General features: G+C 58.3%; 56 protein-coding genes, 1 tRNA gene and 2 pseudogenes (1 of these 59 only partly in view). 50 read left to right on the top strand and 9 right to left on the bottom strand.

Annotation, left to right across the window (positions count from 1 at the left end):
- Window positions 1-340: 340 nt before the first annotated feature.
- From AC3ITY_RS19060 to AC3ITY_RS18910, 31 genes and pseudogenes are all read left to right on the top strand, one after another.
- Complete coding sequence (locus AC3ITY_RS19060; protein ID WP_151213748.1) at window positions 341-664, top strand: phage holin family protein; 324 nt, start codon at window positions 341-343, stop codon at window positions 662-664.
- Window positions 665-745: 81 nt separating this feature from the next.
- Entirely contained in the window at window positions 746-1,486 is a 741-nt protein-coding gene (locus AC3ITY_RS19055) for a hypothetical protein (RefSeq protein ID WP_489304368.1), read from the top strand.
- Between the two features lie 161 nt (window positions 1,487-1,647).
- Window positions 1,648-2,202, top strand: coding sequence for a terminase small subunit (locus tag AC3ITY_RS19050; protein WP_008015854.1), 555 nt, complete (start codon window positions 1,648-1,650; stop codon window positions 2,200-2,202).
- Window positions 2,165-4,246, top strand: a complete 2,082-nt coding sequence (locus AC3ITY_RS19045; RefSeq protein WP_489304367.1) for a phage terminase large subunit family protein — start codon at window positions 2,165-2,167, stop codon at window positions 4,244-4,246. Before AC3ITY_RS19050 ends, AC3ITY_RS19045 begins: the two co-directional genes overlap by 38 nt.
- Window positions 4,237-4,449, top strand: a complete 213-nt coding sequence (locus tag AC3ITY_RS19040; RefSeq protein ID WP_489304366.1) for a DUF6148 family protein — start codon at window positions 4,237-4,239, stop codon at window positions 4,447-4,449. Before AC3ITY_RS19045 ends, AC3ITY_RS19040 begins: the two co-directional genes overlap by 10 nt.
- The gene (locus AC3ITY_RS19035) at window positions 4,446-5,990 is read left to right on the top strand and encodes a phage portal protein (RefSeq protein WP_353740887.1); all 1,545 of its coding nucleotides are present in this window, start codon (window positions 4,446-4,448) and stop codon (window positions 5,988-5,990) included. The genes AC3ITY_RS19040 and AC3ITY_RS19035 overlap by 4 nt, the downstream gene beginning before the upstream one ends.
- A complete protein-coding gene (locus AC3ITY_RS19030) occupies window positions 5,929-8,037 on the top strand; it encodes a ClpP-like prohead protease/major capsid protein fusion protein (RefSeq protein ID WP_489304365.1) in 2,109 nt (702 codons plus the stop codon). The genes AC3ITY_RS19035 and AC3ITY_RS19030 overlap by 62 nt, the downstream gene beginning before the upstream one ends.
- 68 nt (window positions 8,038-8,105) lie before the next feature.
- Window positions 8,106-8,426, top strand: a complete 321-nt coding sequence (locus AC3ITY_RS19025; protein WP_489304364.1) for a capsid cement protein — start codon at window positions 8,106-8,108, stop codon at window positions 8,424-8,426.
- Window positions 8,423-8,788 (top strand): head-tail joining protein, encoded by a 366-nt coding sequence (locus tag AC3ITY_RS19020; protein WP_423504740.1) that lies wholly within the window; start codon window positions 8,423-8,425, stop codon window positions 8,786-8,788. Before AC3ITY_RS19025 ends, AC3ITY_RS19020 begins: the two co-directional genes overlap by 4 nt.
- Entirely contained in the window at window positions 8,781-9,332 is a 552-nt protein-coding gene (locus AC3ITY_RS19015) for a hypothetical protein (protein ID WP_414924839.1), read from the top strand. The genes AC3ITY_RS19020 and AC3ITY_RS19015 overlap by 8 nt, the downstream gene beginning before the upstream one ends.
- Window positions 9,299-9,859: a phage baseplate assembly protein V gene (locus tag AC3ITY_RS19010; protein WP_489304363.1), complete on the top strand. Its 561-nt coding sequence runs from the start codon at window positions 9,299-9,301 to the stop codon at window positions 9,857-9,859. The genes AC3ITY_RS19015 and AC3ITY_RS19010 overlap by 34 nt, the downstream gene beginning before the upstream one ends.
- Window positions 9,860-9,915: 56 nt before the next feature.
- Window positions 9,916-10,137, top strand: coding sequence for a hypothetical protein (locus AC3ITY_RS19005; RefSeq protein WP_353740881.1), 222 nt, complete (start codon window positions 9,916-9,918; stop codon window positions 10,135-10,137).
- Window positions 10,138-10,150: 13 nt separating this feature from the next.
- Entirely contained in the window at window positions 10,151-10,477 is a 327-nt protein-coding gene (locus AC3ITY_RS19000; protein ID WP_489310938.1) for a GPW/gp25 family protein, read from the top strand.
- The gene (locus AC3ITY_RS18995) at window positions 10,474-11,352 is read left to right on the top strand and encodes a baseplate assembly protein (protein ID WP_489304362.1); all 879 of its coding nucleotides are present in this window, start codon (window positions 10,474-10,476) and stop codon (window positions 11,350-11,352) included. The genes AC3ITY_RS19000 and AC3ITY_RS18995 overlap by 4 nt, the downstream gene beginning before the upstream one ends.
- A gap of 1 nt (window position 11,353) precedes the next feature.
- Window positions 11,354-11,965, top strand: a complete 612-nt coding sequence (locus AC3ITY_RS18990) for a phage tail protein I (protein WP_489304361.1) — start codon at window positions 11,354-11,356, stop codon at window positions 11,963-11,965.
- The gene (locus AC3ITY_RS18985; RefSeq protein WP_489304360.1) at window positions 11,958-14,267 is read left to right on the top strand and encodes a phage tail-collar fiber domain-containing protein; all 2,310 of its coding nucleotides are present in this window, start codon (window positions 11,958-11,960) and stop codon (window positions 14,265-14,267) included. The genes AC3ITY_RS18990 and AC3ITY_RS18985 overlap by 8 nt, the downstream gene beginning before the upstream one ends.
- Window positions 14,267-14,854, top strand: coding sequence for a hypothetical protein (locus tag AC3ITY_RS18980; protein ID WP_489304359.1), 588 nt, complete (start codon window positions 14,267-14,269; stop codon window positions 14,852-14,854). The genes AC3ITY_RS18985 and AC3ITY_RS18980 overlap by 1 nt, the downstream gene beginning before the upstream one ends.
- Window positions 14,855-14,950: 96 nt before the next feature.
- Window positions 14,951-16,114: a phage tail sheath subtilisin-like domain-containing protein gene (locus tag AC3ITY_RS18975; protein WP_489304358.1), complete on the top strand. Its 1,164-nt coding sequence runs from the start codon at window positions 14,951-14,953 to the stop codon at window positions 16,112-16,114.
- A gap of 12 nt (window positions 16,115-16,126) precedes the next feature.
- Window positions 16,127-16,630 carry a phage major tail tube protein gene (locus AC3ITY_RS18970; RefSeq protein WP_218478702.1) on the top strand — a complete coding sequence of 168 codons (504 nt, stop codon included), beginning with the start codon at window positions 16,127-16,129 and terminating at the stop codon, window positions 16,628-16,630.
- A gap of 11 nt (window positions 16,631-16,641) precedes the next feature.
- Complete coding sequence (locus AC3ITY_RS18965; RefSeq protein WP_150755778.1) at window positions 16,642-16,950, top strand: phage tail assembly protein; 309 nt, start codon at window positions 16,642-16,644, stop codon at window positions 16,948-16,950.
- Window positions 16,951-17,091: 141 nt separating this feature from the next.
- The gene (locus AC3ITY_RS18960; protein WP_489304357.1) at window positions 17,092-19,434 is read left to right on the top strand and encodes a phage tail tape measure protein; all 2,343 of its coding nucleotides are present in this window, start codon (window positions 17,092-17,094) and stop codon (window positions 19,432-19,434) included.
- 9 nt (window positions 19,435-19,443) lie between these two features.
- On the top strand, window positions 19,444-20,301 hold the full coding sequence (locus AC3ITY_RS18955) for a phage tail protein (protein ID WP_489304356.1): 858 nt from the start codon (window positions 19,444-19,446) through the stop codon (window positions 20,299-20,301).
- Complete coding sequence (locus AC3ITY_RS18950; protein WP_108217354.1) at window positions 20,276-20,482, top strand: tail protein X; 207 nt, start codon at window positions 20,276-20,278, stop codon at window positions 20,480-20,482. The genes AC3ITY_RS18955 and AC3ITY_RS18950 overlap by 26 nt, the downstream gene beginning before the upstream one ends.
- Window positions 20,483-20,534: 52 nt before the next feature.
- Entirely contained in the window at window positions 20,535-21,569 is a 1,035-nt protein-coding gene (locus AC3ITY_RS18945; protein WP_489304355.1) for a phage late control D family protein, read from the top strand.
- Between the two features lie 201 nt (window positions 21,570-21,770).
- Window positions 21,771-22,139 (top strand): annotated as a pseudogene (locus AC3ITY_RS18940) (DNA adenine methylase); the annotation flags it as partial.
- An 80-nt stretch (window positions 22,140-22,219) separates the two neighbouring features.
- Window positions 22,220-23,236 carry an IS110 family RNA-guided transposase gene (locus AC3ITY_RS18935; RefSeq protein ID WP_489304354.1) on the top strand — a complete coding sequence of 339 codons (1,017 nt, stop codon included), beginning with the start codon at window positions 22,220-22,222 and terminating at the stop codon, window positions 23,234-23,236.
- A 240-nt stretch (window positions 23,237-23,476) separates the two neighbouring features.
- Window positions 23,477-23,905, top strand: a pseudogene (locus AC3ITY_RS18930) (DNA adenine methylase); the annotation flags it as partial.
- A gap of 494 nt (window positions 23,906-24,399) precedes the next feature.
- Window positions 24,400-25,782, top strand: coding sequence for an N-6 DNA methylase (locus tag AC3ITY_RS18925; RefSeq protein WP_489304353.1), 1,383 nt, complete (start codon window positions 24,400-24,402; stop codon window positions 25,780-25,782).
- On the top strand, window positions 25,775-27,838 hold the full coding sequence (locus tag AC3ITY_RS18920; RefSeq protein ID WP_489304352.1) for a sensor histidine kinase: 2,064 nt from the start codon (window positions 25,775-25,777) through the stop codon (window positions 27,836-27,838). The genes AC3ITY_RS18925 and AC3ITY_RS18920 overlap by 8 nt, the downstream gene beginning before the upstream one ends.
- 2 nt (window positions 27,839-27,840) lie before the next feature.
- A complete protein-coding gene (locus AC3ITY_RS18915; RefSeq protein WP_489304351.1) occupies window positions 27,841-28,524 on the top strand; it encodes a hypothetical protein in 684 nt (227 codons plus the stop codon).
- Complete coding sequence (locus tag AC3ITY_RS18910) at window positions 28,524-29,510, top strand: ComEC/Rec2 family competence protein (protein ID WP_489304350.1); 987 nt, start codon at window positions 28,524-28,526, stop codon at window positions 29,508-29,510. Before AC3ITY_RS18915 ends, AC3ITY_RS18910 begins: the two co-directional genes overlap by 1 nt.
- A gap of 260 nt (window positions 29,511-29,770) precedes the next feature.
- On the opposite strand, the gene AC3ITY_RS18905 is transcribed toward AC3ITY_RS18910, so the two are convergent.
- From AC3ITY_RS18905 to AC3ITY_RS18895, 3 genes are all read right to left on the bottom strand, one after another.
- Entirely contained in the window at window positions 29,771-30,904 is a 1,134-nt protein-coding gene (locus AC3ITY_RS18905) for a DUF3800 domain-containing protein (protein WP_489304349.1), read from the bottom strand.
- 462 nt (window positions 30,905-31,366) lie between these two features.
- Window positions 31,367-31,576, bottom strand: a complete 210-nt coding sequence (locus AC3ITY_RS18900) for a hypothetical protein (protein WP_489310936.1) — start codon at window positions 31,574-31,576, stop codon at window positions 31,367-31,369.
- A 207-nt stretch (window positions 31,577-31,783) separates the two neighbouring features.
- Window positions 31,784-31,871, bottom strand: a tRNA-Ser gene (locus AC3ITY_RS18895).
- A gap of 123 nt (window positions 31,872-31,994) precedes the next feature.
- Here AC3ITY_RS18895 and AC3ITY_RS18890 point away from each other — a divergent pair.
- Window positions 31,995-32,666 carry a Bax inhibitor-1/YccA family protein gene (locus AC3ITY_RS18890; protein WP_489304348.1) on the top strand — a complete coding sequence of 224 codons (672 nt, stop codon included), beginning with the start codon at window positions 31,995-31,997 and terminating at the stop codon, window positions 32,664-32,666.
- A 60-nt stretch (window positions 32,667-32,726) separates the two neighbouring features.
- On the opposite strand, the gene AC3ITY_RS18885 is transcribed toward AC3ITY_RS18890, so the two are convergent.
- Both AC3ITY_RS18885 and AC3ITY_RS18880 read right to left on the bottom strand, forming a co-directional pair.
- The gene (locus AC3ITY_RS18885; RefSeq protein WP_489304347.1) at window positions 32,727-33,056 is read right to left on the bottom strand and encodes a YceK/YidQ family lipoprotein; all 330 of its coding nucleotides are present in this window, start codon (window positions 33,054-33,056) and stop codon (window positions 32,727-32,729) included.
- A gap of 56 nt (window positions 33,057-33,112) precedes the next feature.
- The gene (locus AC3ITY_RS18880; protein WP_046038550.1) at window positions 33,113-33,550 is read right to left on the bottom strand and encodes an Lrp/AsnC family transcriptional regulator; all 438 of its coding nucleotides are present in this window, start codon (window positions 33,548-33,550) and stop codon (window positions 33,113-33,115) included.
- A 136-nt stretch (window positions 33,551-33,686) separates the two neighbouring features.
- On the opposite strand from AC3ITY_RS18880, the gene AC3ITY_RS18875 reads away from it, so the two are divergent.
- Window positions 33,687-34,580, top strand: coding sequence for a DMT family transporter (locus tag AC3ITY_RS18875; protein ID WP_056724342.1), 894 nt, complete (start codon window positions 33,687-33,689; stop codon window positions 34,578-34,580).
- A gap of 15 nt (window positions 34,581-34,595) precedes the next feature.
- Here AC3ITY_RS18875 and AC3ITY_RS18870 read toward each other — a convergent pair whose 3' ends face one another.
- A complete protein-coding gene (locus AC3ITY_RS18870; protein WP_489304346.1) occupies window positions 34,596-35,636 on the bottom strand; it encodes an FUSC family protein in 1,041 nt (346 codons plus the stop codon).
- A gap of 44 nt (window positions 35,637-35,680) precedes the next feature.
- Window positions 35,681-37,306 carry an NADP-dependent glyceraldehyde-3-phosphate dehydrogenase gene (locus AC3ITY_RS18865; protein ID WP_489304345.1) on the bottom strand — a complete coding sequence of 542 codons (1,626 nt, stop codon included), beginning with the start codon at window positions 37,304-37,306 and terminating at the stop codon, window positions 35,681-35,683.
- 265 nt (window positions 37,307-37,571) lie between these two features.
- On the opposite strand from AC3ITY_RS18865, the gene AC3ITY_RS18860 reads away from it, so the two are divergent.
- The 3 genes from AC3ITY_RS18860 to AC3ITY_RS18850 all read left to right on the top strand — a co-directional run bounded on the left by AC3ITY_RS18860 (window position 37,572) and on the right by AC3ITY_RS18850 (window position 40,658).
- On the top strand, window positions 37,572-37,958 hold the full coding sequence (locus AC3ITY_RS18860) for a c-type cytochrome (RefSeq protein WP_489310933.1): 387 nt from the start codon (window positions 37,572-37,574) through the stop codon (window positions 37,956-37,958).
- A 22-nt stretch (window positions 37,959-37,980) separates the two neighbouring features.
- Window positions 37,981-39,375 (top strand): D-arabinono-1,4-lactone oxidase, encoded by a 1,395-nt coding sequence (locus tag AC3ITY_RS18855; RefSeq protein WP_489304344.1) that lies wholly within the window; start codon window positions 37,981-37,983, stop codon window positions 39,373-39,375.
- 74 nt (window positions 39,376-39,449) lie between these two features.
- Complete coding sequence (locus AC3ITY_RS18850; RefSeq protein WP_489310931.1) at window positions 39,450-40,658, top strand: DSD1 family PLP-dependent enzyme; 1,209 nt, start codon at window positions 39,450-39,452, stop codon at window positions 40,656-40,658.
- A 101-nt stretch (window positions 40,659-40,759) separates the two neighbouring features.
- Here AC3ITY_RS18850 and AC3ITY_RS18845 read toward each other — a convergent pair whose 3' ends face one another.
- Window positions 40,760-41,704, bottom strand: a complete 945-nt coding sequence (locus AC3ITY_RS18845) for a SphA family protein (protein WP_489304343.1) — start codon at window positions 41,702-41,704, stop codon at window positions 40,760-40,762.
- 208 nt (window positions 41,705-41,912) lie between these two features.
- On the opposite strand from AC3ITY_RS18845, the gene AC3ITY_RS18840 reads away from it, so the two are divergent.
- From AC3ITY_RS18840 to AC3ITY_RS18790, 11 genes are all read left to right on the top strand, one after another.
- Window positions 41,913-42,953, top strand: a complete 1,041-nt coding sequence (locus AC3ITY_RS18840; protein WP_489304342.1) for an AraC family transcriptional regulator — start codon at window positions 41,913-41,915, stop codon at window positions 42,951-42,953.
- 109 nt (window positions 42,954-43,062) lie between these two features.
- Window positions 43,063-43,950, top strand: coding sequence for a Dyp-type peroxidase (locus AC3ITY_RS18835; protein ID WP_223456972.1), 888 nt, complete (start codon window positions 43,063-43,065; stop codon window positions 43,948-43,950).
- A 16-nt stretch (window positions 43,951-43,966) separates the two neighbouring features.
- On the top strand, window positions 43,967-44,935 hold the full coding sequence (locus AC3ITY_RS18830; protein WP_489304341.1) for a Gfo/Idh/MocA family protein: 969 nt from the start codon (window positions 43,967-43,969) through the stop codon (window positions 44,933-44,935).
- A 119-nt stretch (window positions 44,936-45,054) separates the two neighbouring features.
- Entirely contained in the window at window positions 45,055-45,807 is a 753-nt protein-coding gene (locus AC3ITY_RS18825; protein ID WP_489304340.1) for a GntR family transcriptional regulator, read from the top strand.
- The gene (locus tag AC3ITY_RS18820) at window positions 45,804-47,534 is read left to right on the top strand and encodes a fumarate reductase/succinate dehydrogenase flavoprotein subunit (protein ID WP_489304339.1); all 1,731 of its coding nucleotides are present in this window, start codon (window positions 45,804-45,806) and stop codon (window positions 47,532-47,534) included. The genes AC3ITY_RS18825 and AC3ITY_RS18820 overlap by 4 nt, the downstream gene beginning before the upstream one ends.
- A 26-nt stretch (window positions 47,535-47,560) precedes the next feature.
- Window positions 47,561-47,806 (top strand): 4Fe-4S dicluster domain-containing protein, encoded by a 246-nt coding sequence (locus AC3ITY_RS18815; RefSeq protein WP_003180418.1) that lies wholly within the window; start codon window positions 47,561-47,563, stop codon window positions 47,804-47,806.
- A gap of 241 nt (window positions 47,807-48,047) precedes the next feature.
- Window positions 48,048-49,454: an ABC transporter substrate-binding protein gene (locus AC3ITY_RS18810; protein ID WP_489304338.1), complete on the top strand. Its 1,407-nt coding sequence runs from the start codon at window positions 48,048-48,050 to the stop codon at window positions 49,452-49,454.
- Window positions 49,455-49,600: 146 nt separating this feature from the next.
- Complete coding sequence (locus AC3ITY_RS18805; protein WP_489304337.1) at window positions 49,601-50,383, top strand: ABC transporter permease; 783 nt, start codon at window positions 49,601-49,603, stop codon at window positions 50,381-50,383.
- Window positions 50,383-51,231, top strand: a complete 849-nt coding sequence (locus tag AC3ITY_RS18800) for an ABC transporter ATP-binding protein (RefSeq protein ID WP_489304336.1) — start codon at window positions 50,383-50,385, stop codon at window positions 51,229-51,231. The genes AC3ITY_RS18805 and AC3ITY_RS18800 overlap by 1 nt, the downstream gene beginning before the upstream one ends.
- Entirely contained in the window at window positions 51,228-52,190 is a 963-nt protein-coding gene (locus AC3ITY_RS18795; RefSeq protein WP_489304335.1) for a HEAT repeat domain-containing protein, read from the top strand. Before AC3ITY_RS18800 ends, AC3ITY_RS18795 begins: the two co-directional genes overlap by 4 nt.
- Window positions 52,187-52,465 carry a DUF971 domain-containing protein gene (locus AC3ITY_RS18790; protein WP_223464384.1) on the top strand — a complete coding sequence of 93 codons (279 nt, stop codon included), beginning with the start codon at window positions 52,187-52,189 and terminating at the stop codon, window positions 52,463-52,465. Before AC3ITY_RS18795 ends, AC3ITY_RS18790 begins: the two co-directional genes overlap by 4 nt.
- A 69-nt stretch (window positions 52,466-52,534) precedes the next feature.
- Here the strand turns inward: AC3ITY_RS18790 and AC3ITY_RS18785 are convergent, their stop codons facing one another.
- The gene (locus AC3ITY_RS18785; RefSeq protein WP_223456957.1) at window positions 52,535-53,254 is read right to left on the bottom strand and encodes an AAA family ATPase; all 720 of its coding nucleotides are present in this window, start codon (window positions 53,252-53,254) and stop codon (window positions 52,535-52,537) included.
- 1,381 nt (window positions 53,255-54,635) lie between these two features.
- Here AC3ITY_RS18785 and lexA point away from each other — a divergent pair.
- The 3 genes in view from lexA to AC3ITY_RS18770 are tightly spaced (at most 7 nt apart) and all read left to right on the top strand, a layout consistent with a single transcriptional unit that may run on beyond the window.
- Window positions 54,636-55,253, top strand: a complete 618-nt coding sequence (gene lexA / locus AC3ITY_RS18780; RefSeq protein WP_489304334.1) for a transcriptional repressor LexA — start codon at window positions 54,636-54,638, stop codon at window positions 55,251-55,253.
- The gene (imuA, locus tag AC3ITY_RS18775; RefSeq protein WP_489304333.1) at window positions 55,253-55,870 is read left to right on the top strand and encodes a translesion DNA synthesis-associated protein ImuA; all 618 of its coding nucleotides are present in this window, start codon (window positions 55,253-55,255) and stop codon (window positions 55,868-55,870) included. Before lexA ends, imuA begins: the two co-directional genes overlap by 1 nt.
- 7 nt (window positions 55,871-55,877) lie before the next feature.
- A protein-coding gene (locus tag AC3ITY_RS18770; protein WP_489304332.1) for a Y-family DNA polymerase crosses the window boundary here: on the top strand, window positions 55,878-55,958 show its beginning. 1,335 nt of this gene lie beyond the right edge of the window; only the first 81 of its 1,416 coding nucleotides appear in the window; it begins with the start codon at window positions 55,878-55,880; its stop codon lies off the right edge, out of view.

Genomic DNA, 55,958 nt, shown 5'->3' with positions numbered 1-55,958 from the left:
AACGTGCGTTGTTTTCTGTCCATCATGGTTAAAGCATGATGGGCAAATTCCATGCATCTGATGGTTAGATCGAATGTAATCGTGTGGTCAAGTTGGGTGCAATTTCGCATACGCTGCGAAAAACCTTTTCCGCGCGGAATAGACCTGCTTTTATAGCAGCGTGTATTGCTGTGAACGCAGCGAAACGCCTTTCAAGAACCCGACCATTGAGTCGGGGTTTTTGTACCCTTTTATAAGCCCTGCCATCGAGCGGGGCTTTTTCGTTTTCGGCCCTATGCCTGGCTCTTTGCTCCGAGCGGATGACAGTGACATGGAGGCCGGACCTATTCGAGGACTATAGATGAACACAGAGCATCAGGCTCTCGCCGATGTGCCCCTTTGGCTGTTGGTATTGTTGAGCATGGCCGGTTTGTCTGGGGAGATGTTGAGAGCCTCAGGTTCTGACCTTGGTCTTCGACAGATCCTCCAGCGTGTTGCGCTGCGTTTTCTTGCGTCTGGCCTGTTGGGTATGGCCACGCTGCTGCTCGCGATGGCGCTGTGGAGCAACTTTTATCTTGCCGCCGGCTTGGGCATCGTAATCGCGGTCATCGGTGCTGATGTAACCGGCGGTTTGTACACCCAGTTTCTGGCCAGGAAAGCTGGTATCAACTCCCGTAATTCATAGCGAGGTAAAACAGTGATGGCCTGCTATGACTCGCTCAACGGACCGCCAGACAGCTATGGCACGGCTACCGCGGAAAACTAAATGGTCAAAATCAAAATCACACCCGACATGCTGCCCGTGTCCGAGGCGCTGCTGGAGCTGGAGAAAAAGCACATTCCGCATGTGCTGACCCTGACCGCTACGCGCTTGGCCCGGCGGGTGAAGAACGGTGAACTGGCCGTCATGGCGCAGCGCTTGGACCGGCCAACCCGAACCACGATGAACAGCTTGTTCGTCAAAATGGCCACCAAAAGCAAGCCGGCCGAAGTGTATTTCAAGGACACTTGGACCTCTGGCATTCCCGCTGATACCTACCTTCAGCAAACTGTCAGAGGCGGGCCACGTCCGCATAAGCGCTTTGAAAAGGCCCTGATTGCTCGCGGATTTATGAAGTCCAGCCAGTTCGCGATCCCTAACTCCAACGTGCTCGACAAGCATGGCAACGTTTCCCGAGGAACGATGACCCGGATCTTGTCGGGCTTGGGTGCCGCCGAAACATCGCGTGGCTACCAAGCCAATGCCTCGAACAGCAAGCGCAGTCAGCGCAAGGGTAATGCCAAGAGCTATTTCTCCGGGATTGTCGGGGGAACGGCCGGTGTGTGGGAGCGCAAAGAGACGGCGTTCGGCGATGCCGTCAGGCCGATATTTGTCTTCAGCCGGAGCGCGCCGATGTACCGCACGATCTTCCCGTTCTTCAAGATCGCCAACAACATCGTCAAGGCCAACTACAGCGCCGAGTTCCGCGGTGCATTTGCCGATGCAATGGCCACCGCCAAGCCCTGACAGAGAGCAAGAAAGGCTGCTTCTGTGCCTGTATTGCTTGACTTGTTTTCCCGGCACGAATTTAACGGGTCCTCCCGAGGGGGTGGGGGCTAGGGGGTAATTCGGGCCCCGCTGCTTCGCTATGTATGACCCATTTTTGAATCGAGGTTGTTGTTTAGTCCATGGCCAATCCGACCATCTCCCGCGAGCCTCATTGGCTGAACAAATCGCGCATGGCTACCAGCCTCGGCATCACGACTCAGGCCTTTGATAAATGGGGCGTTCAGCCTGTTGCGAAGATCGGCCGCGATGTCTTCTATGACGTCCGGTCTGTGCTGGATAACCGGCTCAAGCATCAGGTGACAAAAGACCAACCTGTCGACGACAACGGTGATCCGATCGATCCGCTCATTGAATACAAACAGGCGCAGCAAAAACTGAGACTGACAACTGAGCAGGCGGACGCTCAGGAAATGCGCAACAAGGTGAAGGCCAAAAAGCTGGTACCGGTCGATTTTTGCTTGTTCGCATTGTCTCGCCTGAGTGCAAAGCTCGGGTCAACCCTCGACACCGTGCACTTGAAGGTTAAACGCAAGTGCCCCGACATCGAGGTGCGTCACCTTGAGGCGATCCAGCGCGAAGTCGCCGTGACGCGTAACGATGCGGTCGGCTTGGCTGATCTTTTGCCGGAGTTGCTTGATGAGTTTGTCGACACCTTGGATGAGGGCGCTGGTTGAGGGTGTCCGCAAGGGGCTCGCCGGGCTCTACAAAGAGCCGCCGCGCACAGCGGTTGAATGGGCCGATGAGCATTTCTATCTGTCGTCCGAGTCGTCCTATCAGGAAGGCGATTGGACGACAGCGCCTTTTCAGGTCGCGATTCTCAACGCAATGGGCAACGACCTGATCCGTGAGGTCAACGTGCTGAAATCGGCGCGGGTTGGCTACACCAAAATGCTGGTGGCCAACATGGGCTACAAGGTCCAGCACAAGAAACGCAACGTCATCGTCTGGTGCCCAACCGATGGCGACGCTGACGGCATGATGAAGCGGCACATCGAAACGATGATTCGGGACAGTCCTGTGGTGCGCGCTTTGGCGCCTTGGTATGGGGTGAAGCATCGCGATAACACACTGGATGAAAAACGGTTCGATAACGCCAAGATGCTTTGGTGCCTGGGTGGTACGGCGGCAAAAAACTACCGGGAGAAAAGCCCGGATGAAGTGATCTATGACGAATTATCGAAGTTCAATGCGGACATCGAGGGCGAGGGGGCTCCGACCATTCTTGGCGACAAGCGCCTGGAAGGTGCCACGTTCAAAAAGTCCATACGCGGATCGACCCCGACGACAGTGGTTGTCGCTGACGACAATGAGGAAACCTCGGGGGAGGGCTGCCAGATCACGCGGGCGGCGAACGATTCCCCGCACTTTCTGCGCTTCAATATCAAGTGCCCGTGCTGCGGTACCGAGCAATATCTAAAGTGGGGCGACCCGGCTACGCCGTTCGGTATCAAGTGGGCCGTGGATGAGCTGGGGCAGGTGATTAAGGCCTGGTACCTGTGCGAGTCCGGCCATGGCTGTACCTTCGAATATCATGAAATGGTCGCGGCATCCGTCAACGGCCGCTACATCTGCGAGCGGACCGGCATCTGGACGCGCGACGGCATGGCCTGGTTCAGCGCTGCAGACGAGTCGATACAGCCGCCGCGTTCGGTAACTTTCCATATCTGGACGGTGTACTCGGAGTTTGTGACCTGGGCCGAAGTCGTCACGGAATGGCTCAAGATCAAGAAGGATCGGGGCAAGCTCAAAACCTTCGTCAACACCACCCTGGGCGAAGCATGGGAAGAGGACCAAGGCGAGCAGTTGGAATGGCAGCAGCTGCACGCGCGCCGGGAGATCTACCCGCAAGTGCCTGCTAAAGCGGTTGCCCTGTTCGGCGGTATTGATACCCAAGACGACCGCTATGAAGGCCGGGTCTGGGCGTTTGGCGCGGGTGAGGAAGCGTGGCTGGTCCATAAGTTCGTGCTTCAAGGTGACCCGGGCAGCATCGAGCTACGGGCCAAGGTCGGCATCGAGATCCATAAGACCTTCACCCGGGTGGATGGCACGGTGATGGGCGTGGAGCGTTGGTGTTGGGACCAGGGTGGTCACTATTGCGATGAAGTACGTGAGGAATGCATCAAGCACGGCACCCAGTGGGTGATCCCAGTATTTGGTGCCTCGACCTACGGCAAGCCGATTGCGACCTGGCCGCGTAAGAAAACTAAGGTCAAAGGGGGACGTGCCTACCTGGTCGAAGTGGGTACCGACAATGCCAAAGAGCTGATTTATGGCCGCCTCAAGATGCAGCCGGACGGTTCGGGTGCGCCTGTGCCTGGCTGTATCCACCTGCCTGCTAACGAGATGATTTGCGGCGAGGACGAGTTGCGGCAACTGACTGCCGAGCGCCGCAAGTGGGTGATCGTCAAACACCAACGCGTCCAGCGCTGGGACGCAGGCGGGCGACGAAACGAAGCGCTCGATTGCCTGGTGTACGCCTTGGCGGCGTTACGCATAACGCAGCAGCGCTTTGGCATGAATCTCGACCTGCTCGCGCAGCAGTTGCCGTCAGGCACCTGGACTGTGCCGATGAGTCACGAGCAGAAAAGCAAACCGGCCACCGTTGCCGCTCTGACACCGGCCACGGTGTCGGTACCTGAGGTAGAGCCTGAACATTCACCCGACCAGCCCGCCGAGTTGGGCGGCTGGCTTAATACAGGACAAGGCGCATGGCTATAACCGCTCAAGACATGGTGGACCGCTATCTGGAGGCCGAACTGGCCATCCTGCTGGGCAAGGAAATCCTCTTTAACGGTCGCAAGCTGATCATGGATGACCTGGAAGAAATCCGCGCCGGCCGACTGGAATGGGAGCGCCGGGTACGAGCGCAACAGTCAGCGGCGGCGGGGCAGCCGCCGTACGCCCTGGCGACATTCCGATGAACCTGCTGGATCGCGTGCTGGCCCCGGTGTTTCCGGGGCTGGTGGCTGAACGTCTGCATGCCCGTCACAAGATCATGGCCTTTGAAGCCGCGCAGATGACTCGCACGCATCAGGCCAAGAAACAATCTGCTAGCGCGGACCGCTCGCTGCAGCGTTCGGCGCGTTCCCTGCGCGAGCAATGCCGCAAGCTGGACGAAGACCACGACATCGTTACTGGTTTGTTCGATCGCCTGGAAGAGCGCGTGGTGGGCGGCATGGGCATCGCGGTCGAGCCGTTTCCCTTGAGCTACGCAGGGGAAGTGCACTTGGAGTTTGCGGCGCAGATCAAGGCCCGCTGGGCCGAATGGTCGTTGCACCCGGAAACGTCCGGCGAGCTGTCCCGCCCGCAGATGGAGCGACAGGTGTGCCGTACCTGGCTGCGCGATGGCGAAGCCTTGGCGCAGAAGCTCAAGGGGCGAGTGCCCAGCTATGAGCATTTGAACGTGGTGCCCTTCGCCCTGGAGTTGTTGGAGCCGGATTATCTGCCGTGGGAATACAACGATGAAGCCAAGGGCATTGTGCAGGGGATCGAGCGCAATCAGTGGCGCAGGGTCCGTGCCTATCACCTGGTCAAGCATCACCCCGGGCACGCCGCCGGTTACCAACTGACCCTGGCCACCAAGCGTGTGCCAGCCGAGCAGATGATTCACATCGCGCACCGAAAGCGCATCGGTCAGAACCGCGGGCAGCCGCTGCTACATGCCGTGCTAGTCCGCCTGGCGGACATCAAGGATTACGAGGAAAGCGAACGGGTCGCCGCCCGCATCAGCGCGGCGCTGGCCATGTACATCAAGAAAGGGACGCCGGACGACTACACCGCACCGTCTGCCGTGAATGGTCAGAGCGTCAGCGCCCGCAGCATTCCCATCGGTCCAGGCATGGTGTTCGACGGCCTGCTGCCCGGCGAAGACGTCGGCATGATCGAAAGTAATCGGCCCAACCCCTTTCTGGAAGGCTTTCGCAACGGTCAGCTCAAGGCCGTGGCCGCCGGCACCCGGGGCACCTACTCCAGTGTGGCGCGAAGTTACGACGGCACCTATTCCGCACAGCGTCAGGAGCTCGTCGAGGGGCAGGCGGGTTATGACCTGCTGCAGCACGAATTTATCGACTACTGGAGTCGCCCGGTCTATCGCGAATGGCTGCACATGGCGATCGCCAGTGGGGTGATCCAAGTGCCGGTCGACGTCGATCCGGACACGGTGTTTGGCGCGATTTACCAAGGGCCGGTGATGCCTTGGATCAACCCGATCCATGAGGCCAATGCCTGGAAGATCCTGGTCGAGGCCGGCTTTGCCGACGAGTCGGAAGTGGCGCGGGCGCGGCAGCGCAATCCGCAGGAACTCAAGCGTTCCCGGGCTTCGGAAATCAAAACCAACCGGGAGCAGGGACTGGTCTTCAGTTCGGACTTCTATCACGAGATTTATGGAAAAACGCAAACCGATGAACAGCCAAAAAAACCTGTCGTTGATGAGGCCGAGAGCCTCGATAACCCCGACGAATAAACCCGGCGAAAGCTGGTACTCACTGAGCGCCGCGCTGCAACGCGGGGTGGTCGAGGTGATGCTGTATGACGAAATTGGCGCGTGGGGCATTACGGCCAAACAGTTCGCCCGCGATCTGGCCGCCATGGGCGATGTGTCTCAGATCAACCTGCACATCCACTCGCCGGGTGGTGACGTGTTTGAAGGGACCACCATGTACAACCTGCTGCGCGGCCATTCGGCCCGGGTCGTGGTGTACATCGACGGTCTCGCCGCTTCGATGGCCAGCGTGGTCGCCATGGCCGGCGATGAAATCAACATGCCGGCCAACGCAATGATGATGATTCACAAGCCGTGGGGTGGTCAGGTCGGTGATGCCGATGCCATGCGCGAGTACGCCGATTTACTCGACAAAGTCGAGAGCACGCTGATTCAGGCGTACATGCGCAAGTCAGGCAAATCGATCGAGGACATCCAGGTGTTGCTCAAGGCTGAAACCTGGATGGATGGCAACGAAGCGGTGGCCGCCGGTTTCGCTGACAAGGTGCTTGATCCGTTCAAGGCGGCTGCTCAACTCACTTCAAAACGAATGCAGGAGTTCACCAATATGCCTACCTCGGCAAAAAATCTGTTCGATCCGCGGGCTTCCGCTCCAACCCCAGCACCGACCCCAACCCCAACCCCAACCCCAACCCCAGCGCCAACTCCGGCACCGGCGGTCGATCCGGCGCCGGTCGCGCTGACCCTGGATCAAATGCGCGCCCAGGTCATGGCGGCGGACGGTGCTCGCCGTACGGCGATCAATGCCGCGTTCTGTGGCTCGCTGGTCACCAGCCACACCGAGCTGCTCAACACCTGCCTCAATGACCTGAGCTGTACGGCTGAGATGGCGCGGGAAAAACTGCTGGTTGCGCTGGGCTCGACCACAACCCCAACGGGTGGACCTCACCACCATGGCCACATTAGCAACGGCAACTTGGTTGGCGATTCGGTGCGCGCCTCGCTGGCCGGTCGTTTGGGGCAGGCGGAAAACCAGAAAGACAACGCCTATAACCACATGAGCCTGCGCGAGCTGGCCCGCGCCTCGCTGCATGATCGCGGCATTCTAGTGGCCACCCTTGATCCGATGGCTATGGTCGGCTTGGCGTTCACCCATGACTCCAGCGACTTTGGCAACATCCTGGTGGACAGCGCCGCCAAATCGGTCCTGCTCGGCTGGGACGAGGCGCCAGAGACCTATCACTTGTGGACCAAAAAGGGCCGCTTGAGTGACTTCAAGGTGGCGTCCCGGGTCGGCATGGGGGCGTTTCCGAGCCTGCGCGAAGTTCGCCCAGGGGCTGAATACAAGTACATCACCACCAATGACCGCGGCGAAAAAATCCGCCTGGCAACCTACGGTGAGATGTTCAGCATCACCCGGCAGGCGATCATCAACGATGACCTCGACCAGTTGAGCACAGTGCCTTACAACATGGGTCTGGCCGCGCGCGGCACCATCGGCGATCTGGTCTATGACACGCTGATTCATTCGCCGGTGATGAGCGATGGCAAAGCGCTGTTCGATGTCGAGCGCAACAACCTGTTCTCCGGTACTGGCGCCAATATGTCGATTGAGGCGCTGAGCAAGGCCAAGACCGCCATGGCCTTGCAGAAAACCGAGGTCGAGGGTGGCAAGGCCCGCACCCTGAACATTCGCCCGGCGTTTGTCCTGGTGCCGGTGGCGCTGGAAGACAAGACCAACCAACTGATCCGCTCGGCGTCGGTGCCTGGCGTCGACACCAATGCTGGCATCGACAACCCGATCCGCAATTTCGCCACGGTGATCGCCGAGCCACGCCTGGACGATGATTCGCCGGTCACCTGGTATGAGGCCGCCCGCCAAGGTGCTGACACCATCGAAGTCGCTTACCTGGACGGCGTTGAACAGCCCTACATGGAGCAGCAGCAGGGTTTCACCATTGATGGCGTGACGAGCAAGGTGCGGATCGATGCCGGGGTCGCGGCGCTGGATTATCGCGGTCTGAACAAGTCAGTCGGTGTGGTGCCACCTGCGAAAGCCAGCCGTTAACGGTTGAATAGTTCCCTAAGCCCCCCGCCGCGAGCGGGGGTTGTTGTTTCTGTACAGGAGAAATTCGCATGTCAAAGAATTATTCGGGTCCCGGCAGCACGCTGACTTTTATGGCTCCAGACGGTGGCGCGACGGCGGGGGTGCCGTTGGTGCTGGTTGATACGGTGGTCATCCCGATCGCCAGTGGCGTGGCGGGTGACGTCTTGGTCGGCCATCTCGACGGCGTCTGGCGTCTGCCTGCCGATGCAGCGCTGCTGCAGGGGCAAAAGGTGGCTCTGCAAGCAGGCGTGCTGGTTGATCCGCTCACGGCCACCGGCGATTTGGTGTCATTCGGCAAGCTGATGAGCGCTCCGGCTGGCGGTATTGCCGAAGCGTTGTTGATCCAGTGACAACGCTGGGTCGCTTTCGTGACGTCACGGCTCGAATGGATGCAGTGCTGGTCGATCGCTTAGGCGATCGCGCCATCAAGCCGGACGGCCTACCGCTGTCCGGTGCGTTCTTCTCGCCCTTTGTCGGTGCGGATGTAGGCGGTAAATCGAAGAGCGTGCGCCTGGGCAATGCCATCGTGACGGATAACGTCCTGGCGCCGACCTTCGCCGCCCGTGTGGTGGATGCGGTTGGCATCGAGAAAGACACCTTTCTTACCATCGATCTACCGGTGGAGCAGGGTGGTGGTCGTTACAAGGTCAGCAAGCGCGAGCCGGACGGCGCCGGCATGGTCACTTTCATACTGAGTTTGAACAATGGATGAGCTGACGACCTTACACAATGCGATCGAGGCGACGTTCCGCGCCGGGTTGCCGTCGGTGGTGAGCGTCGAAGCGTTCCCCGAACTGAATGCTGAAGTCGGTCTGCCGGCAGTGTTGTTTGCCCTGACGGAAATCGGCGAAGCACCCGACAATGGCAGCGGAAAAACCTCCCTGAGTGGCCGCTTTCAGGTGTGCATCATGGTCGATTCCACCATCAGCAAAGCGGCCTTGCAGGCGGCCATTCTGGCTGCCGAGATCAGCAAGATTTTGCGCGGGCAGTATTGGGGGCTGGACTTTGTCGAAGAGGTGCAGGAGGTGCGTGCATTCCCGGACGACTCGATGCCTGAGCTGGCGCAGTTTGTGGTTTGGATCGTTGAGTGGAAACAGGTGTTCCAGATCGGCGAAACCGAATGGTTATGGGCGGTCGAGCCGCCCGGTTCCCTGTACCTGAACGTCGATGGCTGCACCGGTACCGGCAATGAAGATCACTACTTTCAGCCGGAGGATCTGGCATGGGATACGCCAGCGCCGAACACGACCGGATGATTGCCGCGATGCTGATACCTTGCGTTGTGGTCGGCATCGATCTGATGGCCGGCCGGGTGCGGGTCAAGGCCGGAACCTGGGTCAGTGCCTGGGTGCGTTGGCACAGCCTGGCAGCCGGTAAGGCCCGTCATTGGCGCGCGCCAAGCCTGAATGAGCAGGGCGCGCTGTTCAGCCCGAGCGGTGATCCGGCCATGGGCACCTTTATCCCGGGACTGTATGGCAATGCCGGGGCCCCACCGGACAACCGCGATCACGTCGAGGCCTGGTATTTCGACGATGGCGGCTCACTGGTCTACGACTGGCAAGCCGGCAGCTACAGCATCGCGTTACCCGACGGCAGCAGCGCGACCATCACGGTCGGTGGCTCGCAGTTTGAAGTGACGCCGGCTCAAGTCCGGGTGACGGCCAGCCAGATCACCCTGGCGGGTGAGGTAAACATCGACGGTGCGCTGAGCGTATCCGGCGACATCAGCGGTGCCGGCACGATCATGGATGCCGGAGGCAACAGCAGCAACCACTCGCATTGAGTGAACATTCACCTTCAGTCCGCCGCGTGCGGATTTTTTATACCTGGAGTAAATCCATGACAAGCAAAACCAAGGAAGTATCAGCCGCCAGTGAGGCGCCCGCGCCGGCCACGCTGAGCCTCTTTCGTGACACGCTGTATACCTCGCGGGTGCTGATTCTGCTGGAGGCCGAGCGCACCTTGAAAGTGGAAAAAGGGCAGGTCGCGGTGGCCTCGGATGACACGGTCGCGATCGAGTATTTGCATGGCCGCAAGGATTTTGTCGCGGTCGAGGGCTGATCCCATGATCGGGATGATCGGACTGGACCGCCGCACCGGCCAACTCATTTCCGGCCTCGATCACCTGCGCCAGTCCATCGAGGACATCTTGTCCACGCCCTTGGGCAGCCGACGCATGCGCCCGGAGTACGGCAGCAAGCTACGGCGCTTTGTCGACCTGCCAGTCAATGACGGCTGGAAAAGCGCCGTGCAGGCCGAGGTGGCCAGCACGCTGGGCCGTTGGGAGCCACGCCTGAAGCTGGGCCGGGTGCGCGCCGTGGCCATCCTCGAAGGGCGTATCACATTTGAGCTGACCGGGCAGTACCTGGGTAGCGACGTGACTTTGGAGGTGTCCGCATGACCATGGAACTGGCGGCCCTGCCGCCGCCGCAAGTGCTGGAGGACCTCGACTTTGAGGAGGTTTACCAGGAGAAACTGGAAGCCTTCCGCCTGAGCATGGGCGACAACTGGAGCGCGGAACTGGAGAGCGACCCGGTACTCAAGCTGATCGAGCAGGCGGCGTACGGCGCATTGCAGAACCGGGCGCGGGTCAACGACGCCGGCAAGGCCTTGCTGTTGGCCCATGCCGAGCGTGCCGACCTCGATCACCTGGCCGCCAACGTCAACCTGCAGCGCCTGGTGATTCAGGCGGGAGACCCGAGCACGGTACCACCGACGTCGCAGGTGCTCGAAGAGGACGATGCCCTGCGCGAGCGGGTGCAGCTGTCGTATGAGGGGCTGACCACGGCGGGGCCGCGTAACAGCTACATCCTGCATGCGCGCAACGCCTCGGGTCTGGTGGCCGATGCTACGGCGGAAAGCCCGTCGCCGGCCGTGGTGGTGGTCACCGTGCTCAGCCTGGAAGGTAGCGGCGCCGCCTCGCCGGAATTGCTGGAAGAGGTCCGCTTGCACCTCAATGACGAGGACGTGCGGCCGGTAGCCGACCGCCTCACGGTGCAGAGCGCCGTGGTCATCGATTACCGCATTGAAGCGGTGTTGTATCCGCAGGCACCCGGCCCGGAGAACGAAGCCTACCTGGCCGAAAGCCAGAAACGCCTGAGCGAGTGGATCAACCCGCGCCGTCGCCTAGGGTTGGAAGTCGCGCGCTCGGGGATCGATGCGCAATTGCATATTCCCGGCATCGCCCGGGTTGAGCTGCTGGGCTGGACCGACATCAAACCGAGCAAAGCTGAGGCGGCGTATTGCACGGGTTATAGCGTGACGCTGGGGGCCTGACATGAGCAGCCAGTTACCGCTCAACAGCACGCCGCTGGAGCTGGCCGTGGAAGCGGCCAATTACGAAAACACGTTGATCCCGCTGCGCAGTTTGTACAACGCCGACACCTGCCCCGAGCACTTGTTGCCGTACCTCGCCTGGGCCTGGTCAGTGGACCGCTGGAACAACAACTGGACACAGGAAGCCAAGCGCACGGCGATCCGTTCGGCGTACGACGTGCATGCACGCAAAGGCACCATCGGTTCGCTGCGTCGGGTGGTCGAGCCCCTGGGCTATCTGATCGATGTCGTGGAATGGTTCGACACCGTGCCGGAAGGCGTGCCCGGTACATTCGCTCTGGAGGTTGGGCTGAATGACGCCGGCATCACCGAGGAACTGTACGAGGAGCTGGCGTGGCTGATCGACGACGCCCGTCCGGTCAGCCGGCACATGACCAACCTGGCGCTCAGTCTGCAGACTGAGGGCGTGCTGGGCATTGCCGTGTGCGTGCAAGAAGGCGAAGAGATCGACGTGTACCCGCCGACCCCGAAAGACATCGACGTGACCGGCACCTTTGGCCCGGCGCTCTGCATCGATGAAACCGATACTTTGGACGTTTATCCCTATGATTGATAAGACCAGTCAGTTTTTTGCCATTCTCACGGCGGTCGGTGAAGCCAAACACGCTAATGCCATCGCCATGGGCCTGGACTGGATGTTTACCGAAATGGGCCTGGGCGATGCCAACGGTACCGACCCGATTCCCGACCGCCTGCAAACCCAGTTGATCAATGAATGGCGCCGGGCGCCGATCAACCAAATCCGGGTCGATCCGGCCAACCCCAACACGGTGATCACCGAACAAATCATCCCACCCGAAGTCGGCGGTGAGTGGATTCGCGAAATCGGCCTCTACGATGTCGACGGCGACCTGGTGGCGGTGGCCAACTGCGCGCCGAGCTATAAACCTTTGCTGGATCAAGGCAGTGGCAAAACCCAAGTGGTGCGGATGAACTTCATTGTCAGCAGCTCGGCGAACATCGTGCTGAAGATTGACCCGGCCGTCGTGCTGGCCACGCGTGAATACGTGGACCTGGCTATCAGTGAGGCGCTGGCCAAGCTGGATCAAAAACAGTCAGCGCTGGTGGCGGCCACGGTCCCCATCACCCTGAGCAATGTGCAGACCATCGATGACGTGGCCGTGGTCGTCGGTGACCGCGTGCTGGTGACCGCCCAGGCAGAAGCCCAGGACAACGGCCTGTATGTGGTCAGCGCCGACAGCTGGACGCGGGCCACCGATGCCGACAACAGCCTGGAAGTGACCCCGGGGTTGTTCATCCACATCGAGCAGGGCACGACCAATGGCGACAGCCTCTGGCAGTTGGTCACCGACGCGCCGATCACCCTCGGCACCACCGGTTTGCAGTTTGAAATGATCGCAGGCGGCAGTCGGGGCGGTGTGGGCACGTTTCGCAGTGTCACCGTCGATGCCCTTGGGCGTGTGATCGCTGGCTCCAACCCGACCACCCTAGCCGGCTACGGCATCACCGATGCCCTGGCGGTGAGTGAAAACCTGGGCGATGTTGCGGATGTGGTCGAGGCTCGGAATAACCTCGGGCTGGGCACCGCCGCGACCGCTGCTGTGCAGGTCCATCTGCACGATGAAACGCCTGATACGCTGATGAAGGTCGGAGCGTTCGGCTGGGGCGGGCCCGCCTATGCGGTCAGTGATGTTGACATCGGTGGCTTGAACGCGGAGACGGCCCTCTATTTCATCAGCAATGGCATAGGAGGGCCAGGAGGCGGGATCTACGAGGGTTGGGTTCGCGTCTCGGCGATTACACCAGGTCAATACGCCTTTCAGGAGATCTATGGGAATGCCGACCACACCCTACACCGCCGGGCCTTGACTGCCGGTGTTTGGGGCGAATGGGAAAGCATCTGGGACTCAACCAATCTGGTTAAACAAATCTACCCCCAAGATGACACGCCAGGCCGCGTATTGCTCACGGGGGCTTATGGCATCGGTCACGGGGGGATTGTCCTTCCCGACGGCACCGATCTAAACACAGTCACCACCGTGGGTATTTACCGAGTGAACCCCGGCCCGAACGTTCCAGAGGGCGGTCAATTCTCCCCCATGCTGGTTGCGGTCAGTCAAGACACCCTCTGGCAACAAATCATCAGCTATAACAGCGGTACAACTCTTACTCGTGGCGGTGTTCAGACCCCAGAGGGATACGTATTCAGTGCGTGGGTAACGGGCTGGGACACTAGTAACTTTGACCCTGCTGCGTACCAACCTGCGTTGGGCTTCACTCCCGTGCAGCAAGGCGGGGGGGCGGGTCAAGACGCCAATAAAATCTACATCGGCTATCACAACGCCTCGGGTCAAATAAAAGTACAGGTTGATGCGCAGGATTTCGGGCATATCTGGACCCAGAGCAATTTTGATCCTGCTTCCATATTTTCCGTCCCTGTCGGCGTGCCGTTTCCATGGCCAACCGCTACGCCGCCAGCAGAGTGCGTCGTGATGGCTGGTCAGGCGTTCAATGTCGAGTGGTACCCAGCATTGCTGGCCGTGTATCCCAACGGCATCCTGCCAGATCTGCGCGGTGAGTCGATTCGTGGTCTGGATGGTGGGCGCGGAATCGACCCCGACTCTGGGCGCGCCGTGTTGAGCCTTCAACTCGACACGCTACAAAACATGACGGGTGAACTCAGGCTACAAGACGATGATTCGATGTTGCTGGTGAATACCGCGACCGGCGTATTTACGGCTACTGGTTACATGACGAGTGATATACCCGCTGCACCACGAGTCAGTACAACGGGCAACATGTCTGTAACTTTCAATCCATCGGCGGTCGCCCGTGTGAGTACGGAAACCCGTATGCGTAACGTGGCGTACAACTACATCTGCAGGATGTATTGATGACTACTTTAGTGAATGGTTTTTTTGATGAGAGTGGGTGGATCGACGTTTACACGTTCAGTGAAATCACCACCGAATACCTCGGCCAACACGAAACCTATGTCAGCTGTGGCTGCGGTCTCCCGGCGGGCGCCACGTTAGAGGAACCACCGCAAGCCGGGGATGGTGAAGTGGTCGTTTGGAGGGACGAGGCATGGGTGGTGGTGCCCGACTACCGAGGGGTGGCTTACCGCACCACCGATGGTACCGAGGTGACGCATTCGATGCCTGGTGAACTGCCGGCCGAGCTGACGAATTTGCCGCGACCGAGTGCGGCCTATCTCTGGGATGGTCTCGTTTGGGTGCTCGATGCCGCACGCGATCTGGCGCTACAAAGCAGGCGAGAACGATCGTGGATCGAAAATGAACTGCATTGGGCGGGCAGAGAGATCGACAAGCATCTGGATGCTGACCCAGCCGCGCTCAACACGGAGCTGGCTTGGCGCACCTATCGCAACGAGCTGCGGGCCTGGCCTGGATCGTCGGACTTTCCGGTCAGTGATAAACGGCCGCTAAAGCCGGACGGATCGACCAACACCGCGTCCTGACGCCCCGCATTGCCGGGGCGTTTTCTTTTCCGTTACGCGTCACGTCACTCACAGCCTCGCTTATGCGGGGCTTTTTCGTTTCTGGAGCATCACTCTATGAGTTTTTTTCACGGCGTCACCGTGACCCTGGTGGATACCGGGGCACGCCACATCGCCACCCCGTCCGCATCGATCATCGGCCTGTGCAACACCTTTACCGTGGGCCCACCGGCCACGGCTGCAGCCAACGAACTGCTGCTGATCACCCGCGAAAGCGAAGCGGTTGCCGCCTGGGGGCCGGACGCGGCGATCACCCAGGACTGCAAGGCCATTTTCAAGCGGTCGAAGGCGGTGATTGTCGCTGTCGGTGTGCCGGTGCTGGACGACGCGGCCGAGCAACTGTCAGCGATCATCGGCGGCGTTTGGGCCGACGGCACCCGTACTGGTATGCAGGCGTTGCTCAACGGTAAAAGCAAGTTCAACGCCCAGCCACGGTTGTTGGTGACTCCGGGGTACTCGGCGACGCTGGCGGTGGCGACCGAGCTGGTGGCGCTGGGCGACAAGATGCGGGCGATGGCCATCCTCGACGGGCCGAACACCACCGACGAAGCCGCGATCGCCTATGCCGAAAATTTCGGCAGCAAACACGCCTACATGGTCGACCCGGGCGTGCAATTCTGGGACACCGGGACCAGTGCCACGGTCAATGCACCGGCTTCGGCTTGGACCGCTGGCCTGTTTGCCTGGACCGATGCCACCTACGGTTTCTGGGCCTCGCCGTCGAACAAGGAGTTTGTCGGCGTCACCGGCACCACGCGGCCGATCGAGTTTCTCGACGGCGATGCCTCCTGCCGGGCCAACGTGCTGAACAACGCCAATATCACCACGATCATTCGTGATGATGGGTACCGGCTGTGGGGCAACCGCACGCTGTCCAGCGACCCGAAATGGAAGTTCGTCACCCGCGTGCGCACGCTGGACATCGTCATGGACGCGATCCTCTATGCGCACAAGTGGGCCGTGGATCGCTCGATCACCGCGACCTACGTCAAGGACGTGACCGAAGGCCTGCAGGCGTTCATGCGCGACCTGAAGAATCAGGGCGCGATCATCAACTTCGAGGTGTATGCCGACGAAGAGCTGAACACCTCCAGCGAACTCAGCGACGGCAAGGTGTACTGGAACATTCGGTTCACCGACGTACCGCCCGCCGAAAACCCGAACTTCCGCGTGGAGGTGACCGATCAGTGGATTACTGAAGTGCTGGACACCGCTGCCTAAGGAGGCCGCTTTATGATTCCGGAAGTGCTCTACAACACCAATCTGTTCGTTGACGGTATCAGCCTGCAAGGTGATGTACCGAGTTTGACCCTGCCCAAGCTGACCCTCAAGACCGACGAGTACCGCGCCGGCGGCATGGACGCGCCGGTGGAAATCGACATGGGTACCGAAAAGCTCGAAGCCAGCTTCATCACCAATGGCGTGCGCCGCGAGGTGCTGAAGTTCTTCGGCCAGGCCGACCTGACCGGGTTCAACGCCTCGTTCCGGGGTGCCTTCAAGGGCCAGAAAGGTTCGGTCAAGTCGGTGGTCGCGACCCTGCGGGGCAGCCTCAAGGAAGTCGACCCGGGGGACTGGAAGCCAGGCGAAAAAGGCGAGTTCAAATACGCCGTCGCCGTGACCTATTACAAGCTGGAGATCGACGGCAGCGTGATGTTTGAAATCGATCCCCTTAACTCGATCCGCGTCATCGATGGCGTCGACCAACTGGCCGCCGTGCGGTCTGCCCTGGGCATGTGAGGAGCACCACCATGAGCAACGCAAAAGACAATGTTCTGCCCAAGTGGCTGCAACTGGGCGATGGCATTGCCACCGTCGTCCTATCCCGTGCGAGCCAGGCCAACGGCATTCAGGTCGACAAACTGACCCTGCGTGAGCCGACGGTGCGCGAAATGCGCGCTGCCACCTTGCAGGGCGGTACCAACGAAGAAGAGCAGGAGATGGTCTTGTTCTGCAGCTTGGCGAGCATCGGCCGTGCGGATCTGGAGGGGCTGCTGATGCGCGATTACCGTCGTTTGCAGACCGCCTATTTTCGTCTGGGAGCAGACGACGGGGTTTAACCCCCGGCTGCAGAAGGCCCTGGCCAAACGCCTGGCCGTCGAGCTGAACTTTTCGGCGGCCGAGATCCTGGGGCTGTCGTTTTCCGAGATGGTCTGGTGGCTCACGGATTGAGCCCACCTCGTTGCACGTAGGTGATAAGCATGGCGAACAAACTCTCGCTCGGGCTGGTGATTGGTGGCGCCGTCGATTCTTCGCTCGGCGCCGCCTTCAAGAATGTCAGCGGCGAAATGAAAAAGCTCGAGGCGCAAACCACCCGCGCCAAGGGTTTGCAGAAAGTCATCGGCGAGACCATACGTCTGCGCGATGAATGGAAAAAAGCCCATGACAGTGGGGCGGCCAATGCCGACGCCTTGCTGCGTAAACTGGAAACCAACACCAGCAGCTTGCGCAAGCAGGGTGTCGAAGTCGGGCGCCTACGTCAGGAGTACCTGGCGCTGGGTAAGGTGGTGCGCAGTGCCGAGTTTAAAGCCAAAGGCATGGGGCAGATCGAGGAAGGGCGGGAGAGCTTACGCAGCGGAATCGGTACGGCGGTGGCCGGCACCACGCTGGCTGCGGTGCCGACCAAGGTCAGCGCGGATTTTCAGGCGATCATTCGTGACATCGCAATCAAGTCCGGTACCGCCAACACCCAACAGGAAATGGACACCGCCCGGGACATCGTCCAGACCTCAAAAGATACCGGCATGGCCAACACCCAAGTGGCGGACCTGGTGAACCAGCTGGTCGGTGGCGGCATGGAGTTGGCTGAGGCGCTGAAGTACGCCCCGGTGGCCGCCAAGTTTGCGGTCGGGCAGGGCGCGTCGGGCACCGACACGGCAAAGATGATTCTGGCGATGCAGAACAACGCCAAGATCACCGACCCCAAAAAAATGGAACAGGCCTTGGCGTCGGTTGCCCTGCTGGGCCAGCAAGGCAGCTTCGAGGCGGCCGACATGGCCAAGTGGTTTCCGGAACTGTTGGCGCAGATGGCCAGCAGCGGCATCACCGGTCAGGAGGCGGTGACCCAGCTGGGCGCCATGCTGCAGGTGCAGATCAAGAGCGCCGGCAGCGCCGATGAGGCGGCGAACAACCTGAAAAACTGGGTCGCGAAAATCGGTTCGGGGGAAACGGTCAAAGGTTATGCCGATGCCGGGATTGACTATCAGGGCTCGATGAACGCCGCCATTGGCAAGGGCTTGTCGACCTTCGAGGCCAGCTTCGAACTGGCGCGCCGGTATGTGGAAAAGACCGACCCGAACAAGGCCAAGCAGCTGAGTCAGGGGCTGACCCAGATCAGCCAGGAGACGGACCCGGCCAAGGCGCAAGCGATGGCCGATGCCTTGGCCGCCACTTTGCGTACCGGCGATCTGTTTGCCGACATGCAGGTCAAGACGGCCCTGATGGCGTACACCCAGAACAAAAAATTCTACGCAGAGCTGAAAAAAGGCGCTTCGGACCCCGACGGCCCGCGCAAGGACATTCTCGACAAAAACCTGAACGAACGTCGCGAGAGTTCGTCGCAACGTTGGGCCGAAACCGGTCAGGCGTTCAACGATTCGCTGCGTGCCATCGGTGATGCCCTGCGTCCGGCGACGGATGCGCTGGCCAGCGGTATCGGTGCAGCAGCGCGTGGCTTGACCGCCTTGTCCGAGGAGACGCCCAAGGTGGTGCTGGGCCTGGCGGCGCTGAGTGCCGGAGCCTTGCTGGCGGGCAAGGCCTGGGCCGCGCTGAAGATCGGTCGGGGGTTGGTGAACATCGCGCGCGGCTCGGCCGGCGACCGGTCCAACATCGTGCAGCGGGTATTCGTGACCAACGCGAATGACGGCGATGATGACGGGGTGGATCACGATTCAGGTCGAAAGAGAAAAGGCCCTGCAAGTCGGCCGTCCCGTGGCATGAAAGTGGGTGGGGCGCTGGCGGCGCTCGGTGCCGGCGTTCAGGTGTTGGACACTTACCAGAACGCGACCACCCGTGATGAAAAGGCCGAAGGCTACGGCGAGGCGGCGGGTAGCCTGGCCGGTGGGCTGGCGGGTGCTGCGGCCGGTGCCGCCATCGGTTCGGTCATACCGTTGTTGGGCACCGCAGTGGGCGGAATGATCGGTGCTTGGCTCGGGGCGTGGGGCGGCGGCGACGTGGGCGCGACCATGGGCAAGGCTTTATTTGGTGGGCCGGACACGCCAATCGTACCCAAAGCACCGCTCGGCATCTTTCCCATGGCCACCGGCCAGGGGGTTGGCGCGGTCGTGCGCTCGATGGAAAACGCCCCCACCGCGCCGGTCACGGCGGCGGCATTGATGTCGAGCACCGCGGCTAAGACACCCGAATGGCCGAAGGTCGATCAGCAATTCACCTTCGCCCCGGCCCCGGTTTTTCAGGTGCACGGCGATGTGAAAGACCCGGCACAGTTGGTCCAGGAATTGATGCCGTACCTGCGCCGTCAGTTTGGAGACTTCGCCCGGGAAGCACGTGCCCGGCAGTTGTTTGATGCACCCCACGTGGGTTGAGGACGTGAAATGGCGGATGAAAAAACTTACCTGGAACACCTGCAAGGCGGGCTGAAGTACATGGTCGACGCGGGGGAGGCCGGGCGCACTGACCTGGAGTCCATGACTGGACCCATGAATGGCGCGCTCAATGAGATCAGCGGGGCAGCCGATGCGCTGGAAGGTCTGCCCTTTATCAGCGAAGACCTGAGCGACAAGACCCGGCGTTTGCAAAGTGCAATCAATTCGGCCCAGGCCAAGATCGGTAAGGTGGCCAGTATTTACAACCAGACCCAGCGCGCACTAGCCCAGTTTGATGAGCACTTTTCCGGGTTGACTGAGCAGATTGGCCGGTTTGGCGCGGCGTTCAACAAGCTCGCCGGCAAGGCCAATGCGGCGTTGGGCAACATTTTCCCCACGGAATGGTTTGCCGGCGACATGACGCCGATTCCCGACGCGGTGAAACCGTTCCCGCACCTGCTGATCATCTACCCGCTCAAGGCAAATGAGCGGCCGTACTACTTCAACCTGGACACGGCTGCATTCGACGAACTGCGCCGGCAGACGTCGTTTCGCTGGGCCGCGCAGGAGCGCCTGACACGGCGCCCGGCACAACAGGCGGTGGGCCAGGGTGAGGAAAAAATCACAATCAAGGGCGCGATCTATCCGAGCTTCAAAGGCGGGCTGAAGCAGCTGGATACGCTGCGCAGCATCGGCGCCAAGTTGCTGCCACTGAACCTGACCACGGGTTATGGCGAGGTGTTGGGCAACTGGTGTTTGACCAATATCGAAGAAGAGCAAAGCGCCTTACTACCCGGGGCGATCCCGCGCAAGCAGGGCTTTTCATTGGAGTTTGTCCGCTATGGCGATGACCTGCAGAACGGCTGACGGGGATCTGCTCGACACCCTGTGCCACCACTATTACGGCCACCTGAACCGCAGCGTCGAGGCGGTACTGGCGGCCAATCAGGGCCTGGCCGATGAGCCGCAGCCATTCCGGGCCGGCGTGCTGATCAGGCTGCCGGACCTGGTGGTCGAAACTGACAGCGTCATTTCGTTGTGGGATTGATCCCGTTACCCAGCCCGCCGAGTGCGGGCTTTTTCTTGTCCGGAGTACCGACATGCAACCGCTTTTCCGTATCGTCGCCGACGGCGCCGACATCACCACCTTGATCAATGATCGGCTGGTCTCACTACAGCTATCCGATCGGCCCGGGATGGCCTCGGATTCATTTGAGCTGCGCATTGATGATCGCGACGGGGCGGTGTCGCTGCCCGTGCGTGGCGCGAGTATCGAAATCTACCTGGGTTATGCCGGCGCCGATCTGACTCGCATGGGGCGCTACACCGTGGACGAAGTGGCTGTCTCCGGCCCACCGGACACGCTGGTGATCAGCGGCAAGGCGAGCGACATGCGCGGCAGCGGCAAAACCACCCGCAGTGGCAGTTGGGAGGATGTCAGCCTGGCGCAGATCGTCGGTGACGTCGCCGCGCGCAATGGCTGGCAGCCGTCGTGCCAGGTCGATACCCGGGTGCCGCGCACGGATCAGCTCAATGAGTCGGACTTCAATTTCATCACCCGGGTGGCCAAGAAGCACGACTGCACCGCCAAGGTGGCCGACGGCAAGCTGCTGGTCTTGCCGCGACAGGGCGGGCAGAGCGCCAGTGGCAAGGCCTTGGCGGTGATCACCCTGCAGCGCAGTGATGTGACCCGCTGGCAGTTTCGTTTGAGCGACCGCAGCGCACATCAAGGGGTCAGCACTCAGTACCAAGACTCGGCCAGCGGCGAACTGCTGATTTCGCACCTGGACAACCCCAACGTGCCCGAAGGCCTGCCGCCGGTGCATACCGATCGCCATCTCTACCCGGACCGCACGGCGGCCGATGAAGCAGCCAAGGCGCGTCTGGCGGCGTTCAATCGCTCGACCGCCTCGGTGCGTCTGGACCTGCCCGGTCGGACCGACCTGTTTGCCGAAATCATCATTGAGGCACATGGCTTCAAACGCGGACTCGATGGCGAGTACCTGGTGGAGTCGGTGGATCACACCTTCACCCCGTCCGGTTGGACGGTGTCAGTGGAGTGCAATGGCGGCAAGGAGGGCAAGGCCAAGGCCTCAGGCAAGCCACAGAAAGTCGTGCTTGAAGTGGTCGATTGATAGCCCGGGCGCGTGAGTTGTCCCGAGTCAGAAGTTTCAAAAGTCAAAGTAAAAGGAGCGGCCAGCCCGGATGCGTCAACACCCAGACTGGCCACCGTCCCCGCAGATTGTCCCTGCAAGTCCCGCCAAGGCTCCTGCTCTGTGCACAAAGCGGAGCGAGCCTAGCACCTGTTCATTTATACAGTAAAGGTCTTGCTATCCATGTCTACACCCATCATCCCTTGGATGGGCGGCAAACGCCGTCTGGCCGATCGCCTCATCCCGCTGTTCCCACCCCATGAATGCTACGTCGAAGTCTTTGCCGGCGGCGCGGCGCTGTACTTCATGCGTCCCCAGGCGGCACCGGTGGAAGTGCTCAACGACATCAACGGCGACCTGGTGACGCTGTACCGCGTGGTGCAGAACCACCTTGAAGAGTTTGTGCGTCAGTTCAAATGGGCGCTCAGCTCGCGGCAAGTGTTCGAGTGGCAGAAAATGACCCGCCCCGAAACCCTTACCGACATCCAGCGAGCCGCCCGATTCTTTTACCTGCAACACCATGCCTTCGCTGGCAAAGTTTCCGGGCAGACCTAATGAGATGGTCAGCCCGGCGAGAACCTCGGCGAATCTAAACTTGTCGAGGCTCTCTCTTTACCGAAGGAGGATCTCTCATGAATACCTTGACGCTTCTGGGTATCGATATCGGCAAAAACACTTTCCACCTGCATGGCCAAGATGCCAGGGGCCATCAGGTACTGCGTAAAAAGCTCAACCGCAACCAATTGCTTCCCTATCTGGCTCAGATTTCGAGCTGCAAAATTGCCATGGAGTCCTGTGGCGGATCTCAGTGGCTCGCCCGGAAAATCATGGAGCAAGGCCACCATGTGCTGTTGATCGCACCGCAGCATGTGAAGGCCTATGTCACCGGCAACAAAAACGACTTCATCGATGCCGAGGCCATTTGTGAAGCAGCCTCGCGCCCTAGAACCCGCTCGGTTCAAGTCAAAACCGAAGAGCAGCAGGTGCTTTCCACAGAGCACCGACTGCGCAAGTCCCTGGTAAATCGACGCACCGCCGTCATCAATCAAGTGCATGGATTTCTTCTGGAGTTCGGCGTCATCTTTCCCGTTGGATACGCCGCCCTGGACCGGGTCTCAGACTTGATGGCGAGCCGTGAACTGCCTACCCGCTTGAGAAATGCCATTGAGCGCATGATTGAAGACATTCGGCAGCTGACGCGCGAAATCAAAAAACTCGATATCGAAATCAAACAACAACTGGCGCAAAACGACGCTGGTCAACGCCTGCAGAGCATCCCCGGCATCGGCCCCCTCATCGCTAGCGCGCTGGTAGCCGATGTCGGCGACGCTGCGGGTTTTAAATCGTCCCGCGACTTCGCTGCCTCGTTGGGATTGGTGCCGCGCCAGTACTCAACGGGTGGGGAAACGACTTTGCTAGGCATCAGCAAGCGGGGGGATAAGTACCTAAGAAGCCTGTTGATGCAGGGCGCTCACGCAGTTTTGTGTCGTATCGACAAGCGAACCGATGGTCTCGGAATCTGGGCCAAAAACTTGTTGGCCCGCAAGCATCCGAACAAAGTGGCCTGTGCCCTGGCGAACAAACTGGCAAGAATCGTCTGGGTGTTATTAACCAAGGGCGGCACTTACAACTCACAGTTCCTAGCTTGAACTGTGCACTCCACCACTGGCTTTTGCGACGTCAGTACTGATGACGATAAACGGCAGACATCCTGGCTGAAAACCTGAGAACCAAAGGAGCTTTGAAAGCTGAAGACTTTTTAAGGACAGGCAGGAGCGACTACTCATCAAGGGCCGAGCGCTATCCGTGCTCACACTGAGCCCGGATACATTAGCGCAAGCTCGATTTACCGTTCATCGTTGCTGGGTGGCAGAGGATGGGCTGACCATACATTTGGTACCGCCACCACCACCCCATCGATTAACCTGCTGCGGATCGAGGAAAACCTTTCAGCCGCCTGGCAGCGTCTGTCCGGTACCTACGTCGAAAATCTACCCTGGCTGGAGTGCGCCGAGCGCTACGACCGTGCCCATACCTTCCATTACATGGACCCGCCTTATTGGCAGACCGCTGGCTATGGCGTGGATTTTCCGTTCGAGAACTACGAACGGATGGCCGACTTCATGCGGAGCTGCAAAGGCAAGGTGATGGTCAGCATCAACGATCATCCGGACATCCGCCGTGTCTTTGAAGGCTTTCATTTTGAGACGGTAGACATCCGTTACAGCACGACGAATCAGCGGCAGGGCAAGGCTGAGACAAGCGGCGAGTTGATTATCATGAACTGGGTGCCAGCAGACTTGGGGGGATTGTTCTAAAAGCCGCCATAGCTCGATGAACGCAGACCTTGGCTACCTGCAAGCAAGGTGGTCGAGCGAGGACGTTCGCCGTTTGATACTCCGATGCCCGGGCTTCCGTAAGGGAGATTCGACTCATAGGAGTGGCGGTCGGAGTCATCCAAGCCTGCCGTGGTCTCTCAGTTTTCTAGCGCTAAGCTTCACATCTAAAAGGAGGCTCTAGCTTGTGCTGGGAGTCAGTGGACAGAAAATAAAGGAGTCCAACCGATGATGGCATAGTGACATTTCGAGGGTGCCCGGCTAGCATTCTTGTTCATTGCTTCACCATCTTAAAGCCACGACCATGCGTAGATTGGTATATTATCTCGACCTTTAGGGTCAAGGGGTTGCTTGGGGGCGGGTTGTGTAAGATCGGGTTTCATATGATAACTTTGTCAAACAACCCAAAGGGTACTTGTCGCTTGTTAGTCGCCTCCAAGTAGAGTTAATAATGTTCATCGCGGGACTATGTGGCCTTGTCTAACTTAAATGCAGATGGCGTTTCAAATCGGCTAAGTGAGCCGAAGAGTCTACATGAGGTCGCTAGCGACAAGTACTCTCCGTTTGTAAAGAAGATGCAGGGGTTGTTGGTCGTCGATGGGGAGGCCGATACCGTTTTGTGCTCGAAGGCATTGATGGAGTTGGTAGATATCAATGTCACTTGCGCGGCTGAAGAATTAATACCCCATGAAATTCGTGCTAGCCAAGGTATTTTTTTTACGGGTGACAAAATCGCAGAGAAGATAGTCCTGTCTTTTTCTGCCGAGATATCCAAAGGTGCCTCGTTTTTTGATCCTTCTTGCGGAGCGGGTAATCTGCTTCTGGCTATTGCGAAGACCTACCCTCTAAAGGGGCAGGTTTTAGAAACTCTACGGTTTTGGGGGTTGAAGTTTGGAGGGTGTGACCTCAATGAAAGCTTCATATTGGCTACAAAGCTTCGGCTAATTGCACTTGCTTTCCAACGGCATGGATTGCATAGGGTTTCTAAGGGGGAACTGGACGGCTATCTCAATCTGTTCTCACTGTTTGAGGTGGGGGATTATCTAGAGTCCGCCCTAGGTGCTGAGTTTGACTGCATTGTAGCAAATCCTCCTTTTGGACATATAATTGCTCCTGCGGGGGTCGAATGGAGTTCCGGTCGGACACAGCAAGCAGGTGTGTTCATCGCGAAAGCACTACATGTCGCTAAGCCGGGCCAAAAGCTTACTGCAGTGTTGCCTGATGTGCTTCGGAGTGGCACTCGGTATGAAAGGTGGCGGCGATATGTTGAAGAAGAATCAACAATTATTGCTCTTGATGTTCACGGTAAGTTTTCCAAGACTGTGGATGTTGATGTGTTTGTGTTGTCTGTCATTCAAGGTTGTGAGAAAAATGACTTGGCTGCCGATAAGTGGCAGTCGGTAGGTCGTGAAGAATCATCAGATTTTATAAAGTTGAGTTCATTGTTTGAAGTGAGAGTGGGGCCTGTTGTCCCTCATAGACTTTCAGGTCAGGGGGCTTTAGTGCCTTACTTGGCAACGCAGGATGCTCCGCCGTTTTCTCAGGTGGCTAAACTGCCAAAGATAAATTTCACAGGGACTTTATATGTTCCGCCGTTTGTTGTGGTTCGGCGAACATCAAGCCCAAGTGATAAAGTGCGACTAGTTCCTTCCTTGGTCCAGGGTTCAAAAGCGATAGCGGTTGAGAATCATCTGCTGATTCTAAAGCCTAGAGATGGATCTATCGAAAAATGCTTAAGATTGATTGATGAACTAAGGTTTCGAAGGATTAATGATTGGTTAAATGCTGTTAGTCGGTGTCGGCATTTAACTACGAGAATTTTAGCGGATATTGATATCGTCAGGGATCGCTATGAGTAGTGTGCACTTTAGGTTTTCTCCAAATATATTGGTAAGGCTTGGCGAGGAACTCAATCAAGGCTCGGATCAAAGTATTTTGGAGTTAATAAAGAATTCCTATGATGCGGATGCTACTACGTGTGTCGTTGAGCTAGTTGACACAGGCTTGCCTGGCGGCAGAATAATCGTTACTGACGATGGCAAGGGTATGTCTAGTTCTAGTATAAAAGACTCTTGGCTCGTTCTCGGGAAATCCAGTAAAAATAGTCATCAGATCACTTCTTTAGGGCGAACTCCTTCGGGTAGTAAGGGGTTGGGTCGTCTCGCTGCTCTCAGGATGGGGCGTACTGTTAACCTTGAGTCGACAGTGGGTGATGGGGGGGTAACGAGTGTTTTAAAGGTTGACTGGGATGAGTTTGATAAGGCAGATACAGTCGAAGAAGTTGATCTCGAAATCGAAGAAGGACTCTTCGGTCGATCCACAGGCACAAGAACTGAATTGACTGGGCTAAGATCAGCCATAAGAAGTGAAGATCTGAAAAAGTTGGCAAGGATTGTGCTGATGCTTACAGATCCGTTTGAGGATGATGTTTCTGGTTTTAAAGTTGAATTAAAGGCCCCGGAATTCGCCGAAGTCGAGAAGCTTCTTAAGTTAAAGTATTTTGATTCTTCTGAGTACCATCTCTCCACTAGTGTTGATGAGAACGGTTGGGTATCAGCTGAGATCCTTGATTGGCAAGGTAAGGTTTTGCACAAGGGGGGGCACGATGATATTCGCAACAAAAAGGACGCCCCTTCCTTCAGATCACCCAAGTGTAAGTTTGACTTTTGGGCTTTCCTTCTAAAGAAAGAAAGCTTTGTTTCTGGTAAGTCTGTAAATATTGGTGATGTAAAAGAGTGGTTGCGCCATTTTGGAGGGGTGCATGTATATCAAGATGGAGTTAGAGTGTCTCCGTACGGTGGAGCTGGGGATGATTGGCTCGGAATAAACCTCATTCGTACACAAAACCCTGAAGAGCGCCCTAGTACTAATAACTCTATTGGAAGAATTTCTCTAAGTAATAAGGGGCGTTACACTCTTACCCAAAAAACTGACCGTTCTGGCTATATAGCTGATGACCATTTTTCAGAGTTAAAAGCATTTGCCATTGAAAGCCTAGAGTGGATGGCAAGATGGCGTCTATTTCATGCGGAAAGGAGACGTCAAGCTGAGCGAAATAAGGTCCCTTCGGTTGCAGTTAAGGAAAAAGAGAAAGTCAGCGATTTAATTCAAGAAGTCCCGGTGCGCATGAGGAGTAGGATCAACGCTGCTTTCAATCAATACGCTAAAACTCGTGATCGAGAAGCGGATAATCTTAAGAAAGAAATACAGCTTTATCGTACGTTAAGCACTGCGGGTATTACCGCCGCAACGTTCGCTCATGAGTCTCATGGGAATCCATTAAAAGCTATCGAGCTTGCTACCAATGCACTTGAGGGGCGACTAAATGCGTATGCGCCTGAGGATAAACGCGCTACTGTAATGCGCATAGTCGGTAAAATACGTAAGGCATTAGACGCGCTGTCTACGCTGAGTTCCGCAACCTTGAGTCTGGTTCGGGTTAATAAGCGCCGCGTTGGTCGGGTGGACATTAACGCTGTTATTAAGCAGATTGAAGTCATGATGCGCCCATTTTATGAGGCGAGGGACACAGTGCTCAATCTAGAATTATGCCCGTCAAATCCCTACCTCAGATGCTCTGAAGCAGCTTTGGAATCAATATTTACAAATCTGCTGAACAATGCATTAAATGCATTTCGTAGAAGTAGCTCTGATTCTCGTGTAATACTGATAGAAACTAAAACCGATGGACTTAACTGTGTTATTACGGTTGCAGACTCGGGACCTGGAATTGTTCAGCAAAATATTTCAGAGATATGGCTGCCCGGAATTTCATCTGATCCGGATGGGACTGGGCTGGGCCTGACAATTGTGCGTGACACCGTAAAAGATCTTAGTGGGACAGTTGAGGCTATACCCAATGGGGCACTAGGCGGCGCGGAGTTCGTAATTAATTTGCCAGTGGTGGGGCAGTAAGAATGCAGGCTATTAAGATTCATGACCGTGAGATATCCAGAATCCTACTGCTCGATGACGATCCGAATATCAGGGGTTTATACGAGTTCAACCTTGAGGACATGAATGTCGTCACGGAGGAAGTTGAAGTCGTTAATAGTGTTAAGGCGTTGCTTTCGCAAGTCAACCAATTTGATGGTTTTGTGTGTGATCTTAATCTCAATAGTAGAAAGTATTCGCCGGTTAATGGGGATGTTATTGTTTCTGCCCTATATGAGAAGAAGAGCCCTGCGGTCTTGTGTTCTCGGGATGTTGATAATGTATCGTCGGTGCGTCGTCTTCGTCACTCCATTCCATGTGTGTTAGATGCAAGGGAATTGAACTCGGATAATGTGCGAAATGCATTTGAAATATGTATCAAGGAGTTTTCTGGGCAGTACAGTATTTTTAGGAAGCCCTGGCCCACGCTTATCCGCTTTGAAAATATTGTGTTGAAGACGAATGATGCAGTACGAGTGGCGGTTGTTATCCCCGGTTGGGACTCGCAGCGCCTTGTAGAGGTGGATATAACTAGGTCGGACGGAGATATATACAGAAAGGTCCTTCAGGCTTTTAAGGCTGGCGAAGTGTTTCGTTGTAAGGCTATTGTTAATCTCGAGGTGGAAACATCTAGGGATCTTTATATCAAGGATTGGAACTTGGTGTGATGGCGAAATTAACGATTATCGACGTGGGTCATGGTAATGCGGCTGTTTTGGCAGACGCTGGGAAAGTTGTGGTTATTGATACTGCTGGTAAAACGCACCTCCAGCGATTCCTCGATCAGTCAGATCTTACTGATATTGATTTGGTGGTGATTTCACATACTGATGCCGATCATTTGGCAGGTTTGATAAACTTGCTTTCCAATCCTAAGTATTTGGTTAAAAAGCTTATTATTAACCCTGACTCAATTAAAGCATCGATGCTCTGGGAGGATGTCAGGTATTTAATTGATGAGCAGATGCGTGGGGATAAGCTGAAGGTTGAGTATGGCATAAGCTCTTGTAGTGCGTATCAGTGGTGTGAGGTTACTGAGGATTTATCCCTACAAGTTGTTTCACCTTCACCAGCTATGGCATTGTCCGGTCCAGGTCAGTCGCTTCCAAAAGATGGTCGAAAGCTCACAAGCAATTCTGTGAGCATAGTACTCAGGGTTTTGTACAAAAATGAGCCCGTGGCCTTGTTAACTGGCGATATGGACAGAATAGCCCTAGATCAAATTCTAAAGTACTCAGTAGAAGTGAGTGCGAAGTTTCTAGTTTTCCCTCATCATGGTGGATTACCTGGAGAAGGTTCTGCTGATTTGTTCACTTCTGATTTGCTGGGGGCTGTTCGGCCGGACTCAATTATTTTTTCTAACGGTCGTGTAAAATTTAACAATCCAAATCCTGAGATAGTTGGAGCCGCCTTACGCTTGATTCCTGCTGTCGAGATATTGTGTACCCAGCTTTCGAAAACTTGCTGCGAAAACCCGCTGGTGAGAGATGATTATCGCCCTCATAATTATTCGGCCGGTAGTGATGATAGTCTTTTCTGCGCAGGCACTGTCGAAATTGATATGCATACGAAACAAATAAACAATGCTTCTAAAGTTGCGCACAATGCTTTTGTAAACGGTTTGCCAAATTCACTTTGCACTAAAAGAACTTGAGTGAATTGAAATAGTACGGAGTCCAAGAAGTTGTGCTTTCAGGTCTCTAGGGACCGCCTGATGCTGACTCATCGTAGCTCGCTTAAGGACGTTTGCTTTTGCTCGAAAGTAGATCTAAATCGAACGACTTATTTTGGCGGAAAGTGGTTTATCTCGATAGTTCATTTGGCAGTCGTTAGGATTGCTAGCGTCCATTTTGATTCTCCGCCGGCTTTGGGGCCGTTTTCGACTCACAATGGACGCTTGCGACGCCAACAAAATCAGCGGTGATTCATTCGGTATCTTGGCGAGCTGAGACTGCGCGCTAGGTCTATAATCATCTCGCTCGCTCCTTCAATGAGATCAACACCCCGCATGGCTCGATCATGCAGTTGATGTAGTACTAAGGCATTGAGTTTCGAACGGGAATTCTCCAACTTCACTTCCTCCATGTCTGGAATGACGCTGCCGTAGTGGGCCTGACGTGCAATGATGTTGCGCCAATGCTCGGTCGACTCATCTACCTTTCCAGAAAAGACGAAGACTGCAGCAGCTGCAACCGTGTCCGCGAGCTGAATACCATGCGTCGTGCGAGAGTCTGCAAACTCTATCGGCCCCGAAAGGTTGAAAGACACGGGATGTTCTTGCCCGTCCACAAGCCCTGAAAAAATCTTTTCAGTATTGCCAATCATGCCGTTATACATCTCCTGATTGGCTAGGAGCGGCTTGGAGTGATCACAGATCGCGGTAAGCTGCTCATACTGAGTGCCCCAGTTTGCCAGGAGGGTGAAAAGCGCGCTGTCGGTGAGATCCAATACCCACTTGCCGGTCTCTCCATCAGCAAGAGAATCCAGCTCCTTTTGAATGTCGGTGTGACGCTTCTGGGCGAATTCTCTGATCATCCTGAGGGTTTCGGAATGAGAGGCATCGGATGAAGAGAAGATTGTCTGCAGGTCTTTCCCGTCCAACTCGCGCATCAGACTCTCAAACTCAGCGAATAGTTCTTCCGCACCTGCACCCCGGGCCATGAACTCTGTGTACAGGATGTTAGCGATGAATCGGTGAAAGCCAATACCGTAGAAAAGCGAGTTCACATCTGAGTAGCAGGGCTCGAATATATACTCGTGAACTTTCCCTGCGAGCGCGAATTTTTTGTCCGAGATCGAGATTTTTATACGCCCATCGAAGGCCGCCAATATTTCGGAAATCGCTTTCCGTCCTTTGGCGAATTTCACTAGGTTGGAGCCTTTAAGCTCACCATTCTGAATGTTGTACTTCTTGATCAATCGCTCAACGAGAGCCTTGGCTTCATCATCATCGGACGCAATGGAGGCGTAGGCAAAATAATTTTGACGAGGGTGCAATAGGTTGTTGCCTGTGAAACCGGACTCGTCAAAGTAAATTTTTTGAGGCATTGCAGCTCCTTTCCATTCAATGTGCTGCCTACGGCCTAATTGGACATGAGGCCAAGAAATGCATCGCGCAGTCGCCTGATCAGAGTACTTACCTAGTCCAGTATGAACACCGCGCTTCGTTTGCTGAGTTGGGCGAGTCTTGCAGAGAGCGAGATGCACCTCAATCCCTTTATGTCACCGTGCCACCGTGATCTGTGAATCACCTCTGATTCCCCAGACGCTTACGACTGGCTCCTTTTGGGCGATGATGGCCTTCTGAGTGTATTTATATTGGCAATCATTAGGCTTACCTGAGGCGACCATGAAGTCGCGTCGAGCTGGTTGAAACCTCGCGGAGATACATGCCCTTAAGCCGAGCCAGGCCCTGCCAAGCGGTGAACTGCTGAGGGCCCGTTTCACTCGGCTCGCGACAGGTCTCGCTCAGCAGATATGACGTCGGGGATCAGGGCTGGAGACGGGAAATCACTCAGGTGTCATGAGCACCGCGAGAGTCATCTTGATGAATTCTTCATTGCGGTCAATCGTGTCCAGTGCGCCGCGCACGTTGTCAGCTACGTCTGCCGATCCGCGCATCTCCACCCAATTCGAAAGCTCCAGGATGGCAGCCTCAAGGGCGAGCTGGTTTTCGTTGAGCTTGAATAGCAGGGAGGGGAGCAGGTCTGAGTTTGGCATCATGAATCCTCCGTGGAGTTTTCAGCGTAGCAGCAGGACTTCTCGGGCGGTGATCGGAGGCGTTGGCAGGGTGCGGGAAGGCGGGGAAAACGGGATAGTTTTGTAACGCCACCCGAAAAGTTTTGTAACGCTTCGGGTGTGGTCGGATTTTTGCCAAATCCCAGAAACGAAAAAGCCCTGAAAAATCAGGGCTCTAACGTATAAAGATGGCGGAGGCGATGGGATTCGAACTCATGGACCTGTTACAGTCGACGGTTTTCAAGACCGTTGCCTTAAACCACTCGGCCACACCTCCGTTTGCGTTGCGGGCGCCATAATACCTGAATGAAACACACTGTCAAACTCTCTGCATAGCTTGTTACAGGGCGTCTGTTATGATCTTTGCGACTGAACGTTTCAAACCAACAGGAGTGTCGCCATGCGCGAACAGGATTACGCAGTTAATAACAGCGTGCAGGCTGAGCAGCTAGAGGTTAGCCGCGTCCTGCGCAACACATACGGCTTGCTCGCCCTGACCCTCGCATTCAGCGGTGTGACGGCCTACGTTGCCCAGCAGATGCATGTTGGCTACCCGAACGTGTTCGTGGTGCTGATCGGCTTCTACGGTCTTTTCTTCCTCACTAACAAACTCCGTGATTCGGCCTGGGGCCTGGTGTCGGCATTTGCCCTGACCGGTTTCATGGGTTTCCTGCTGGGTCCGATCCTCAACCGTTACCTGGGTATGCAGGGCGGCGCTGAAGTGGTCAGCTCGGCTTTCGCGATGACGGCGCTGGTGTTCGGCGGTCTGTCGGCGTATGTGCTGATTACCCGCAAGGACATGAGCTTCCTCGGCGGTTTCATCACGGCAGGCTTCTTCGTGCTGCTGGGTGCGACGCTGGCGGGCATGTTCTTCCAGATCAGCGGCCTGCAACTGGCGATCAGTGCAGGTTTCGTGTTGTTCTCCTCGGTCTGCATTCTGTTCCAGACCAGCGCCATCATCCATGGCGGCGAGCGTAACTACATCATGGCTACGATCAGCCTGTATGTATCGATCTACAACCTGTTCATCAGCCTGTTGCAGCTGTTCGGCATCATGGGCCGTGATGACTGATCGTCGGTCCTGAAGTAAAAAACCCGCCAAGGCGGGTTTTTTATTAGCTGAAATTCAGGGTTACTCGACAATTACAATGCTGCCGTCGGCTTGCTGGCGGTAGATGGTGTAGGGCAACAACAAGGTGTCGAGCGCGCCAGAGATGACCACATCGATCAGTACAATAGCGGGGGCAGGGCCATGTACCTGCGCATCCCGACCCTCTTCGAGGGGCGCGTTCAGGTAGCAAAAATCGTAGGTCACGCCGCTGTAGATTCGCGGTACCGCGCCGCAATAACTCTTTTTGTCCTTGAGGCTTTTTGCGGCCGCTTCGTCACTGCGTACAACCGTCTGAATCGTGCCGCAACCCGCAAGTATCATTGCCACGAGCAGCATTACCTGAATTTTCATGCCGTCAATCCTTCGCCGGAAACCGCCAATCTACTTCAGTCTGAAACTAATATCACTCACGCCATGGGCGGCAACCGGCGTTTGACCGGAGTTTTCTTGACGATTGCCGTGTTGGTTTCAGCGTGGGTGTTGAGGCGGTCGAGCAGGGTGTCCAGTTGTTCCATTGAGCGCACATGCAGGCGCGCAATGAAGCAGTCGTCGCCGGTGACCTTGTCGCACTCGGTGAATTCGGGAATGGCCATGATCTGCCGTTCCACTTCCTGTAATTGCCCCGGCAGCGGGCGAATGCGCACGATGGCCTGGAGTTGATAGCCAAAGCATTTCGGGTCGATTTCAACGGTGTAGCCCTTGAGCACACCGCGTTCCTCCAAGCGGCGCAGACGCTCGGCAACACTGGGGGAGGACAGGCCGCTGATTTGCGCCAGGGCCTTGAGCGAGCGTCGCGAGTCTTCCATCAGGGCCGTGATCAGCAGCTGGTCGATGTCATCGGTCATGGCAAAACCCTCTGTTAGGCGTTTTCTCGAAACGGCCTTGATAAAAAAGGCAGATCCCGAGTTTAGCCTGCTTTTTGCTCTGGAGTAGCGCCCGGGTGCATTGGCATACTTTGGCCACAAACACAGGAGTCTGATGATGGACAAAACCCTACGCCGCGGTTCGTTCGAAATGACGGCCGCTATGCTGATCTCCGGCACCATCGGCTGGTTCGTGCTGGTGTCCGGGCAACCGGTGCTGGACGTGGTGTTCTGGCGCTGCCTGTTCGGTGCCGGCACCTTGCTGCTGATTTGCGCGGCTTTCGGCTTTCTGCGCCCTGGCATTCTGACCCGCACGACCTTCCTGCTCGCGGTGCTGAGCGGTGTGGCGATTGTCGGCAATTGGGTGCTGTTGTTCGCGTCCTATTCCCGGGCGTCGATTGCCATCGGCACCGCCGTCTATAACGTCCAGCCGTTCATGCTGGTCGGGCTGGCGGCGTTGTTCCTCAACGAAAAGATCACCGCGCAGAAACTGACCTGGCTAGGCGTTTCGTTTCTCGGGATGCTGGCGATTGTCAGCGCCCATGGCAGCCAGGGCGAGAGCGGCAGCGATTACCTGATGGGCATTGCCCTGGCCTTGGGCGCGGCGTTTCTCTATGCGATTGCCGCGTTGATCATCAAGCGTTTGACGGGTACGCCGCCGCATTTGATCGCACTGATCCAGGTCAGCACGGGCGTGTTGTTGCTCGCGCCATTCGCGAATCTTTCCGTATTGCCGCAGGCACCGAGCGCGTGGGCCAGCCTGGTGACGCTGGGCATGGTGCACACCGGTGTGATGTACGTGTTGTTGTACGGTGCGATTCAAAAACTGCCGACTGCGCTGACGGGGGCTCTGTCTTTCATCTACCCGATTGCGGCGATTTTCGTCGACTGGTTTGCCTTCGGCCATCGCCTGGAGCCACTGCAATGGATCGGAGTCGCAGCGATTCTGCTGGCCGCTGCCGGCATGCAACAAGGCTGGTCATTGAAGTTTCGGCGCACGGTGACGCCGTAACCCGCGACCCAGGCGTCAGATGTTCCAGCGCGACGCGTTACTGGCCAGTCGCTGGCGCATCTCGCCGACGTTGGCGGCCAGTTGTTGAGTCAGCAAGCGATAGCCGTCCAGCATGTTGTAGACCGGCGCATCGAGGCTGACAAGCGGCACATCCACGGGACGATTGAGCCGCTGGGCGGCGCCTGATTTCAACGCCCTGGCCATGCCGATCAATTGCACGCGAATCTGCCGATGCTCGGCTTTCAATGACGTTTGCATCAGCGACATCGCCTCGGGGTCATTGGCATCCGGTCGGGTATTGCCGAGGATTTCCAGGGTGCTGACGCACATGCGCAGGTTGCGCTGGAGGGCATCGAGCTCGGTCATGGAAATCTTCACTTCCTTGGACACCGAGGGCATCAGTGAGCGAAGTTGCACCATCGCAGCGTTCAGGCGGGTCATGAGCTTGAGGTGTTCGTCGGCGGTGATGGCCTGGCCGTCAATGATGCGTCCGTAGATTTTTGCGCAATCACGCAGCGCATCGGCCAGGTTGTAGCGCCAGGAATAAACCGCGTACAGCGGCAGGGCGAAGGAAAACGCCAGGGCCAGGGCAATGCCGATCAGGATATCCACCCCGCGCCACAAGCCATCGGTGACCGGGTTATCGCCGTGCCCGGCAACGATGAACACGGTAATCGCCGATAGCAGCGCGGTGTAACCACCCTTGCCGATGGCGTGATACGAGAAAAACCCGCAGACCACCGACATCGCGAAGTAGGTCAGCCAGGGCATCCCGAGCCAGGCCTGTTGTGCCACCAACACCAGGCCGACACCGGCACCGATCAGGGTGCCGATGGCGCGCTCGGCGGCTTTTTTGCCGATGTTGCCGTGGTGCTGCAAGCCGCCGATCACCACCAGCATCGTTACCGACGCCCACTCACCGTGGGGCAGATTGATCCCGGTGGTCAGCAGGATCGTTGCCAGCAACCCGAGCGACACCCGCACCGCGTGGATCACCCGGGCATGGCGGTAGCGCCGGTACGGGTCCAGCAGCGGACGCAGCAGTCGGCGCAGCAAGGGTGGCAGCCGATGGGCTCTGGATGTACTCAGGCTGGCTCTCCTCAGAAGATGTAGTCAGTGGTCAGGAAGCTCGAACTGCGGCCGCTGATGATCTCGCTGATCAGGTCCTTGTTGGTCTCCTGGAACTTGGTGGCCACCAGGGTACGGATCGAAAACACCCGCAGTGCGTCATGTACCGACAAGGTGCCTTCGGCCGAGTTCTTGCGGCCATTGAAGGGATAGGTGTCCGGGCCACGCTGGCACTGGGCATTGAGGTTGATGCGCCCGACCTGATTGGCGAAGGTGTCCACCAGCCGGCCGACCGCCACCGGGTTGGTGCCAAAGATGCTCAATTGCTGGCCGAAGTCCGACTCCAGCACGTAGTCGATCACGGTATCCAGATGACGGTACGGCACGATGGGGATGACGGGGCCGAATTGTTCTTCCTGATAAACGCGCATCTGCGGCGTGACCGGGTACAGCACCGCCGGGTAGAAAAACGACGCACGAGCTTCGCCACCGTTGGGGTTGACCACCTTGGCGCCTTTGCTCTCGGCGTCTGCCACCAGTGCATGCAGATAGTCGACCTTGCCCGATTCCGGCAGAGGCGTCAGGGCTACGCCACCTTCCCAGGGCATGCCGGGTTTGAGGTTGGCGAGCCTGGCATTGAATTTGTCAATGAAGGACTCGACCACGTCTTCGTGGACAAACAGGATCTTCAGCGCGGTGCAGCGCTGTCCATTGAACGACAGCGAGCCGGTCACCGCTTCACTGACTGCATTGTCCAGATCCACTTCCGGCAGGACGATGCCCGGGTTTTTCGCATCCAGGCCCAGTGCTGCGCGCAAGCGGTGTGGTTTCGGATGGAGTTTTTTCAGGTCACTGGCGGCCTTGTTGGTGCCAATGAAGGCGAAGATATCGATCTTGCCGCTGGCCATCAGCGCACTGACCGTCTCGCGGCCGCTGCCGTAGATGACGTTGATCACCCCGATCGGGAAACTGTCGCGGAAGGCTTCCAGCAGCGGGCGAATCAGCAGCACGCCGAGCTTGGCCGGCTTGAACACCACGGTGTTGCCCATGATCAGCGCCGGGATCAGCGTGGTGAAGGTTTCGTTCAACGGATAGTTGTAAGGCCCCATGCACAGGGCCACGCCCATCGGCACGCGACGGATTTGGCCGAGGGTGTCCTGTTCCAGTTCGAAACGGCTGGAGCGGCGGTCGAGTTCTTTCAGCGCGTTGATGGTGTCGACGATGTAGTCGCAGGTGCGGTCGAACTCTTTTTCCGAGTCCTTGAGGTTCTTGCCGATTTCCCACATCAGCAACTTGACCACGGCATCGCGCTGCTCGCGCATGCGCCTGAGGAAGGTTTCGACGTGCTGGATGCGCTCGGCCACGCGCATGGTCGGCCACAATCCCTGGCCGCGGTCGTAGGCGCGGACGGCCGCGTCGAGGGCGGTCAACGCGGTGTCGGCATCCAGTAGCGGCGTGCTGCCGAGGATCACCTGTTCATCGCCATTCGGGCCTGCCAGGTACACCGGGCTGCGGACCTGGGCCAGTGGTCCGTTCCAGGTTCTCAGTTCGCCATCGACCAGGTACTCGCGCTGCTCGGTCTGGCCATCAAGGCGGTACTTTTCCGGGATGTCGGCGGGGCTTGGGAACAGGTTCTGGAGAATATTGGCTGTGGTCATGTCGCTACCCCTCTGGATTAGGTGATGCACTGATGAAACGTTTTAGCAGACCTCAGCAACGCTTGTCATGACTCATCTCAGCGTTTTGCCGCACAGCGTGATGTCCGGGGATTTATCGGGCCTTGCGTCATGGCCTCAGAAGCTCCCCTTGTTGGCCCCCAATGCCCTCAACCCGCCCACGCGGGGTGCCTTAATGTTGACTCTCCTTGATCACAACAAAAAAAAGCTGCACCCGGCTGGCCGGGCAGCCAATGAGAGGACAGCCATGCGGGCAAGCCGATTAACTGAAAAGCCTAGCCTTTGTTTGGCCTTGGTGGGGTGTGTCTTTGCGGCGTTGCTGGCAGGGTGCGGCGAAGAATCGAAAAACCCGCCGACCCGCAGCGAAGCAGGTGCCGCGAGGCCCGCCGACGCCGAGCTGGCGCAGGTCTACGACAACAGCTGCAAGCTTTGCCACGCCAATCCGGCGGCCGGGGCGCCGCTGACTGGTGACATCAAGGCCTGGCAACCACGGGTATTGCAGGGCGCCGACACGCTGCTCGACCACGCGATCAACGGTTACAACGGCATGCCGCCGATGGGCATGTGCATGCAGTGTTCGCAAGAACAGTTCCTGGCGCTGATTGCCTTTATGTCCGGCCAGCAAATCCAATAACAAGAACGGCAGGGTGCGATTCATGACGATGGACCTGACACGGCGTCAGTTGTTGCAACGGGCGAGCGTCATTGGCGCCTTTACCGCGCTCGGCTCAACGCCGGCACTGGCCGAGCTGCTGCGCGCGCCACGCCTGATTCCCTGGCGCAACTGGTCGGGCGGCCAGAGTTGCCTGCCGGCGGCGCGGCTGGCGCCCAAGAACCTGGATGAGTTGACGCAAGTGGTGCGTCAGGCCCCCGGCAGGATTCGGCCGGTGGGCTCGGCGCATTCCTTCAGCGCGCTGGTGCCCACCGACGGCACCTTGGTGTCGTTGAGCTATTTCACCGGTTTGCTCGATCACGATGCGAAAACGCTGCAGGCCGAGTTCGCCGCCGGCACGCCGATGTCACGCATGGGCACGCCGCTCAAGGACATCGGCCAGGCCCTGCAAAACATGGCTGACATCGACTATCAGACCCTGGCGGGCGCGATCTCGACTTCGACCCACGGTACCGGCAAGCACTTTCAATCCTATTCGGCGCATGTCTGCGGCATGCAGCTGGTGACCGCCAGCGGTGACGTGCTGGACTGCGACGCCAGCCGCCATCCTGAAGTGTTCAGCGCAGCCCGGGTGTCCCTGGGGGCGTTGGGCGTGGCCAGCAAGGTGCGCCTGCAAAACCGCCCGGCGTATCGCTTGCGGGAGCGGCAGTGGATCGCTAAAACCGAAGAGTTGCTGGAGGACCTGGACAAGAACACCCGGGAAAACCAGCACTGGGAAATGCTCGTGGTGACCCATTCCGACTACGCCTTGTCGATCGCCCTGAACGAAACCACCGACCCGGCCACACCGCCGGTGCCGGCGGATGAGGAGGGCGGCAACGAGTTCGTCACGCTGATCGAGAAGATCGACAAATACGCCAGCGACTTCCCGGACCTGCGCCGCACCATGCTCAATAACCTGCGCCACCTGGCCAGTTTCGATGACCGGGTGGGCGACTCGTTCGATATCTACGCCAACGTGCGCACGGTGCGTTTCAACGAAATGGAATATTCCGTGCCGGCCGAATACGGCCCGGCCTGTTTGCGCGAGATTCTCAAACTGATCCAGGACAAGGACCTGCGCACCTGGTTTCCGATTGAATACCGGTACGTCAAGGCCGACGACATTCCCCTGAGCATGTTCGAAGGCCGCGACAGCTGTTCGATCTCGGTCCACCAGCATTACCAGATGGATCATCACAACTTCTTCGCCGCCATCGAGCCGATTTTCTGGAAGTACAACGGCCGACCGCACTGGGGCAAGTTGCACACGCTGAACGCGAAAAACCTGCAGCCGCTGTACCCGCGCTGGCAGGAATTCATTCAGGTGCGGCAGGCACTCGACCCCAGCGGCAAATTTCTCAACGCGCATTTGTCATCCATTTTGGGGGTGAGCTGATGGCCGTCAATCGCCGCAATTTCTTGCTCGGCAGCGCCGGCGTCGGCGCCTTGTTGGTGGGTGTCGGGGCGTGGCTGCGGCCGGGTGACCGAGGCGCACCGTACAGCGATTACTTCCGTACGCTGAACCGCGAACTCAAGGACCACGGCCCGATGCGACCGGTGATGCTGATCGACCTTGATCGGCTGGATCACAACATCGATGTGGCGATGCAATCGGTCAAACGAGGCGGCAAACACCTGCGCCTGGTGGAAAAATCACTGCCGGCACCGGGGCTCCTGGCCTACATCGCCCAGCGCGCCGGCACCCAACGCCTGATGTCGTTTCATCAACCCTTTCTCAACCATGATGCGGTGCAGTTTGCAGAGGCCGACATTCTGTTGGGCAAGCCGCTGCCGGTGCGTTCGGCCGAGTTGTTCTATCAGTCGCACAAGGGGCCTTTCGACCCTTCGAAGCAATTGCAATGGTTGCTCGATACACCGGAGCGCCTGCAGCAATACCTTGCCCTGGCTCAAGGGCTGGGAACGCGAATGCGGGTGAACATCGAACTGGATGTCGGGCTGCATCGCGGAGGCGTCAGCGACCTTGGCGTACTCGGGCAGATGCTGGCGCTGATCAGCCAGCACCCGCAGCACCTGGAGTTCGCCGGGTTCATGGGCTACGACCCGTTCGTGGGCATGGGCGTGCCGGGGATTCTGGGCTCGCCCGAGGAGCTGTTTGCCAAGGTGATGGTGATTTACCACCGCTGCGTCGACTTCACTCGCCAGCAATACCCTGGTTTGTGGCGCGAAGGGCTGACCCTCAACACGGCCGGCAGCCCGAGCTATCGCATGCATGAACACGAACAGCTCAGCAGCGAAGTGTCGGTAGGGACGGGGCTGCTCAAGCCCACTCATTATGATTTGCCGTCACTGGTGGAGCATGTGCCGGCCGCTTATATCGCCACGCCGGTGTTGAAAAACACCGGGGCGGTGAATATTCCGGCGCTGGATGACAAGTCCAGGCTGTTTTCCTGGTGGGACACCAATCAGCGCGAGACGTATTTCATCTATGGCGGGAACTGGATGGCGGAGTTCGAATCGCCAGCGGGGTTGCAGAGCAATGGCGTGTATGGCCGCAGCTCGAACCAGGAAATGGTCAATGGTTCGGCGGCGGTGGGGCTGACAATTGAGGATCAGGTGTTCTTGCGCCCGACCCAGACGGAGTCGGTGTTGTTGCAGTTCGGGGATTTGCTGGCGGTTCGGGGTGGGAAGATTGTGGATAGCTGGCCGGTGTATTCCTGAGGAAGATTCTGAGTCTGTTAAACCGCTATCGCGAGCAGGCTCGCTCCCACAGGGAAATGCATTCCAGAGTGTGGGAGCGAGCCTGCTCGCGAAGGGGTCAGTCAAAACGCATAGGGAATACTGACCTTCGCCCAAAGCATTTCCCCTTCAGGCCGGTTTTCCACGTCGAATTCCTTGGCCCAGCGAATCTCCGCGCTGGCGTATTTGAGAAAGGTCCAGTGTAGCGCCGGACCAATCGCAAACACCTGCCCGCGAACCCCGTCGTTTACGTCCTGGCCATTGAACTGCACGGTGTGGCCGAACTGTTTGTCGTCGGTGGTTTGCTTGAGGTAGTAGCCGTTCAACCCGAGCATCAGGTCGTCGGTGATCTTGAAACTGGCCGAATAGTCGAAGTGGAAAATCTGCCCCGACTTGTAGTCGGTGTCCTTGTTTTTCTCGTTGAAACTGTAGGTGGTCTTCATCGACACCTCGGTGCTGTCCGTCGGCAGCCAGGTGAAGGAGAACAAGGGTTTGTAGGTGTAGAAGTTGTTGCTGGTGTTGGCCAGGCGGTCAACGCTGTACTCGCCGGTCGGCACGGTGATTTCAATGGCGGCGCCGAGGGTCAGGTTTGGGCCCATGTCCCAGAGAATGATCGGCGCGACCGTGGTGTCGCCCATGCCTTCGCGGGTGTCCTGCAAGCCGAACACCGCGACCTCCTGCTTGAGCCAGGGCTGCGCGATGTAGCCCGCCAGCCGGCCGCCAAACACTCGCACCGGGCTGAGGTAATCCAGGCGCGGAACGACCGCCGTGGACTCGATCTCGACGTTTGGCACCTTGCCGCCGAGTGAACTGATGTTCAGTTTCGTGGCTTTGTAGTGGTTGTAGTAGAGGTTGAACGCAACCATGTTGTCCGGAAGGCTGTCGGGCGAAAGCGGCAACATGAAAAAGCCGTCGGTGCCGGGGCCGATGTTGTCCACACCAGCCTCGGTGGCCAGTGCCGGTTGCAGGGCACAGACGCCGGCCAGGCCAATGACCAGTAGGGGAAGTGTCGTGCGGGTCGGGATCATGGGTGTACTCATTATTATTGTTAGCGGGCTGTCCGGCATCCATACGAGGGCCGCAACATAGAAATAAGCTGTCTGCGCCCTGCAAGGCAGGGTATTGGCGGCCATTTAGGGGGACTTCTGCGGACAGCCTTTGCACCCTGTGCTAACTTCCTTCGACATAACCGGTTACAAAAATAAGAATGCAGCTCGACCCGGAATGTATGGCCCCATGCAAATGAAAGTGACCGATCCCACCTTTGAACTGGCGCTGGTGTCGCCGTTTCTCCTGCAGACCCTGGCCGAAGTCGCCGAGCAAAAAGGCATCCACCCACAGAGCCTGTGCCGAGGGTTGGGTTTTACCTTTGAAGACCTGCAGGACCCGGCGCAGCGCATTTCCTATCGCCAGGCCGTGGCCATGATTCAGCGCGCGCTCAAGGCCTTGCCCAATCAGGGGCTGGGCTTGTGGGTCGGCGCGCAGAATGTGCTCGGTACGCTGGGGCTGTTGGGGCATGTGTTGTCGCTGTGCAAGACCCTGCGCGATGCCTTCGAGCTGGGCATTCGCCATCAACACACCTCTGGCGGCATCGTCGTGTCGAGTGTGGAGGAGGCGGGGGATCGGGTGTTTGTCGACGCTGAATGCCGCTTGCCGTTCGCCGACGTGCAGTTGTTCGCGGTCGAGGAGTTTTTCGCCAGCTTGCTGGTGTACGGCCGGGCGCTGGTCGGGGCGGATTTCAAGCCGATGGCCGTGGAGTTCATGCATGCCGCGCCGGACTATCTCGGCGAATATTCGCGCCTGCTCGGGCCGGACGTGCGTTTCGGTTGCCTGCAAAACCGCATGGTGATCGATGGGCATTGGCTGGACGTTCACTTGCCCAATCACCATTCCCTGGCCCTGCGTCAGGCCGTGAAATTGCTCGAACTGGAAGCCGCGCAGGTACACCAGAAAATGGATTTGATCCAGGCGGTGGAACGGGCGATTGCCCGGGACCTGACCGAGGGCAGCCACATCGAGAAAATCGCCAGCGACCTGAACATGAGTAGCCGCACCTTGCGCCGCCGCCTTACCGAACACGCGCTGACGTTTGAAACGCTGCTGGAACAAGTGCGCCAGGCCCGCACCATGAGCCTGCTGGCCAACCCGGACATGTCCATCGAACGCATCACCGAGGAAGTCGGCTACAGCGACGTGCGCAGCTTTCGCCGGGCGTTCAAGCGCTGGACCGGCATGAGCCCGAGTGCGTTCCGTAACGAAAGCCCCAGCGTGGTCTGATCTTTTTGTGGAGAGGGGGCTTGCCCCCTCACCACAGGTTCCTGGCCTCTGACGGCACACAAACCCTCGTACTCCGGTTAAACTCCATGCTCTTTTTCAAGGAGTTCATATGAGCCATTACCAGCCGGGCATTCTCGCCACCCCCGTTCCGCCTCAAGCCCGCCATATGTTCTTCGCCCTCGAATCCGCCGCGGCACTGCCGGCTGCACTCGACAACTTGATGCAATTGGTGGACGGGAAATCGGCTGTCGTCGGCTTCGGCGAATCCCTGGTCAAGGCGCTGGATGGGCAGATCGAAGGCCTGCGTACTTTCCCGGCACTGGCTGGGGTCGGTGTCGACAATCCGTCGACCCAACACGCGCTCTGGTGCTGGCTGCACGGTGAAGACCGTGGTGAGTTGCTCAACCGCAGCAACGCCATCGAAGCGGCACTGGCCCCGGCGTTGCGTCTGGTGCAGATGAACGAAACCTTCCGCCATATGAACGGCCATGACCTGACCGGCTTCGAAGACGGCACCGAAAACCCCCACGACGCAGCCGCCGTGGCCGCCGCCCTGGTGGGTGAGGGCGCGGACGGCACGGTGGGTGGCAGCTTTGCCGCGATCCAGCAGTGGCAGCATGACTTGAAAGGTTTCCATGGGCTGTCGGCGGATGAAAAAGACAACATCATGGGTCGCCGCTTGAGCGATAACGAAGAGATCGACGACGCGCCGGTTTCCGCCCACGTCAAACGCACCGCCCAGGAAAGCTTTGCGCCTGAAGCCTTCGTGGTGCGCCGTTCGATGCCGTGGATCGAAGGCGACCGCGCCGGCCTGATGTTCCTGGCCTTCGGTTTTTCCCTCGATGCCTTCGAAGCCCAACTGCGCCGCATGAGTGGCCTGGAAGACGGCATCACCGACGGTCTGTACCGCATCAGCCGTCCGATCACCGGTGGCTACTACTGGTGCCCGCCGCTCAAGGACGGTCGACTGGACCTGCGCGCATTGCGCATCGTCTGAGTAGCAAGGAGAGCCTATGAACCTGGTGCGTTGGGGCATGATCGGTTGTGGCAGTGTCGCTGAACGCAAAAGCGCGCCGGCCTTCTACAAAGCGCCCGGATCGGCGTTGGTGGCGGTGATGGGCCGGCGCCTGGAAGCCGTCACCGACTACGCCGCGCGCCACGGCATCGCGCGGGTCTACACCGATGCGCAGGCGCTGATCAACGATCCCGAAGTCGACGCGGTGTACATCGCCACGCCGCCCGACAGCCATCACGCCTTTGCCTTGCAGGTGGCCGCCGCCGGCAAGCATTGCTGCGTTGAAAAACCGATGGCATTGAATGCCGGGCAAAGCCGCGAGATGCAGCAGGTGTTTGCCGATGCCGGGCTGCACCTGTTCGTGTCCTATTACCGACGTTCGTTGCCACGCTTCCGGCAAGTGCGGCAATGGCTGGAAGAGGGGCGGATCGGCGAGGTCCGGCACTTGACCTGGACCCTCACCAAAGCCCCTTCGGCAGTGGATCAGAACGGCAGTGAAAACTGGCGCACCGATCCGGCGATTGCCGGTGGAGGCTACTTTGCGGATCTGGCCAGCCATGGCCTGGACCTGTTTCAGTACCTGTTCGGCGATATCGTCGAAGTCGCCGGGTTCACCGCACGCCAGGCCGGTTTGTACGCGGCCGAAGATGCCGTCAGCGCCACCTGGCGGTTTGCCAGCGGGGCACTGGGGATGGGCTGCTGGAACTTCGTCGCAGACCGGCGCGAAGACCGGGTCGAAGTGATTGGCAGTACAGGCCGGATCACTTTTTCAGTGTTCGATGAACACCCGGTCGAGCTGCACGCCGGCGAGCGCCTCAGCCTGAACATCGAGCATCACGCACACATTCAGTGGCACCACGTATTGGGCATGAATGCGCATATTCGTGGCGAGGCGCAGCACCCCGCCGTGGCCGAGCAGGCGCTGAAGACCGATTGGGTGATGGACCAGATCCTCAAGCGCTGCTGAATATTCAGATCACACATAACCCCTGTGGTGAATCTAACCTTATGCGCATTCGGTATTTCTCAAGCTTGTCATAACCTCTCTAAGATCACGTCATAACTCGTTATAACAAGTGATCTGCCATGACCGATAACGTTCTATCCCTGAGCAGCGTCCCGTTGCACACCCAGCTGCGAGACGTGCTGCGCACCCGCATCCTCGACGGCGAATACCCGCAAGACAGCCAGATGCCTTCCGAAAGCGAGCTTGGCGCGTTGTTCAAGGTCAGCCGCATCACCGTGCGCCAGGCCTTGGGCGACCTGCAAAAGGAAGGGCTGATCTTCAAGATCCACGGCAAGGGCACCTTCGTCGCCAAGCCGAAAACCTTCCAGAACGTCAGCACCCTGCAAGGCCTGGCCGAGTCCATGACCGGTCGCGGCTACGAGGTGATCAACCGCCTGCGCAGCTTCAAGTTCATTGCCGCCGACAAGCTCGTCGCCGAGCGTTTGCAAGTGGCCGAAGGCGAGGTCGTGGCGCAGATCAAACGGGTGCGCCTGATCAATCGCGAGCCGATTTCCCTGGAAATCACCTACCTGCCCAAAGCCGTTGGTGAGCGCCTGGAAAAAGCCGACCTGGTGACGCGCGACATTTTCCTGATCCTGGAAAACGACTGCGGGCTGGCCCTGGGGCACGCCGACCTGGCCATCGATGCGGTACTGGCCGACAGCGACCTGACCCAGGCGCTGAACGTTGAACCCGGCTCGCCGATCATGCGCATCGAACGCCTGACCCACGATGTCGACGGTTGGCCGCTGGACTTCGAACACCTTTACTACCGAGGCGATGCCTTCCAGTACCGCCTGCGGATCGACCGGCAAAAAGGGGAGCAGGCATGACGCGCAGTACGTTGGAGCAGGAATACGACATCGTTGTCATTGGCGGCGGCACCGCCGGCCCCATGGCGGCGATCAAGGCCAAGGAACGCAACCGCGATCTGCGGGTGTTGTTGATCGACAAGGCCAACGTCAAGCGCAGCGGCGCGATCAGCATGGGCATGGACGGCCTGAACAACGCGATCATTCCCGGCCACTCGACCCCTGAGCAATACACCAAGGAAATCACCATCGCCAACGACGGCATCGTCAATCAGGCCGCGGTGTACGCCTATGCCACCCACAGCTTCGAAACCATCGAGCAACTGGACCGCTGGGGCGTGAAATTCGAGAAGGACGAAACCGGCGACTACGCGGTGAAGAAGGTCCACCACATGGGCGCTTATGTGTTGCCGATGCCGGAAGGGCACGACATCAAGAAAGTCCTCTATCGGCAGCTCAAGCGCGCACGGGTGAGCATCACCAATCGCCTGGTCTGCACCCGATTGCTGACAGGTGAAGAGGGCGCGGTCAACGGCGTGATGGGCTTTGATTGCCGAACCGCTGACTTCCATGTGATCAAGGCCAAGGCGGTGATCCTCGCCTGCGGTGCCGCCGGACGCCTGGGGTTGCCGTCCTCCGGCTACCTGATGGGCACCTACGAAAACCCGACCAATGCCGGCGACGGTTACTCGATGGCCTACCACGCCGGGGCCGAGCTGGCGAACCTGGAGTGCTTCCAGATCAACCCGTTGATCAAGGACTACAACGGCCCGGCCTGCGCCTACGTCACCGGCCCCTTGGGTGGCTACACCGCCAACAACAAGGGCGAACGCTTCATCGAGTGCGACTACTGGAGCGGGCAGATGATGTGGGAGTTCCATCAGGAGCTGGAAAGCGGCAATGGTCCGGTGTTCCTCAAGCTCGATCACCTGGCCGAGGAAACCATCCAGAACATCGAAGAGATCCTGCACAGCAACGAGCGTCCGAGTCGCAGCCAGTTCCACGCCAATCGCGGTACCGACTACCGCACGCAGATGGTCGAGATGCACATCTCGGAAATCGGCTTTTGCAGCGGGCATTCGGCGTCGGGGGTGTGGGTCAACGAGAAGGCCGAGACCTCGGTCAAGGGTTTGTACTCGGCCGGGGACATGGCCGCCGTGCCGCACAACTACATGCTTGGCGCGTTCACCTATGGCTGGTTCGCTGGCAACAACGCAGCGGATTTTGTTGCCGGGCGTGAGTTTTCAGCCCTGGATGCCCGGCAGATCGAAACCGAAAAACAGCGGGTCTACGCACCGCTGGACCGTGAACACGGCCTGCCACCGGCCCAGGTCGAGTACAAGCTGCGGCGCTTCGTCAATGACTACCTGCAACCGCCGAAAGTGACCAAGAAGATGCAGATCGGCCTGCAACGCTTCAGCGACATCCAGCGCGATCTCGACCAGATCAAGGCCCACAACGCCCACGAACTGATGCGCGCCATGGAAGTCAGCATGATCCGCGACTGCGCCGAAATGGCCGCCCGCGCTTCATTGTTCCGCGCCGAAAGCCGCTGGGGGCTTTACCACCATCGCGTCGATCACCCGCAACGCAACGACCGCGACTGGTTCTGCCATTGCCACCTGAAGAAAGACGAAAACGGTTTGATGAGCAGTTTCAAGAAAGCCGTCGAGCCTTACATCATCTCGCTGGATGCCGACGAGATGCAGGCTTACGATCGGTTGCGGGTCGGTGCCGATGCGGCTTGATGCCGACAACAAAAGAGAGACCGAACATGGCTTACCAACCCCAGGAAATCTTCTTCCGCTCCAACGCACCCGTCACGGTCGATGAAGACAAATGCATCGCCCACAAAGGCTGCACCGTGTGCGTCGACGTTTGCCCGATGGACCTGCTGGCGATCAACCCGGCCACGCAAAAGGCCTACATGGCCTTCGACGAATGCTGGTACTGCATGCCCTGTGAAAAGGACTGCCCGACGGGCGCTGTGAAAGTCGAGATCCCGTACCTGCTGCGCTGAAACACAAATCAATGTAGGAGCGAGCCTGCTCGCGATGAGGCCAGCACAGGCGACATCTCCATTGACTGAAAGAACGACATCGCGAGCAGGCTCGCTCCCACAGGGGATCGTGGCCAGTTCAAATAATATTCAAAGCCATCCGGCACCACCGGACGCCTGATTCAAGACACCCCTCGTTTCCCACCGCGCCCTGATCGTGGCGGAGACGAACTTCCAATAAATGATTCGAGGGGAAACACTCATGATGTTGCGTGCAGCATTGGCCGGTCTGGTACTGGCTTCATTCACCCTGTCGGCCTCGGCCGAAACCATCCGCATTGCCATTGGCACCCAGGACACCACCATCAACTGCGCCGCCGGCGGATTGTTGATTCGCGAACTCGGTCTGCTGGACAAATACCTGCCCCACGATGGCCCCTACAAAGACGCCCAATACGAGGTGCAGTGGAAAAACTTCACCAGCGGCGCTCCCCTGACCAACGAGATGGTGGCCGGCAAACTCGACTTCGGCGCCATGGCCGACTTCCCCGGTGCGTTCAACGGCGTGGCGTTCGAAACGGCGGGCAAGCACAGCCTGTTCATCAGCGTGCTGTCGGGCAGCATCAAGGGCAGCGGCAACGGCATCGTGGTGCCAAGCGCATCGGGCGTGCAGTCGCTGGCAGAGTTGAAGGGCAAGACCATTTCCGTGCCGTTCGCTTCCACCGCCCATGGCATGCTTTTGCGCGCCGTCGCGGCCCAGGGCTGGGACCCGCTCAAGGACGTGAACATCATCGCCCAGCCGCCAGAAGTCGCCGGCTCCGCGTTGCAGGCCGGCAAGATCGATGCCCACGCTGACTTCGTACCCTTCGCCGAACTGTTCCCCAGCCGTGGTTTCGCCCGCAAGATTTATGACGGTTCCCAGGCCAACGCGCCGACCTTCCACGGTGCGCTGGTCGATCAGGCCTATGCGAAAAAGTACCCGGAAATCGTCGTCGCTTACCTGCGGGCAAGTATCGAAGCCAACCAGTTGCTGGCGGCTGAACCGGAGAAATACAGCGAGTTGATCGCCAAGGTCACCGGGGTCGATGCCGAGGTCAATTACCTGTTCCATGGCCCCCTCGGTGTGCAGACCCGCGACCTGAGCTGGAAGTCGGAATATCGTCAGGCCGTCGGCACCGCCATCGATACCCTCAAGCTGTTGAAAAAGGCCGATCGCGGTCTGGATCTCAACACCTTCATCGACGACCAATACATCCGCGCCGCCTTCAAGGCCTCGAACCTGGACTACAGCGCGCAACTGGCCAATTACGGGCAGGCGCCGCTCAAGGCCGTCGATGCCACCACCGGCAAAACCATCACCGACTTCAGCCACGTGGCGGAAATCTGGGTACGCGGCGAGCCGAAAGTCCGCCAGTACGCCTCGGCGCAAGCAGCGTTTACCGCGCTGGCCAACCTCAAGCAGGAAGGCAGGAGCATCCGCGCGGTGTACGCCCAGGCCAGCGACAGCGGGATCAAGTTGCTGGCGGATCAGGCGTGGTTTGCCACCGATGGCAAAGGGCAGCTGAGTGCGTTCCTGCTCAAAGGCCAGGCCCAACAGTTCGCCAGCGCCCAGGGCGGCAAGGTCTTTGACTTTACCGATGCGACGGCGCAGGCCGTGGCAGTTCGCTAACCGGCAAAACACTACAGTCCCCTGTAGGAGCGAGCTTGCTCGCGGAAAACGTCCGGATAACGCGATCCTTCAGACAGAGCGCGTCATTGTTGGCGTTCTTCGCGAGCAAGCTCGCTCCTACAGGAGGCGGGTTGAGAGGATAAATTGTGTACCGATCATATTCGCGCTGGCTCCCCCGAGCCGCTTCACTGCTGCTCTGCCTGCTGTTCTGGCAACTCGCCGCCAGCCATCACTGGAACCTCAGCCTGGTGACCTTCGCCAACGTCCCGACACCTTTGGCGGTCATTGAAGCCGCCCTCGGCCTCGGCGACTCGGGCAAGCTCGCGCAGCACCTGGGCAGCAGCCTCGGCCGGGTATTCGCCGGTTACCTCGCGGCGCTGATCATTGGGGTGGCCCTGGGCCTGGCCATCGGCCGCTCGAAATGGGCCGAAGATCTATTGCTGCCGCCCCTGGAAGTGCTGCGCCCGATCCCGGCGGTGGCGTGGATTCCCCTGGCGATCCTGATGTTTCCGTCGTCGGAACTGTCGATGGTGTTCATCACCTTCACCGGCGCACTGTTCCCGATCCTGCTCAACACCGTGCACGGCGTCGAAGGTGTCGACCCACGGCTGATCGCCTCGGCGAAAAGCCTCGGGGCAGGGCGCCGGGCAATCCTGCTGGAGGTCGTTCTTCCGGGCGCTGCGCCCAGCATCATCACCGGCCTGGCCATCGGCATGGGCACCTCGTGGTTCTGCCTGGTGACGGCGGAGATGATCTCCGGCCAATTCGGCATCGGTTATTACACTTGGGAGTCCTACACCATCCAGAACTACGCCGACATCGTGGTCGGCATGTTGCTGATCGGCGTGCTCGGGATGGGCAGCAGTCTGTTGATCAAGCGTCTGGGCGGGCTGTTCACACCTTGGCATCGACCACGAGGAAAAGCCTGATGAGCGTTTTTCAACACCTGGAAGGGCGCATCGATATTCGCGGGCTGTCGATCAGCCTGGGCGAGGGCGACGGGGCTTTCGAAGCGGTGCAGGGACTCGACTGCCAGATCGAGCCGGGGCAGTTCGTGTGCATTCTCGGGCCGTCCGGTTGCGGCAAATCGACCTTGCTCGGCGCCCTGGCCGGTCACCTGCAACCGCGCACCGGCACGCTGAATGTCGATGGCGCAGTGGTGTCGGGCCCATCGCCCCAGCGCGGCATGGTGTTCCAGCAGCACACCCTGTTTCCGTGGCGCACGGTGCGTGACAACGTGGCGTTCGGCTTGAAAATGCGTGGTGTCGGCAAGGCCGAACGGCACAAGGCGGCGGATGAAATCCTCGCCCTGGTGGGCCTCGAAGGCTTTGCCGAGCGCTGGCCCGATCAGCTCTCCGGCGGCATGCAGCAGCGAGTGGAAATCGCCAGGGTGCTGGTCAATCGACCGCGTCTGTTGCTGATGGACGAACCCTTCGGTGCCCTCGACGCCCTGACCCGGTTGAACATGCAGGAACTGCTGCTGGACATCTGGACGCGCATCCGCACCACCGTGGTGTTTGTTACCCATGACATCGACGAAGCGCTGTTCCTCGCCGATCGCCTGCTGGTCATGAGTTCGCGCCCCGGGCGAATCATTGAAGACCTGCGCCTGGATTTCCCCAGGCCGCGCAGCACGGAACTGGTGACCCGCCCTGAATTCTCGCACCTCAAGCGCCATTGCCTCGAACTCCTGCGGCACGAAGACGGTCGGCAGCTGCCGCGCCTGAACCCGCTCGGACTTCCCCCTGAAAACAAACTGCCGCGATTTGCCCTATGACCTCACTATTTGATGTAACCGATAACGACGACATTCTTGCCCTGCAACCGCGCCTGACCGATGACGATCCCGGTGTACGCCGGATCGCGCTGATCGAACTGGCTGATCTCGAGGAGCCGGACGGCCTGCAGTGGTTGATCGATCGACTGGCCAAAGACCCGATTGCAGACGTTCGCGCCGAAGCCGCGCGGTTGCTGGAGGCCTGGGAGGACGAGCCGGTGGTCGAGGCGCTGTGCCAGGCCCTGACGGATCCATCCCCGGCGGTGCAGGTGGCCGCTGCGCAAAGCCTCAGCCTGCTCAAGAGCGAGGCGGCGGGCCGGGTCATCCTGCCGTGGACCGGGCACGCCGACAGCGGCGTACGCATCGCCGCATTCAGGGCGTTGCGCGAGTTGCGTTGCCCCGATGCCGCCGATGCGGCGGCCCGGGCACTGGACGATGAAAGCGCCAGCGTGCGCCGCGAGGCGGTGGGCGTGCTCGGCTGGCTCAAGCAACTCGATGCCTTGCCGGTACTGGCGCGGCTGGCCAGCGCTGACCCGGACACTGAAGTTCGGCGTGCCGCCACCGGGGCCTTGGGCCTGGCGTCTGACGCACAGGTGCTGCCGGCCCTGCGCCAGGCCTTGCGCGACGCTGCCTGGCAAGTCCGCGAAGAAGCCGCCACCACCCTGGGCAAGGTCGGCCACCTCGACGCCGGCCCGGCCCTGATCGACGCCCTGGACGACGATTACTGGCAAGTGCGCCTGCGCGCCACCCGCAGCCTCGGTCGCTTGCGTTTTGTACCTGCGCTCGAAGCGCTGATCGACACCCTCGGCCACCGCATCAGCAACCTGCGCAAGGAAGCCGCGTTGGCCCTGGGCGAATTGAACGACCCACGGGCCATTGCGGCATTGCAGGGCGCACAAGACGACGGCGACCCTGAAGTGCGCAAGGCCGTGCGCATTGCCTTGAGCCAACTGCAATGAACCCGCTGGCGATTGGCAATTCCCGCAGCAAACAGCAGTTGCGACTGAACTGGCCGGATGGTCGTGAACAGGTGTTCGAACACGCCGAATTGCGTCGCCAGTGCCCGTGCTCGCAGTGCCGGGCGTTTCGGTTGCGGGGGATGGCGCCGATGGTGGATGAGCGGGTTCAGGTGATCGAGTTGCACTCGCAGGGGTATGGACTGCAACTGGTGTTCAGCGATGGGCATGAGCGGGGGATTTATCCGTGGGCTTATCTTGCTGGGCTTACCGACTGAATCGAATCCTTTTCCTCATCGGGAGTTGTCGCAGTCTGCGGCAGCTCCCCCGTGTGCGCTTCCAGTTGCTTATGTTGCGAATACAGGTTCAGTAACGGCTCGGATAAACGCATCGTCCACAGTCTTTACGCCATACCGATGCATGAACTCACTACCATTGGCAAAGCGATTGAAGCGTTGCTGGCTAATCATATAAAAATAATCACAATGGTTAATTACCTCATCAACATTGTGCGAGGAAACCAGAATAGCTGTGCCCTCCCTGGCGGCGCCGCGAAGGCATTGCCAAATATAGCGACGAAATTCTGGATCTACACCGGCAGTAGGTTCGTCGAGAATCACGAAGTCTGCAGAAATTGAAAGAAGAGAGAGAGTAAAGAACCAGCGTGTCTCTCCGTAGCTGCATAGCGATGATTTTTTGTTCCATATGTCTTGGTATCGATCGACTATCGCAGGGCTCCACGCACTTAGTTTTTTCAGGGTTTTATCTTGTGTCATAGGCTCGCTTGATGACAGCGCAGTCACCATTTTAAAGATGTCACGCATGCGCAACGGTGGGGGAGTGGAGATGATTTGAGAAAGGTATAAAAAGTGACTGAAGTCGTTTTTTATGAAACCGGACTTTGCTTTTTTAAGGTCACAGACGATATCGAAAAAAGTTGTTTTTCCAGATCCATTGGGCCCCAGAATGCCGACAATGTCGCCTTGAGCAACCTCAAGAGATGCCTGGGTCAAGAGGGGGTTGTCTGTATAGGAGAAATCGATGCTCTGCGCCGTGAATTTTTTCATCAGTATCGGCTCCATACGGGATTGATTCTCAGGTGCTTGAACGTTCTGTGCAGTACTGAAATAAATAAAAGAATTATTGCTGTCGTGATGAGTTTGTTGGATTCAAGACCTTGTTCCATTATCTGGCTAGCAAGTGTTAGTGGGTTTGCGAGGTTCAAAGTGTCGGTGATGGGGTTTGATCTGCTGGCACTCATTACGCCGAGGATCAACATGCAGAACGAGAAAATGGAAAGCAAAGTGTTCGAGTTCTGAAAGTTGATCGGCAACAATGAAAATGCAGCCCAAAAAGTGCAAAACATGATAAAGCAGATGTAAAAGCGTAGTGCGATATTCAGTAATTCATTGAAGGCATAGTTTCCAAATGGGAGTTTGGTCGTTAAGTAAAAGGTTGCGCAATAAGATATCGATATTAACGAGTAGGCAATGAAGTGCGACAAAAGAAAAATCAGTTTCGATTCCTTGGAGTAAATAAATGATCGGGTGAATCCGCTTTCCCTTCTTCCGATTATGTAAAAGGCGAATCCAAATAACGCGACGCTAGAAGATATATAGGCATAAAACCATGCTGAAATAGTAATGTAGTTGCTCGAAAAATAGTTGGGGTCTTGCCTGGTTGTTGCAAGAAAATAGAACATCGCACAAGGTGATATCATGATCCAGAACAATGCGATGGGTTCTTTTAATTGTTCTTTTATGAATATGGACGTTAGGGAGAAAACTCTGGGCAAAATATTTTTAGTCATTGAGTGTCACTTTTTCAGGGTTGTTGTTTTTCATTTTGCTTTTATTTGTTGGGGCGCTTGGTATTAAGTGGTGCTGCAAGGATTAGTTGATTTTACTGTTGGATGCAAGCGACAGGATTTTGTGTTGTAGGGGGATTCCTGCATGTTTTTAAGATGCGTCCTGCATGATGTTAGGAACCTTAGTGGCTTGGTTTTGTTTTGGTGTGGATAGTTTCTAGCGTGGAACTGTGGAATTCCTTTTTGAAACTGTGTTTTAGTTTTCGGCAAGCAGAAATGATCTTGCTGTGTTGAGTAGAATATTTCTGTAGGAGTAAATGTGCGGTTTGTACTTTTTTTATGGTTTTTTATTTTCTAGGGATGCTAATTTTTTAGAAAGGAGACGAACGGTAGGCCTTATTTTTTGATCGTCCGTTTTGTTCGAGTAAGGAGTGCTTGGTTTTACGTCTGCGGGCTATCGAGTTGCACGCCAGGAGGATGGCCTGCTCTGGCACAACTCACCCCTGTAGGAGCGAGCCTGCTCGCGATAGCGGACTGACATTCAGTATCGATGTTGACTGTGCTGGCCTTATCGCGAGCAATCGAGCGTCGACCGGCTGCTCCTACACGGTCCTTGCCAGGAAAAAGCCAAAAGAGTACAAATGTACTCCATGACGACTCTGACTCCCCGCCGTACCGCCATCCTGACCTTTATCCGCGATCGCATCGCCGAGCACGGTCAGCCTCCGAGCCTCGCCGAGATCAGCGAGGCGTTCGGTTTCGCCTCCCGCAGTGTGGCGCGCAAGCATGTGCTGGCGTTGACCGAAGCCGGGTTTATCGAGGTCAACCCGAATCAGGCCCGGGGCATTCGCCTGCTCGGGCAGCCGCCGCGTCCCGAGTTGCTGGACATCCCGGTGCTCGGCCGGGTCGCGGCTGGTGCACCGATCGGGGTCGATGCGCAAATCCATAGCCGCTTGCTGCTCGATCCTTCGATCTTCTCGCGGGTGCCGGACTACATGTTGCGGGTGCGGGGTGATTCGATGATCGAGGACGGCATCCTCGACGGCGATCTGGTGGGCGTACACCGCAGCCCCGAGGCCGTTAATGGCCAGATCGTCGTGGCGCGGCTCGACGGCGAAGTCACCATCAAGCGCTTCGAGCGGGTCGGCGATGTGGTTCGCTTGCTGCCACGCAACCCGGCCTACCAGCCGATCATTGTCGAGGCCGACCGGGACCTGGCCATCGAAGGTGTGTTCTGTGGCCTGGTGAGGCAAGGCTGATGGGTGCCGTCGTTGCGCTGGATACGCTGTTCAATGGCGGCCAGGTCTGGAAGGGCAGGCCTGCGCCACCGGCCGCCAGCCCGCAACCCACCGGGCATGCCGCGCTGGACGCCGCATTGCCCAGCAGTGGCTGGCCGGAGGCGGCGCTGACGGAAATCCTGTTGACCGGGCCGGGCGTGGGCGAACTGCAACTGGTGTGGCCGACGCTGGCACGGCTGTCGGCGGCGGGCGAGCGCATCGTGCTGGTGGCGCCGCCTTATGTGCCGTATCCCCAGGCGTGGCAGGGCGCCGGGGTCGATCTGCGTCAGTTGTCGATCATCCAGGCCAGCGAGCGCGATGCGCTGTGGGCCGCGGAGCAATGCCTGCGTTCGGGCAGTTGCGGCGCGGTGCTGTGCTGGCCGCACAAGGCCGATGACCGCGCCTTGCGCCGCTTGCAGGTGGCGGCGGAAACCGGCCAGACCCTGGCCTTCGCCTATCGCCCCCTCGGTGAAGCGGTCAACCCTTCACCGGCGGCCCTGCGCATTGCCATCGATGCCCGGCCGGCACAACTGCGCGTGCTCAAGTGCCGCGGCGGCCTGGTCCGTCCGGCGCCGATTGCCTTCGCCGTGGGGCATTGAGGTTGCCATGCGCTGGGTCTGCATTGTTTTCCCGCAATTGGCGCTGGACGCGGTACTGCGTCAGCGCGCCGATCCTGAAGAACCCCTG

This window comes from Pseudomonas sp. GL_091 (assembly GCF_057837725.1).
Note: the sequence above shows the minus strand (reverse complement) of the source record. Positions and strands in the feature narration are given on the sequence as shown.

Excerpts from the sequence above, each read along its gene's own strand:
- AC3ITY_RS19060 (WP_151213748.1), top strand. The coding sequence starts at position 341 with ATGAACACAGAGCATCAGGCTCTCGCCGATGTGCCCCTTTGGCTGTTG.
- AC3ITY_RS19055 (WP_489304368.1), top strand. The coding sequence starts at position 746 with ATGGTCAAAATCAAAATCACACCCGACATGCTGCCCGTGTCCGAGGCG.
- AC3ITY_RS19050 (WP_008015854.1), top strand. The coding sequence starts at position 1,648 with ATGGCCAATCCGACCATCTCCCGCGAGCCTCATTGGCTGAACAAATCG.
- AC3ITY_RS19045 (WP_489304367.1), top strand. The coding sequence starts at position 2,165 with ATGAGTTTGTCGACACCTTGGATGAGGGCGCTGGTTGAGGGTGTCCGC.
- AC3ITY_RS19040 (WP_489304366.1), top strand. The coding sequence starts at position 4,237 with ATGGCTATAACCGCTCAAGACATGGTGGACCGCTATCTGGAGGCCGAA.
- AC3ITY_RS19035 (WP_353740887.1), top strand. The coding sequence starts at position 4,446 with ATGAACCTGCTGGATCGCGTGCTGGCCCCGGTGTTTCCGGGGCTGGTG.
- AC3ITY_RS19030 (WP_489304365.1), top strand. The coding sequence starts at position 5,929 with ATGAACAGCCAAAAAAACCTGTCGTTGATGAGGCCGAGAGCCTCGATA.
- AC3ITY_RS19025 (WP_489304364.1), top strand. The coding sequence starts at position 8,106 with ATGTCAAAGAATTATTCGGGTCCCGGCAGCACGCTGACTTTTATGGCT.
- AC3ITY_RS19015 (WP_414924839.1), top strand. The coding sequence starts at position 8,781 with ATGGATGAGCTGACGACCTTACACAATGCGATCGAGGCGACGTTCCGC.
- AC3ITY_RS19010 (WP_489304363.1), top strand. The coding sequence starts at position 9,299 with ATGGGATACGCCAGCGCCGAACACGACCGGATGATTGCCGCGATGCTG.
- AC3ITY_RS19005 (WP_353740881.1), top strand. The coding sequence starts at position 9,916 with ATGACAAGCAAAACCAAGGAAGTATCAGCCGCCAGTGAGGCGCCCGCG.
- AC3ITY_RS19000 (WP_489310938.1), top strand. The coding sequence starts at position 10,151 with ATGATCGGACTGGACCGCCGCACCGGCCAACTCATTTCCGGCCTCGAT.
- AC3ITY_RS18995 (WP_489304362.1), top strand. The coding sequence starts at position 10,474 with ATGACCATGGAACTGGCGGCCCTGCCGCCGCCGCAAGTGCTGGAGGAC.
- AC3ITY_RS18990 (WP_489304361.1), top strand. The coding sequence starts at position 11,354 with ATGAGCAGCCAGTTACCGCTCAACAGCACGCCGCTGGAGCTGGCCGTG.
- AC3ITY_RS18985 (WP_489304360.1), top strand. The coding sequence starts at position 11,958 with ATGATTGATAAGACCAGTCAGTTTTTTGCCATTCTCACGGCGGTCGGT.
- AC3ITY_RS18980 (WP_489304359.1), top strand. The coding sequence starts at position 14,267 with ATGACTACTTTAGTGAATGGTTTTTTTGATGAGAGTGGGTGGATCGAC.
- AC3ITY_RS18975 (WP_489304358.1), top strand. The coding sequence starts at position 14,951 with ATGAGTTTTTTTCACGGCGTCACCGTGACCCTGGTGGATACCGGGGCA.
- AC3ITY_RS18970 (WP_218478702.1), top strand. The coding sequence starts at position 16,127 with ATGATTCCGGAAGTGCTCTACAACACCAATCTGTTCGTTGACGGTATC.
- AC3ITY_RS18965 (WP_150755778.1), top strand. The coding sequence starts at position 16,642 with ATGAGCAACGCAAAAGACAATGTTCTGCCCAAGTGGCTGCAACTGGGC.
- AC3ITY_RS18960 (WP_489304357.1), top strand. The coding sequence starts at position 17,092 with ATGGCGAACAAACTCTCGCTCGGGCTGGTGATTGGTGGCGCCGTCGAT.
- AC3ITY_RS18955 (WP_489304356.1), top strand. The coding sequence starts at position 19,444 with ATGGCGGATGAAAAAACTTACCTGGAACACCTGCAAGGCGGGCTGAAG.
- AC3ITY_RS18950 (WP_108217354.1), top strand. The coding sequence starts at position 20,276 with ATGGCGATGACCTGCAGAACGGCTGACGGGGATCTGCTCGACACCCTG.
- AC3ITY_RS18945 (WP_489304355.1), top strand. The coding sequence starts at position 20,535 with ATGCAACCGCTTTTCCGTATCGTCGCCGACGGCGCCGACATCACCACC.
- AC3ITY_RS18935 (WP_489304354.1), top strand. The coding sequence starts at position 22,220 with ATGAATACCTTGACGCTTCTGGGTATCGATATCGGCAAAAACACTTTC.
- AC3ITY_RS18920 (WP_489304352.1), top strand. The coding sequence starts at position 25,775 with ATGAGTAGTGTGCACTTTAGGTTTTCTCCAAATATATTGGTAAGGCTT.
- AC3ITY_RS18915 (WP_489304351.1), top strand. The coding sequence starts at position 27,841 with ATGCAGGCTATTAAGATTCATGACCGTGAGATATCCAGAATCCTACTG.
- AC3ITY_RS18910 (WP_489304350.1), top strand. The coding sequence starts at position 28,524 with ATGGCGAAATTAACGATTATCGACGTGGGTCATGGTAATGCGGCTGTT.
- AC3ITY_RS18905 (WP_489304349.1), bottom strand. The coding sequence starts at position 30,904 with ATGCCTCAAAAAATTTACTTTGACGAGTCCGGTTTCACAGGCAACAAC.
- AC3ITY_RS18900 (WP_489310936.1), bottom strand. The coding sequence starts at position 31,576 with ATGCCAAACTCAGACCTGCTCCCCTCCCTGCTATTCAAGCTCAACGAA.
- AC3ITY_RS18890 (WP_489304348.1), top strand. The coding sequence starts at position 31,995 with ATGCGCGAACAGGATTACGCAGTTAATAACAGCGTGCAGGCTGAGCAG.
- AC3ITY_RS18885 (WP_489304347.1), bottom strand. The coding sequence starts at position 33,056 with ATGAAAATTCAGGTAATGCTGCTCGTGGCAATGATACTTGCGGGTTGC.
- AC3ITY_RS18880 (WP_046038550.1), bottom strand. The coding sequence starts at position 33,550 with ATGACCGATGACATCGACCAGCTGCTGATCACGGCCCTGATGGAAGAC.
- AC3ITY_RS18875 (WP_056724342.1), top strand. The coding sequence starts at position 33,687 with ATGGACAAAACCCTACGCCGCGGTTCGTTCGAAATGACGGCCGCTATG.
- AC3ITY_RS18865 (WP_489304345.1), bottom strand. The coding sequence starts at position 37,306 with ATGACCACAGCCAATATTCTCCAGAACCTGTTCCCAAGCCCCGCCGAC.
- AC3ITY_RS18860 (WP_489310933.1), top strand. The coding sequence starts at position 37,572 with ATGCGGGCAAGCCGATTAACTGAAAAGCCTAGCCTTTGTTTGGCCTTG.
- AC3ITY_RS18855 (WP_489304344.1), top strand. The coding sequence starts at position 37,981 with ATGACGATGGACCTGACACGGCGTCAGTTGTTGCAACGGGCGAGCGTC.
- AC3ITY_RS18845 (WP_489304343.1), bottom strand. The coding sequence starts at position 41,704 with ATGATCCCGACCCGCACGACACTTCCCCTACTGGTCATTGGCCTGGCC.
- AC3ITY_RS18840 (WP_489304342.1), top strand. The coding sequence starts at position 41,913 with ATGCAAATGAAAGTGACCGATCCCACCTTTGAACTGGCGCTGGTGTCG.
- AC3ITY_RS18835 (WP_223456972.1), top strand. The coding sequence starts at position 43,063 with ATGAGCCATTACCAGCCGGGCATTCTCGCCACCCCCGTTCCGCCTCAA.
- AC3ITY_RS18830 (WP_489304341.1), top strand. The coding sequence starts at position 43,967 with ATGAACCTGGTGCGTTGGGGCATGATCGGTTGTGGCAGTGTCGCTGAA.
- AC3ITY_RS18825 (WP_489304340.1), top strand. The coding sequence starts at position 45,055 with ATGACCGATAACGTTCTATCCCTGAGCAGCGTCCCGTTGCACACCCAG.
- AC3ITY_RS18820 (WP_489304339.1), top strand. The coding sequence starts at position 45,804 with ATGACGCGCAGTACGTTGGAGCAGGAATACGACATCGTTGTCATTGGC.
- AC3ITY_RS18815 (WP_003180418.1), top strand. The coding sequence starts at position 47,561 with ATGGCTTACCAACCCCAGGAAATCTTCTTCCGCTCCAACGCACCCGTC.
- AC3ITY_RS18810 (WP_489304338.1), top strand. The coding sequence starts at position 48,048 with ATGATGTTGCGTGCAGCATTGGCCGGTCTGGTACTGGCTTCATTCACC.
- AC3ITY_RS18800 (WP_489304336.1), top strand. The coding sequence starts at position 50,383 with ATGAGCGTTTTTCAACACCTGGAAGGGCGCATCGATATTCGCGGGCTG.
- AC3ITY_RS18795 (WP_489304335.1), top strand. The coding sequence starts at position 51,228 with ATGACCTCACTATTTGATGTAACCGATAACGACGACATTCTTGCCCTG.
- AC3ITY_RS18790 (WP_223464384.1), top strand. The coding sequence starts at position 52,187 with ATGAACCCGCTGGCGATTGGCAATTCCCGCAGCAAACAGCAGTTGCGA.
- AC3ITY_RS18785 (WP_223456957.1), bottom strand. The coding sequence starts at position 53,254 with ATGAAAAAATTCACGGCGCAGAGCATCGATTTCTCCTATACAGACAAC.
- lexA (WP_489304334.1), top strand. The coding sequence starts at position 54,636 with ATGTACTCCATGACGACTCTGACTCCCCGCCGTACCGCCATCCTGACC.
- imuA (WP_489304333.1), top strand. The coding sequence starts at position 55,253 with ATGGGTGCCGTCGTTGCGCTGGATACGCTGTTCAATGGCGGCCAGGTC.